At 42.7% G+C, this 53,485-nt stretch carries 44 protein-coding genes, 1 tRNA gene and 1 pseudogene; 23 read left to right on the top strand and 23 right to left on the bottom strand.

The annotated features are described in order from the left end of the window. From ABUA47_RS04095 to ABUA47_RS04185, 19 genes are all read left to right on the top strand, one after another. A partial coding sequence (locus ABUA47_RS04095) for an AGE family epimerase/isomerase (protein WP_349831429.1) occupies positions 1–1,009 on the top strand: 1,009 nt, incomplete at its 5' end. A 38-nt stretch (positions 1,010–1,047) separates the two neighbouring features. Beyond that, on the top strand, positions 1,048–4,164 hold the full coding sequence (locus ABUA47_RS04100; RefSeq protein WP_035447314.1) for a SusC/RagA family TonB-linked outer membrane protein: 3,117 nt from the start codon (positions 1,048–1,050) through the stop codon (positions 4,162–4,164). A 12-nt stretch (positions 4,165–4,176) separates the two neighbouring features. Then, positions 4,177–5,766, top strand: coding sequence for a RagB/SusD family nutrient uptake outer membrane protein (locus ABUA47_RS04105; protein ID WP_035447312.1), 1,590 nt, complete (start codon positions 4,177–4,179; stop codon positions 5,764–5,766). A gap of 49 nt (positions 5,767–5,815) precedes the next feature. Further along, complete coding sequence (locus ABUA47_RS04110; protein WP_035447310.1) at positions 5,816–7,231, top strand: hypothetical protein; 1,416 nt, start codon at positions 5,816–5,818, stop codon at positions 7,229–7,231. A 139-nt stretch (positions 7,232–7,370) separates the two neighbouring features. Next, positions 7,371–8,333, top strand: coding sequence for a metallophosphoesterase family protein (locus ABUA47_RS04115; protein WP_035447308.1), 963 nt, complete (start codon positions 7,371–7,373; stop codon positions 8,331–8,333). Between the two features lie 290 nt (positions 8,334–8,623). Next, positions 8,624–9,745: a DUF4434 domain-containing protein gene (locus tag ABUA47_RS04120; protein WP_310591120.1), complete on the top strand. Its 1,122-nt coding sequence runs from the start codon at positions 8,624–8,626 to the stop codon at positions 9,743–9,745. A gap of 10 nt (positions 9,746–9,755) precedes the next feature. After that, a complete protein-coding gene (locus ABUA47_RS04125) occupies positions 9,756–10,859 on the top strand; it encodes an SGNH/GDSL hydrolase family protein (protein ID WP_035447306.1) in 1,104 nt (367 codons plus the stop codon). Positions 10,860–10,880: 21 nt separating this feature from the next. Then, on the top strand, positions 10,881–11,948 hold the full coding sequence (locus tag ABUA47_RS04130; protein WP_035447304.1) for a DUF4434 domain-containing protein: 1,068 nt from the start codon (positions 10,881–10,883) through the stop codon (positions 11,946–11,948). Next, complete coding sequence (locus ABUA47_RS04135; RefSeq protein WP_057281453.1) at positions 11,945–13,456, top strand: ADP-ribosylglycohydrolase family protein; 1,512 nt, start codon at positions 11,945–11,947, stop codon at positions 13,454–13,456. The genes ABUA47_RS04130 and ABUA47_RS04135 overlap by 4 nt, the downstream gene beginning before the upstream one ends. A 5-nt stretch (positions 13,457–13,461) precedes the next feature. Next, complete coding sequence (locus tag ABUA47_RS04140; RefSeq protein ID WP_035447789.1) at positions 13,462–15,072, top strand: DUF4434 domain-containing protein; 1,611 nt, start codon at positions 13,462–13,464, stop codon at positions 15,070–15,072. Between the two features lie 74 nt (positions 15,073–15,146). Next, complete coding sequence (locus tag ABUA47_RS04145; protein ID WP_035447300.1) at positions 15,147–16,208, top strand: SIS domain-containing protein; 1,062 nt, start codon at positions 15,147–15,149, stop codon at positions 16,206–16,208. Then, positions 16,208–17,095: an ROK family protein gene (locus tag ABUA47_RS04150; protein ID WP_229034790.1), complete on the top strand. Its 888-nt coding sequence runs from the start codon at positions 16,208–16,210 to the stop codon at positions 17,093–17,095. The genes ABUA47_RS04145 and ABUA47_RS04150 overlap by 1 nt, the downstream gene beginning before the upstream one ends. 9 nt (positions 17,096–17,104) lie before the next feature. Beyond that, a complete protein-coding gene (locus ABUA47_RS04155) occupies positions 17,105–19,882 on the top strand; it encodes a glycoside hydrolase family 2 protein (protein WP_035447296.1) in 2,778 nt (925 codons plus the stop codon). A gap of 33 nt (positions 19,883–19,915) precedes the next feature. Further along, positions 19,916–20,812, top strand: coding sequence for a ribokinase (gene rbsK, locus ABUA47_RS04160; RefSeq protein WP_035447294.1), 897 nt, complete (start codon positions 19,916–19,918; stop codon positions 20,810–20,812). Positions 20,813–20,842: 30 nt separating this feature from the next. After that, on the top strand, positions 20,843–21,865 hold the full coding sequence (locus ABUA47_RS04165) for a GRP family sugar transporter (protein ID WP_035447292.1): 1,023 nt from the start codon (positions 20,843–20,845) through the stop codon (positions 21,863–21,865). Between the two features lie 19 nt (positions 21,866–21,884). Continuing rightward, entirely contained in the window at positions 21,885–23,444 is a 1,560-nt protein-coding gene (locus ABUA47_RS04170; protein WP_035447290.1) for a DUF4434 domain-containing protein, read from the top strand. Between the two features lie 12 nt (positions 23,445–23,456). Then, positions 23,457–23,756 (top strand): hypothetical protein, encoded by a 300-nt coding sequence (locus tag ABUA47_RS04175; protein ID WP_147327314.1) that lies wholly within the window; start codon positions 23,457–23,459, stop codon positions 23,754–23,756. 23 nt (positions 23,757–23,779) lie between these two features. After that, complete coding sequence (locus tag ABUA47_RS04180; protein ID WP_229034792.1) at positions 23,780–25,879, top strand: family 20 glycosylhydrolase; 2,100 nt, start codon at positions 23,780–23,782, stop codon at positions 25,877–25,879. A 315-nt stretch (positions 25,880–26,194) separates the two neighbouring features. Next, positions 26,195–27,307: a BF3164 family lipoprotein gene (locus ABUA47_RS04185; RefSeq protein ID WP_230583255.1), complete on the top strand. Its 1,113-nt coding sequence runs from the start codon at positions 26,195–26,197 to the stop codon at positions 27,305–27,307. A gap of 206 nt (positions 27,308–27,513) precedes the next feature. On the opposite strand, the gene ABUA47_RS04190 is transcribed toward ABUA47_RS04185, so the two are convergent. From ABUA47_RS04190 to ABUA47_RS04265, 16 genes are all read right to left on the bottom strand, one after another. Further along, positions 27,514–28,782 (bottom strand): phage integrase SAM-like domain-containing protein, encoded by a 1,269-nt coding sequence (locus ABUA47_RS04190; RefSeq protein ID WP_035447284.1) that lies wholly within the window; start codon positions 28,780–28,782, stop codon positions 27,514–27,516. A 419-nt stretch (positions 28,783–29,201) separates the two neighbouring features. Next, positions 29,202–30,410 carry a hypothetical protein gene (locus ABUA47_RS04195; protein ID WP_035447282.1) on the bottom strand — a complete coding sequence of 403 codons (1,209 nt, stop codon included), beginning with the start codon at positions 30,408–30,410 and terminating at the stop codon, positions 29,202–29,204. A gap of 20 nt (positions 30,411–30,430) precedes the next feature. Then, positions 30,431–31,006 (bottom strand): hypothetical protein, encoded by a 576-nt coding sequence (locus ABUA47_RS04200; RefSeq protein WP_013546466.1) that lies wholly within the window; start codon positions 31,004–31,006, stop codon positions 30,431–30,433. 581 nt (positions 31,007–31,587) lie between these two features. Beyond that, positions 31,588–32,175, bottom strand: coding sequence for a tyrosine-type recombinase/integrase (locus ABUA47_RS04205; protein WP_009129186.1), 588 nt, complete (start codon positions 32,173–32,175; stop codon positions 31,588–31,590). Positions 32,176–32,325: 150 nt separating this feature from the next. Then, complete coding sequence (locus tag ABUA47_RS04210) at positions 32,326–32,772, bottom strand: JAB domain-containing protein (RefSeq protein ID WP_007665743.1); 447 nt, start codon at positions 32,770–32,772, stop codon at positions 32,326–32,328. Between the two features lie 85 nt (positions 32,773–32,857). Then, positions 32,858–33,877, bottom strand: coding sequence for a DUF3871 family protein (locus tag ABUA47_RS04215; RefSeq protein ID WP_035447267.1), 1,020 nt, complete (start codon positions 33,875–33,877; stop codon positions 32,858–32,860). A gap of 469 nt (positions 33,878–34,346) precedes the next feature. Further along, positions 34,347–34,970: a hypothetical protein gene (locus tag ABUA47_RS04220; protein ID WP_080707092.1), complete on the bottom strand. Its 624-nt coding sequence runs from the start codon at positions 34,968–34,970 to the stop codon at positions 34,347–34,349. After that, positions 34,924–35,115: a hypothetical protein gene (locus ABUA47_RS04225; protein ID WP_032574549.1), complete on the bottom strand. Its 192-nt coding sequence runs from the start codon at positions 35,113–35,115 to the stop codon at positions 34,924–34,926. Before ABUA47_RS04225 ends, ABUA47_RS04220 begins: the two co-directional genes overlap by 47 nt. A 397-nt stretch (positions 35,116–35,512) precedes the next feature. Then, entirely contained in the window at positions 35,513–36,604 is a 1,092-nt protein-coding gene (locus tag ABUA47_RS04230) for a hypothetical protein (protein WP_032574548.1), read from the bottom strand. 283 nt (positions 36,605–36,887) lie between these two features. Continuing rightward, positions 36,888–37,730, bottom strand: a complete 843-nt coding sequence (locus ABUA47_RS04235; protein WP_035447756.1) for a hypothetical protein — start codon at positions 37,728–37,730, stop codon at positions 36,888–36,890. 70 nt (positions 37,731–37,800) lie between these two features. Further along, positions 37,801–39,069, bottom strand: a complete 1,269-nt coding sequence (locus ABUA47_RS04240) for a phage integrase SAM-like domain-containing protein (RefSeq protein ID WP_035447261.1) — start codon at positions 39,067–39,069, stop codon at positions 37,801–37,803. Between the two features lie 141 nt (positions 39,070–39,210). Beyond that, a tRNA-Ile gene (locus ABUA47_RS04245) sits at positions 39,211–39,284 on the bottom strand. A 92-nt stretch (positions 39,285–39,376) separates the two neighbouring features. Further along, positions 39,377–39,688, bottom strand: coding sequence for a DUF4491 family protein (locus tag ABUA47_RS04250; RefSeq protein ID WP_005830847.1), 312 nt, complete (start codon positions 39,686–39,688; stop codon positions 39,377–39,379). 9 nt (positions 39,689–39,697) lie between these two features. Next, positions 39,698–40,162: an Lrp/AsnC family transcriptional regulator gene (locus ABUA47_RS04255; protein ID WP_005830846.1), complete on the bottom strand. Its 465-nt coding sequence runs from the start codon at positions 40,160–40,162 to the stop codon at positions 39,698–39,700. Between the two features lie 229 nt (positions 40,163–40,391). Next, positions 40,392–41,258, bottom strand: coding sequence for an FKBP-type peptidyl-prolyl cis-trans isomerase (locus ABUA47_RS04260; protein ID WP_347774921.1), 867 nt, complete (start codon positions 41,256–41,258; stop codon positions 40,392–40,394). A 19-nt stretch (positions 41,259–41,277) separates the two neighbouring features. After that, positions 41,278–41,871: an FKBP-type peptidyl-prolyl cis-trans isomerase gene (locus tag ABUA47_RS04265; protein ID WP_005830842.1), complete on the bottom strand. Its 594-nt coding sequence runs from the start codon at positions 41,869–41,871 to the stop codon at positions 41,278–41,280. Between the two features lie 182 nt (positions 41,872–42,053). Between ABUA47_RS04265 and ABUA47_RS04270 the strand changes: the two genes are divergently transcribed. Next, positions 42,054–42,770, top strand: coding sequence for an SIR2 family NAD-dependent protein deacylase (locus ABUA47_RS04270; protein WP_008662496.1), 717 nt, complete (start codon positions 42,054–42,056; stop codon positions 42,768–42,770). A 265-nt stretch (positions 42,771–43,035) separates the two neighbouring features. Here ABUA47_RS04270 and ABUA47_RS04275 read toward each other — a convergent pair whose 3' ends face one another. From ABUA47_RS04275 to metG, 7 genes are all read right to left on the bottom strand, one after another. Then, positions 43,036–43,782, bottom strand: a complete 747-nt coding sequence (locus ABUA47_RS04275; protein WP_009037608.1) for a glycosyltransferase family 2 protein — start codon at positions 43,780–43,782, stop codon at positions 43,036–43,038. After that, complete coding sequence (locus ABUA47_RS04280; protein WP_005830834.1) at positions 43,775–45,040, bottom strand: glycosyltransferase family 4 protein; 1,266 nt, start codon at positions 45,038–45,040, stop codon at positions 43,775–43,777. The genes ABUA47_RS04275 and ABUA47_RS04280 overlap by 8 nt, the downstream gene beginning before the upstream one ends. 40 nt (positions 45,041–45,080) lie before the next feature. Further along, complete coding sequence (locus ABUA47_RS04285; protein ID WP_008662502.1) at positions 45,081–46,097, bottom strand: hypothetical protein; 1,017 nt, start codon at positions 46,095–46,097, stop codon at positions 45,081–45,083. Positions 46,098–46,112: 15 nt separating this feature from the next. Further along, the gene (locus ABUA47_RS04290) at positions 46,113–46,982 is read right to left on the bottom strand and encodes a phosphorylcholine transferase LicD (protein ID WP_005834345.1); all 870 of its coding nucleotides are present in this window, start codon (positions 46,980–46,982) and stop codon (positions 46,113–46,115) included. 64 nt (positions 46,983–47,046) lie between these two features. Next, entirely contained in the window at positions 47,047–47,958 is a 912-nt protein-coding gene (locus ABUA47_RS04295; protein WP_035447248.1) for a beta-1,6-N-acetylglucosaminyltransferase, read from the bottom strand. Next, entirely contained in the window at positions 47,955–49,400 is a 1,446-nt protein-coding gene (locus ABUA47_RS04300; protein ID WP_005830822.1) for a lipopolysaccharide biosynthesis protein, read from the bottom strand. Before ABUA47_RS04300 ends, ABUA47_RS04295 begins: the two co-directional genes overlap by 4 nt. Positions 49,401–49,492: 92 nt before the next feature. Next, positions 49,493–51,535: a methionine--tRNA ligase gene (metG, locus tag ABUA47_RS04305; protein ID WP_009037611.1), complete on the bottom strand. Its 2,043-nt coding sequence runs from the start codon at positions 51,533–51,535 to the stop codon at positions 49,493–49,495. Between the two features lie 166 nt (positions 51,536–51,701). Between metG and ABUA47_RS04310 the strand changes: the two genes are divergently transcribed. From ABUA47_RS04310 to ABUA47_RS04320, 3 genes and pseudogenes are all read left to right on the top strand, one after another. After that, complete coding sequence (locus ABUA47_RS04310; RefSeq protein WP_034525943.1) at positions 51,702–52,553, top strand: PepSY-like domain-containing protein; 852 nt, start codon at positions 51,702–51,704, stop codon at positions 52,551–52,553. Positions 52,554–52,640: 87 nt separating this feature from the next. Beyond that, a complete protein-coding gene (locus ABUA47_RS04315; protein WP_005828537.1) occupies positions 52,641–53,021 on the top strand; it encodes a transposase in 381 nt (126 codons plus the stop codon). A gap of 122 nt (positions 53,022–53,143) precedes the next feature. Beyond that, a pseudogene (locus tag ABUA47_RS04320) lies at positions 53,144–53,485 on the top strand (IS3 family transposase); the annotation flags it as partial.

Below are 53,485 nucleotides of genomic sequence, written 5' to 3' on the forward strand. Positions count from 1 at the left end.
ATGGATGTTCTCCATGCTTTACAATAGGGTGGAGAAGCGTCAGGAGTGGCTTGATTGTGCCATTCAGGGTGGTGAGTTCTTGAAGAAATACGGGCACGATGGGAATTACAACTGGTATTTTTCATTGGACCGTGCAGGACATCCGTTGGTAGAGCCTTATAATATCTTTTCATACACTTTTGCAACGATGGCATTCGGGCAACTGAGTTTGGCCACCGGAAATCAAGAGTATGCAGATATAGCTAAAAAGACTTTTGACATTGTTTTGTCGAAAGTTGATAATCCGAAAGGAAAATGGAATAAGCTTCATCCGGGAACAAGAGATCTTAAAGGCTTTGCTTTGCCTATGATTCTATGTAACTTGGCATTAGAAATTGAGCATTTGCTTGACGAGGATTTTTTGGTAGAAACAATGGATACGTGCATTCACGAGGTGATGGAGGTGTTCTTGCGTCCGGAACTTGGAGGAATTATTGTTGAGAGCCTGAATGGCGACAATAGTTTGGTAGACTGTTTTGAAGGACGTCAGGTTACTCCGGGGCATGCCATTGAAGCCATGTGGTTTATCATGGATTTGGGTAAGCGGTTGAAACGCCCGGAATTGATAATGAAGGCTAAGAACACGGCTTTGAAGATGTTGGAATATGGTTGGGATAATGAATTTGGCGGTATCTATTATTTTATGGATCGCAAGGGATTCCCTCCCCAGCAATTGGAGTGGGATCAGAAACTCTGGTGGGTGCATATAGAGACGCTGATTTCATTGCTTAAAGGCTATCGGTTGACCGGAGACGAAAAATGTTTGGAGTGGTTTGAAAAAGTACATGGTTATGTATGGACGCATTTCAAGGATCAAGAATATCCGGAATGGTTTGGCTATTTGAATCGTAGAGGTGAAGTTCTGTTGCCTTTGAAGGGTGGCAAGTGGAAAGGTTGTTTCCATGTTCCCAGAGGGCTCTATCAATGCTGGAAGACCTTGGAAGAGATTGTTCTGGATAAACAATATTAAAAACTAATTCAATTGTTCGATTTTAAATTCTAGTTAAAATGAAAAACAAGTATTTTTGTTGGCTGTTCTTGTTGTTCACTTTGGTAAGTTTAGGTGCAAGTGCCCAAGTGAAGGTAGAGGGTAGTGTGTTCGACGAGATGGATAATCCGTTGATAGGTGTATCTGTTTTTACAGAGAATCGCAAGACTGGTGCAGTGACAGATGTGGATGGTCATTTTACGATTACTGTGCCCAATACTAAAGTGTCATTAACCTTTTCTTATGTAGGATATACTACTCAAAAGATTGCTCTGAAAGATAGAAAGCTTTTGAAAGTGGTTTTGAAAGAGGATTCCGAATTGTTGGATGAAGTGGTGGTAGTAGGCTATGGCACACAGAAAAAAATCAGTGTAACAGGTTCTATTGCTCAAGTGGGTAACAAAGAGTTGAAGAAGGCTCCAAGCGGGACACTTTCTAATATGTTAGCTGGACGTATTCCGGGGTTGATTGCTAAACAAAGCAGTGGACAGCCTGGGCAGGATGGTTCAAATCTTTATATTCGTGGTACAGGTGCTGGTGACGGTAACGCTTTGGTAGTAGTGGATGGTGTGATACAAGATTATTTTCCCTCTTTTTCTCCAGATGAAGTAGAATCAGTTACTATTTTGAAGGATGCCACAGCTGCTGCCGTGTATGGCGTACGTGCTGCTGCCGGTGTAATTTTGGTAACGACAAAACGTGGTACTGTACAAAAACCGACTGTAACGTTGAATTCTTCCGTTACGTTGAGCCAGAATACTAATTTTCCGAAATTTTTGAATGGTCCGGATTATGCCTATTGGTATAATAAAGCTCAGTTGATGGATGGTGTAGCTGAGGAGAATTTACGTTTTTCTCCCGAAGATATTGAACGTATAAATAATCCTGGAGAGAATGAAGAGATCTATGGTAATACAGACTGGTTTGATTTGCTTTTTAAAAATGTAGCTCCTACATATACGAATACGGTTTCTGTTTCTGGTGGTAATGAGCGTATCAAGTTCTTTGCTTCTTTGGGAGCTTATAATCAGGAAGGTATTGTCGAAAACACATCTTATGATAAGTATAATTTCCGTTCAAACTTGGATGCTAAGGTAACTAATAATATTGATTTTTCTTTGAATTTATCTGGGTTTGTAGATGACCAGCGTTCACCGGGTGCTTCTGTTGGTCCGAATGCTTATGCGGGAGTATTCCAACAAGCGATGTTGTCTTATCCTTATTTGAGGCCTTATACCAAAGACGGTATGCCTATAGCAAGTCAAAATACAGCAGGTAATGGTAATAATAACCCTTTAGGTGCCAGAGACTTGTCTGGATATCAATCAAGTAAGACTACTAAGTTTCAAGGTGATATTTCTTTATGTTATAAGTTGCCTATCAAGGGGCTTTCAGCAAAATTGGATGCTGCTTTTTTGAAGAGTCATTCAATGAGGAAAGCTGCAATGACACCGTATAATGTTTATTCTTGGAATCAAACGACACATCAGGGTAATGTTGAAAAAGGGCGTATCTGTTCAATGGCATCTGTCTCACACTGGTACGGTTCCCAGCAGCGTTATACGATAAGACCTACCATTGAATATGCTAATAAATTTGGTAAGCACGATGTCTCAGGTTTGTTCTTGTATGAATATGCCAGAGAAGATTATGAAGGAATATCTGCTGGACGGGAGGATTTTCCGATTACAGATATAATGGATATGAGTTACGGTTTGAAAGTCAGCGAAAATTTAGTCAAGGGCAGTCATAGTAATGACAAACGTGCAGGCTATGTTATGCGTTTTAATTATGCTTATGATGAAAAGTATCTGCTTGAGTTTACAGGACGTGTGGATGCTTCTACTGCACTTCCGGCTCATAACCGTTGGGGCTTTTTCCCTGCCGTTTCTGTCGGTTGGCGAATTTCTCAAGAAGATTTCTTTAAAGAAGCCGTTCCTTTTATGGATAATTTAAAGATTCGTGCTTCTATAGGACGTTTAGGTAGTGATCGTGCTATTGAGAGCACTATGACTTATTTTTCTACAGCAACCTTATCTGCTGACCCCGTAGTCGTATTTGGTACTAATGCTTTGAAAGATATAGGTATGAGTGGGCCTATTTGTCCGGATTTGAAATGGCAATTGACTGATACCTATAATATTGGTGTTGAGTCTAATATGTGGAATGGCCTATTGGGGCTTGAATTGGATGTATTCTACATGAAGACCACTCGTTCTCTGGAAGGTCAGTCTGGGAAATTTCCACCTTCTTTAGGCAGTTACTTCCCGGGATATATTAACTATGGTTCACATGACAATCGTGGTTTTGAATTGGTATTGACGCACCATAATAAAATTCGAGATTTTAATTATCATGTACGAGGCAACTTGTCATGGGCTCGTAACAAAATCTTGAAAGTTACAGAAGATGCTAATGTGCCGATTTATAAACGTGCTACAGGACAAAGTATGGGACGCTATTTGGGATTCGTTGCAGAAGGATTATTTCAATCGGAAGAAGAAATAGCTCACAGCGCTTTGTTTGAAGGGTCTACAAATACAAAACCAGGTGATATTAAATTGAAAGACATTAACGGTGATGGAAAGATTACTTGGGATCAAGATATGGTACCCATTGGTCGTAGTAGTATTCCGGAAATGGTATTTGGATTAAATTTAGGAGCTGAATGGAAGGGATTTGATTTCAGTATGTTCTGGCAGGGAGCTGCTATGTTCGATGTGAATTTATGCGGTATTTATGATAGTGGAATTCGTGACGATACGTTCTATACCCGTCCGTTTTATGCTGATGGAAATACCCCTTATTATTTGGTGGAAGGCTCTTGGCGTCCTGATAATCCCAATGCAAAATTTCCTCGTTTAGGGATTGAGGCTCGCGATAATGGTGGAAAATTCTCTTCTTGGTGGGTAAAAGATGGTACATATTTACGTTTGAAATCAGTTCAGTTAGGTTATACACTTCCTAAGAAATTGACGGAAAAGGCTGGATTTAGAACTATTCGTGCTTATGTGAGTGGTGGTAATTTGCTGACTATTTGTGGACTGGATTATATGGATCCGGAAATGCCTGGAGTAAATCAAGGATATTATCCTCAGCAGCGTACTTATGAATTTGGTTTAAACATTACTTTCTAAAAATTTAATCAGATGAAATCTATAAAGAAAATATTAACGGTATTCACTTCTACTTGTTTCATATTGGGTAGTTGTGATATTGATCCAACATTAACATCTTCATATCCTTCTGATATTATTTGGTCGAATGAATCTAACTTGATTACTTATATCAATGGTTATTATTCATTGGTGGGTGGTTATTATGGACTTGGAGGTGAAGCTTGTACTGATATGTTGAAGCAGAATAATCCTGTATCTGATTATAATCAATTCGTTTTTGGTTCGATGCCTATAACAACTACTAGTAATATGTTTGATACTTGGGGGGGGAGCCACTCCTCACAATTGTCTTTGACTCGTTTTTTGGAAAATCTAGAAAAGAATCGAACTAATTTTTCAGACTCGATTGCTACACTTGCTGAAGCACAAGTCCGCTTTTTCCGTGGTGTAACTTGTTTTAATTTAGCTAAATGCTATGGTGGGCAATATATAATCTATAGACAACTTCCTGTGTTAGGTGAGAAAAATCATCCGCTTTGTTCTTCTCAAGAAGGTTGGGATTTTATTTATGAGGATTTGAGGTTTGCCGCCGAACATTTGCCTACAAAAGATAAAGTGGAATTGGGATGCTTGAGCAGTGGTGCTGCTTATGGTATGTTGGCTCGTGCTATGTTATATGCTGAACGTTGGAAAGAAGCTTCTGATGCAGCAGCTCAGGTAATGAACCAAGATTATGAGCTATATGAAGATTACGGTAAACTGTTTACCAATTCGCGTTTGGTGCCGGTTGAAAATAAAGAAAGTGTCATAGAATTCGGATATCTGAAGGATAAGTTCACTTATTCTTTTGATTATTTCTATTGTCCGCCAAGTGATGGTGGTTATGCTGAGATTTCTCCTACAGAAGATTTGGTTTCTTCTTATCAAATGGCTGATGGTAGTGAATTTGATTGGGATAATCCTGAGATGGCTGCTAATCCTTATGAAGGGCGTGAGCCGCGTTTTTATGCAACAATCTTGTATAACGGTTGTCAATGGAAAGGGGAAACTTTATATACTTATGAGGGTAGTAAGGATGGTTTTGGCTTGGGAGGAGGTACTACCAGTACAGGCTACTACATGCGTAAGTTGATGAAAGAAGCCATTCAACCCAAAGGCACGAGTTTTACTGGTCAGGGAGATTTGACTTATTATTATATGCGTTATGCTGAAGTGCTGTTAATTTATGCAGAGGCCATGGCGATGCAGGATAAGTTGCCGGAGGCTTTAGATGCTTTAAATCAGGTCAGGAGAAGAGCTGGTTTTACTAAGGATTTAACGGCTGCTACCCAAACAGAATTCATGAAATTACTTCGCCATGAGAGAAAGATTGAACTGGCTTTTGAAGGCCATCGTTTTTGGGATCTTCGCCGTTGGGGGTTGGCATCTACTGTACTGAACGGTACAAGTATGCATGGAGTGAAGCCGATTAAGGTCGGTGATAATGAATTTACATACGAAGTTGTAGATATTGATGGCGGCAAGACCCGTGTTTGGGAAGAACGTTATGCCAGATTCCCTATACCCCTTGGTGAAATAGAACAGAATGAAGCAGTTCAACAGTTTGATGAATGGAAGTAAAAAATCAATTTATTTGCTGAATGTACTAACTTGAAAATAAAAATTAACCATGAAAATATTAAGTAAATTATCAGTAATCGCTTGTTTGTGTTGGGCTACATTGGCATCGTGTGAGTCTCCTGATTATGAAACAGGCCGTACTGCTCAAGTGAACGGACTGATGAGTGTTACCATACAGATTCCGGGAAATCCATCGAAATTTGCAGCCACCAAGACTGGACCTTATGAAGAAAATGAAGAGATTATTGTTAAGGTACCTACGACAGATGAAACCCCGTTAGATCTAACACGTCTTATCTGCATGGTGAATGTAGAACACAATTGTTATGTTACTCCTGCGGTTGGTGGTGAGATGGATTTTACAAATCCTTATCCTATAACGGTAGTGGATGCATTGGGAAATAAGCATCATAACACGATTCGTGTAGTGCCTACTCCTCCGAAGACTAAATATGCTAAATTATGGGAGAAAAATGCCGCTTTACTGAATATGTCATCTAATACTACCGGTTTGGCTTTCTATCAGAACTACTTGGCTATTCAAGAGTACAATGCTCCTATTAAATTGTATGATAGAAATAGCGGTGAGTTTGTGAAGGAAATCCCTGCAGCAAGTACCTTTATGATGAGAGCTCGTACAGATGATGCCGGTCATTTGATTACAAACCGTGAAAATGTTTATGGTGCAGGATTTATGGTCTATTACTATTCAGAGGAGACTCAAGAACATATTAATCTATTGAATTGGACAGCTGATGCAGGATGTCCCGATGATTTGGGTTATAACATGAGTGTGAAGGGGGATGTAACTAAAGGAGTAGCTTATATTTATGGTATGTGTCCTCATAATATGGAAATTTATTATTGGAAATTGGAGGATGGTCAATTGGTAACTCCTGATGCAAAACCGAATGTACTTCGTTATGGCCCTGCTGGTGGCGATTGGACCAGCGCTCCAATGATACAACGTGCAACTCTTGAAGATGATTCTAAGCATTATATTGCTTATAATCGCTATTCTGGCGCTACCGGCGATGACGCTGCTTATAAAGCTAAATTTAGTATGTTTACTCCGGCTTATGAAATTACGTCTTTGAATCAAGACAATCACGAGTATCGCATCTTAGGATTTAATGTGTTCAATATTGAAAACGAGACTTATTTAGCGTTGAACGACCAGCAAGCGGACACTTGGTCTGGTGGCGTTTCTACATTGAGTGTTTATGATATTACCGACCCGTCTAAGATGGAATTGGGACCTGATGATGCAGGTTATGATAAGTTCTGTTTATTCAGGGGTGAATGGTCTCCTTATGCTACAAGTTATAACTCTTGGGGTGATTTGACTACTGCCATTGTGCCTACAGATACTGGATATGATATTTATATTGCAACTTGTGTGATTGGTGGTGATACATCCCAAACAACAATACGCATGTATAAGATGACTTGGTATCGCCAATAAGAAGTAACATGTAGCTGGTGATTGATAGGCGGGAATTCGTCTTAAGAGTGATAATCCCGCCTATTTTTGTTTTTTGGGTTTTTATTAATTAGTTTATCGGACTTAGATTATGACATGTAAGAAAGTACTTTTTTCCCTTATGGCTTTATTGAATATTTTTACAGTATGGGGACAAAAAGAGACATTGAAATTCAATCAGAATAGAACATTTAAAATAGTACAGTTTACGGATGTCCATTATAAATATGATGATCAGGTCAATTCTCAGGTAGCACTGGATCGTATGAATGAGGTCTTGGATATAGAGAAGCCCGAATTTGTAATATTCACGGGAGATGTTGTGGTTTCTAACGAATCTTTTAAAGGGTTGGATATAGTGTTGGACGTTTGTATCAAACGTAATATTCCTTTTGCTGTCGTATTTGGTAATCATGACGACGAATACGATCATACCCGTCCGGAACTCTATGACTATATTGCGAAGAAGAAAGGCAGTCTAATGCCTACCCGTATAAGTGAGGTGGTTCCGGATTATGTGCTGACTGTGAAATCTTCAAAAGATAAGAATAAAGATGCGGCATTACTGTATTGCATTGATTCTCATTCTTATACTCAAATTAAGTCAGTTCCGGGTTATGATTGGATTAAATTTAATCAGATAGCTTGGTATCGTGAGCACAGTAAGAAGTTTGCAGAAAACAACGGAGGTATACCTCTGCCTGCATTGGCTTTTTTCCATATTGCTCTCCCAGAATATAAAGATGCATTACTGGAAGATAAAAACCGTTTGTTTGGTTGTAAGGGAGAAATGGTATGTTGTCCAACTACCAATTCTGGCTTTTTCACTTCAGTTAAGGAGTGTGGTGATGTGATGGGTATCTTCGTTGGACATGATCATGATAATGATTATGCAGTAGCATATAAAGAAGTGTTGTTGGCTTATGGTCGTTATACAGGTGGAAAAACTGTTTATAATGATTTGTCTTCTAATGGAGCTCGTGTCATTGTTTTGCATGAAGGTGAACGTAGGTTTGATACTTATATTCGCGTAGCTAATAATGAGATGGAATCTTTTGTCACTTTTCCCAACAGCTTCTATTAATAGAAATTATACTTTCAAAAAAGGTTATTATGAAATATTTATTATTGTTTCTTTTTTCTCTGTTTTGTACTGTGAATATGTACTCTAATGAGAAAGTGGGTTTAACATTGATACCTCCCGGCAAAATTTCAAATAAGATAAATTTGGATATACGTGGAGGAATTGTGAATAGGGGTAATTCTCTGCAAACTTATCAAGTTTCCCTTTTTTGGGATAAAGAGAAAAAATCTGCTTTATTGTGTGATACAACTTTGAAAATATCATCAAGTAAATCGGATGTTGTGAAGATTATGATTCCCATGAAAGATAAAGTGGGCAAGCATAAGGTGATTTTGAAGGTGTCTGATGGCAAAAGAGTATATCGTAAGACAAAAGAAATAGAAGTAATTCAATCGGACATTCGTTCCATTCAGCAGATTTCAGGTGCTTGGACCGGAATCTATCATTGGAGTGAAGAGGAAGGTAAGCACTGGAATCAAGATATCAAAAAGATGACCGATAACCATTGGAGAGAGATGATTCGTTCCATGCACAAGATTGAGATGGATATGGTGGTAATTCAGGAAGTATTTCGCCATCAAGCTTATATCGGAAGTTCTACTACCGTTGAGGATTATCCGGGGAAGGCTTTCTATCCTTCTAAATTATATCCCGGCCGTATGGACATTGCAGCTGAAGATCCTATCGAAGCCATTCTCTCGGAAGCGGATAAGCAAGGAATGCAAGTATTGATGGGGGTTGGTATGTTCGCTTGGTTCGACTTTACCCCCGAGTCCTTGGAATGGCACAAACGGGTTGCCAAAGAACTGTGGGATATGTATGGGCATCATGAGTCTTTTTATGCTTTCTATGTATCCGAAGAAAGTGGTGGGGGCCTAAATAACTGGGAACCAGATCCACAACGCAGTAAGGAAAGAAAAGTTGAAATAGTACATTTCTTCAAGGAATTTAAGGAGTTTTGTAGTGCTTTAGCTCCTGAGAAACCCATAATGCTTGCCACTAATAGTTTTGATGTCCCTGTTGGGATGGATACTTATCCGGAATTATTGAAATATCTGGATATTCTTTGTCCATTCGGCTTTGCACGTATGCCGGCAACCGATATAAGCGGCAAAGAGGCTGCCGATTTGTTGCAGAAGGTTTGCGATGAGGCGAATGCGCACTTGTGGTTCGATCTTGAGGCTTTTCTATTCAATCCGGACAATTCTTTGTATCCCCGTCCTATAGAGCAGATTATTCATGATTTGAATCTGTTTGACAATTTCGAGAAGATCCTTTGCTATCAGTTCCCCGGTGTTTTCAACGATCCGGAGATGTCTATCCGTGTGGGCGAAGCGCGTACAATCAACTTGTTCAATGGGTATATGAGATATTTGAAAGAACTGAAATATAGGAATAAAACACGTAAATAAAAAGAAAGTGATGAAGCGCTGTTATCTATACCTGTTTATCCTAATAGAGATGTGTTGCCTGTCGGAGCTTGCTGCTAAGAGTTGTGGCAAGGTTTTCAAAGGGAATGATCCGGCCGTGAGATATGTTGGCAGAACGCTGGTTTCCTCGGACGGGTCGGTATCTTTCGATTGGGTGGGCACCTATTGGGAGACTCGTTTTACGGGCGGAAGACTCTCTTTGATAGTCTCTGAAACCGGAACAAGCTACTACAATGTGTTTGTGGATGATGAACTGCACCGGGTTGTAAAGGTGTGCGGGACAGATACTCTAATTAATGTGGTGTCGGGGATAGATAAGCGTCTTCATAGCTTGAGGATGCAAAAACGTTCTGAGGGAGAGTTTGGAAAGACAACCATCCACCGATTTGTGCTCTCTGCTTCGGGACAGTTGCAGGCAAGTCCTACTGTGCGTACCCGTCATATTGAGTTTATCGGCAACTCGCTTACTTGTGGGTATGGGGTGGATGGTAGGCACCGTGATGAGCCTTTTGGGGTGGAAACGGAAAACTGTAATCATGCCTTTGCAGCCATGGTAGCCCGCTATTATGATGCCGATTATACGTTAGTTGCCCATTCGGGCAGAGGAGTAGCCCGTAACTACGGTGATTCGGTGAGGGTGTCGAAAGTAACGATGAAAGACCGAATGCTAAATACTCTTGATGAAGACCTTACTGTTAAATGGAATTTCACGGGCTATCGACCGGATTTGGTGGTTATAAATTTAGGCTCGAACGATTTTTCTACAGAACCGCATCCTTACAAGAGAGAGTTTGTAAAAGCTTATATGCAGATAATAGCACAGTTGCGCGAGCATTATGGGAATATTCCTATTCTCTGCCTTTATCCGGTTGCTATGCAGGCTCCGGTGTTCAGTTATTATGAAACAATAGTGTCTGAATTGAATGATCCGAAACTCTTTCTGCTGAGGCTGGATGAAGGACTTTATAACAGGACAACAGATTTGGGTGCAGCCTGGCATCCCGGATACAGTGGACATAGGAAAATGGCTATGTGGATAATTCCTTATATCTCGACCCTCATGGGGTGGGAATTGGCTGATAAAATTATTGAGTAAAACAGAAAAAAAGAACAAGAGATGAGAAGACGTGATTTTATAAGATATTTAGGCTTGGGAAGTGTGGCTGTGACCATACCCGAAGCTATGCATGCAGTTCCTGCTGCCGCTACCACATTGTGTTCGGACAAGAAGACCAAGCCTATTTCGGGCTCTTGGTTTGAATTTCAACATTCGGCAGCCGAAGGCGGGTATTGGAATGAAGCATTGGCCCATTTTACTGCCGACCAATGGCGCAGGAAGGTGTTTGAAATCCGTGAGGTCGGTATGGAGTATTTGGTTTTGATGGGAGTGGCTCGTGCCGGCAAACCCTTCTATCCTTCTAAAATTGCTCCTCGGATTCCAATGGGGTGTGATGACCCGCTGGAAGCTGTCCTTTCTGCGGCAGATGAATGTGGTATCAAATTTTTTGTCAGCAATGATTTTTGGGGCGATTTAGATGCTTACAACATGATGTTGGACAAGGGAGTACAGACAGTTCGTTTCCAGGCGATGGAAGAGATAGCTGAGAGGTACAGTCATCATGCGTGTTTTTATGGGTGGTATTTTCCGAATGAAGCCATGCTGCAACCTTATTTTGTGGATGCTTGTGTGAACTATGTCAATGAGACTGCGGCATTTGCCCAACGCCTGACGCCCAATTGTGTGAACCTGATAGCCCCTTATTTTATCAAGGAAGCCCGTTTTGATGATCATTTTGTTCGTCAGTTGGAGAAGATGAATATTGATATCATAGCCTATCAGGACGGGGTGGGAGTGAACCATACTTCATTGGAAGACTCGGCCAAGTTCTATGAAATATTGTATAAGGCGCATGAAAAAGCTTGCAGGGCTCGTTTGTGGGCAGATGTCGAATTGTTTTATTTTGAGGATGGAACCGGTGGTAATTTGCTTCCTGCTGATTTTGGCAAACGCATTATCAGGCAGCTGGAAGCTGTGTCCCCTTATGTGGATAAGGTGCTCTGCTATCAATATTTGGGCATTATGAACAAACCTGATACAGATATTGTGGCAGGGCATCCGGATTCTATAAAATTATATGAGCAATATACAGAATGGTATAATCATTATCAAAAGAAGTGTGAATGAAAAAAGTGTTTCTCTTGACTTTATTGGTTCTGTTTGGTACCTTTGAAGTAAAAGCTGCTTTTAAAAAGAACGAAAAGAGAATTTTGTCAGAGCAAGTGCTGAAGGATAAGGTGAAAGGTGCTTGGGCCGGGCAAACGTTAGGGTGCAGTTATGGTGGTCCCACCGAATTCAAATTCCTGGGAACTATTATTCAGGATTATATTCCCATTCCTTGGAATGAACACATGGTGAAAAAATGGTACGATAGCTTTCCGGGACTTTATGATGATGTCTATGTAGATTTGACATTTGTCGAAGTCTTTGAAAGATGCGGTTTGGATGCTCCGGTGGATTCGTTTGCCGTTGCCTTTAAGCGAACGGAATATCCCTTGTGGCATGCCAATCAGGTAGCGCGCTATAACCTGCTGCAAGGAATGAAAGCTCCTCAGAGCGGGCATTGGAAGAACAACCCTCATGCCCATTGTATCGATTTCCAGATTGAGGCTGATTTTGCCGGAATTATGTCGCCTGGGATGCCCAATCAAGCGGCTGAAATTTGCGATAAGGTAGGTCACATCATGTCTTATGGCGAAGGTTGGTACGGGGGGGTGTATGTTGCAGCCATGTATTCTTTGGCCTATGTCAGTGATGATATGGAGTATATTGTGGAAGAAGCCCTTAAAATCATACCGGAGGAAAGCGATTTTCACAAGTGCATGTCCGATGTCATTCGTTGGCACAAGAAATATCCCAATGACTGGAAGCGTACTTGGTTTGAACTGCAGAACAAGTGGAGCGAAGAAATCAGTTGTCCCGAAGGCATCCACAATTCTTTTAATATCGGTACGAAAATCAACGGGGCCTACATCCTTTTAGGATTGCTCTATGGAGAGGGTGATTTTACAAAAACCATTGATATCTCTACCCGTGCTGGGCAGGATTCTGACTGCAACCCGGCATCGGCAGCAGGTATATTGGGAACCATGATAGGTTACAGCAACATTCCCGAATACTGGAAAGGGACTTTGTATGAGGTGGAAGACCGGCCTTTTTCTCATACAGACATAAGTCTGAACAAGGCTTACGAAATGACTTATAAACATGCTTGTGATATGCTCCGGAAGCATGGAAATGCGAAAATAGGGAATGCTTTTGAAATCAAGCGGGAGGATATTCGTCCTGTTGCGTTGGAAGTGGCCTTTGAGGACCTGAAAGTTAGTGGCAAACTTACTGTTGAAAAATCGATAGATGAGGTGAATCCATTCACTTTCGTAGGCACAGGTCTGGTGGTGAAGGGGTACGTCGCAGGTGCTCTTCCGACAGACTATACGGCCGAAATGGAGGTGTATATAGATGGGAAATTGCATGAGACCACTGCTTTGCCTCAGGAACTCAATCACCGGAAGTGCGAGTTGTTCTTCTGCTACGACTGTCCGGTGGGTAAGCACGCAGTGACTTTTAAATGGAAAAATCCCGTGTCCGGCGGAAAGATATGGATTACCGAAATTATAACCTATACAACGAAATGACAGCCATGAAAAAAAGAATGATTCTGGCAACCTTGTCTTCTTTGTTGCTATGTATGGCAGCTTGCAGCAATAAGCAGCTCCCCACAAGCGAGGATATCTTGACAGAAGCTCGTGCTGTGAAGACATTGAACGCTTATGATGAGATGAATTGTGTGGTGTATGATATGAAGGTAACTCCTGCCTCGCCTAAAAGTTCGATAGACCGTTTTGTCAGTGATGACTGTGTAGAAGGTGCAGGAAGTTTTGAAATCAGATACTCTTTTTCCGGCAATTCTTCCGAAGCGGAATCGGTGTATATCCAGCAAAGTGGTGGAGACTACCGCAGTGATTTATCTTTTCATCCTCTGGGACTTTCCATTTGGGTGAAGGGTAATAAGAACAACAAGGGTACATTCCGTTTTATGATAATTCAAGATGCAGGCATGTTCACCCAGGGGACACTGCACGACAAAGGGCGCTGGCAATTCTTTGAATATGTGGACAAAGAGGTGTTGACTCAAGAAGAGTGGACTCGGGTGGTGATGCCATACGAAGCCTTTACTTTTGTCAAGGGACATGATATGGGGGATAATAAACTGATGCTGAACCGCTTTGAGGGGTATCGGATAGAAGTGACCAATGATGAGGGTGTAATGTGTACCGGTTCGTTCTGCATTGACAATCTGGAGCAGTTGACTTCTTATGCTCCCGAGTTCAAAGGGACTCCAAAGTTTTCCAGTGTGTTTATTCAATTGGACGGGGTATATGAAAACACCGATTGGGATAAGGAGTTTAAAGCAAGCCAAGAGGTGGGCATTGATACCTGGATTATACAGTATGCCGAGGGGTTCAATGACCGTGCAGAAGAAAAAACTTCTTTTTATGTTCCAACAAAACTTCCTTGGGTCACGAAACAATATGATATCATGAACCGGATGTTCGAGGCTGCCAAGCAGAATGGAATGAAGCTTATCGTAGGGCTTTATCCCGGTGATTATAGCAAAAAAGACACTGCAAGCCCCGAGCAATACGACTTCCTCGTAGAGCGGAACAAGCAGGTCTTTGATGAACTGTTTGCCCTTTGGGGAAATCATCCCTGCCTGGATGGTTGGTATATAACGGAAGAGTTTCACGATGGCTCCTATCCCGTGGGGTGGCAGCAAGAACCTTCACTCTCCATGCTGGCCAACTATTTGCAGACGGTGGCGGCTTATATAAAGTCGAAATCTCCCAAGGAAGTCTGCATCGCTCCTGCCTTGTGGCGTGGCATGCCGGCCGATCTTTGTGGGGAGTGGTTCGGTAAGATATTTGCCCAAACACCCGATATTGATGTTCTTTATCTTCAGGACATAGGCGGACGTTGTCTGGTGGACTTTGATGTGGATCTGCCCAATTGGTTTGCCGAAATAAAGAAAGCTTGCGATGCCAACGGAGTGATTTTCGGGGTAGACATCGAGTCGTTTAAGGAATGCTGGTGTCCGAAGATTACAATGCGTACCAAGCCTTGGTCAGAGTTGGAAGAACAATTAAGGGTTGCCGGAATGTTTACCGATCATATTACGAATTTCAGTTGGGCTACCTTTAAGCCGGGAACGGACACTTATGAAGGTTATAAGAGGTATATTGAAGGAAAATGACCTATTGCTGATGCAATAAAATAGCTCATTAGCGGAATTGGTAGTGTTTAATCAATAAAAAACAAATATTTTTTATGAATCAGTTCATCAAAGAAATACAAGAACAACCGGAAATGTTGGAACGTACTCTTGGCTATTATCATTCAAGAGAAGGAAAGGAGCGTTTGGATGCTGTCTGTACTCTGTGGACAACCGGTGACTATGACAAAATAGTACTTACCGGTATGGGAAGTTCTTATTTTGTATCGCAAGCTGCCGCGACCATGATGACCGCTTATAATATACCCGCTTTTGCTATCAATGCCGGGGAGCTATTGCATTTTCAGTCTTCAGTTCTGACAGAGCGCACTTTATTGGTTGCCATCTCACAGTCAGGCGAGAGCTATGAGGTGATTGAACTGCTTAAACAACTTGGTGAACGGCATCATTCACGGTTGACAGTGGTTGGGGTCACAAATGAGTCTGGAAGTTCTTTAGCGGCGATGGCTACTCTCAGTCTGCTATGTAAGGCTGGGAGGGAGGAAATGACATCTACGAAGACATTTATCACCACCTATCTGGTAGTGTATCTGCTTGCAGGAGCATTGGATGGTCGCAGGGTGGATAATGCTCTTTTAGATAGTGTCGTTCGGGAAGTCGGTCTTCAGCTTGAGAAAGGGGGGATTTATTTATCCCGTTCGGTCGCTTTTTTAAGTGGGCATCCGTTTGTTCAAGTGATAGGCAGGGGTACGGTTTTTGCAAGCGCTGCCCAAACCGCCCTGATGTTTATGGAGGCTACCAAGACTCCGGCTTCAGCTTTGTTGGGCGGTGAGTTTCGCCACGGCCCACTAGAGATGGTAGGCCCTGGCTTTATCTGTATCATTTATGCGCATTCACGGTCCGGTGTTTATCGGCAGAGCATCAGGCTTATGGCTGATGTTCTGTCTTTTAATGGTAAAGTGATCCTGGTGTCGGATATCTCCTCCGGCATTGAAAGTGTGAATTTGCTGGAAATCAATGTTCATTGCGGAGACCCTGATTTGTTTGCAATTCCGTCCATTGTTCCTGTTCAGCTGATAGTGAATGCTTGGGCGGAAGAAATGGAACTAGTGCCCGGCAGTTTTACACATGGTGCTAAAGTGACTTCAATAGAATAATGATGGGACGAAGAAAGGTAGCCATAGGAGTCGATATCGGAGGCACAAAGATCAGTGCGGGTATTGTTGGCGGAGAGGGATTGGTTTATGCTTCTCCCCGTACTATTGCAACTAATCCGAAAGAACCCGGCGAAGTAATTATTGCCAATTTGTTTTCTCTGTTGAAAAATATTCTGGCTGATGCTGCGGATTACGATATTCAGGGCATTGGTATCGGGTGTACCGGACCTCTCGATATAGATAAAGGTATACTGCTGGATGTTGAGAATCTTCCCACTTTGAACTATTTTCCGTTGAAAGACACCGTTGAACAAGCATTTCCGTTGCGGGTGATCCTTGATAATGATGCCAATGCGCTGATTTATGCAGAGGCATTATGGGGAGCGGGTCGGAATGCCGGTTCAGTCCTGGGTTTCACTTTAGGAACGGGGATAGGATGTGCTTGGATTAATGGAGGAAAAGTATGGCGTGGGCATTCCGGTTGTGCTGGAGAAGTATGGACATCACCTTATAAAGAAGGGATATTGGAAGATTATGTATCCGGCAATGCCGTCACCCGTCTTTATAAAGAATATACAAAGGAGGAGTTGCCGGCTTATCGTATAGCCGAACTGGCACGGTCCGGTGATAAAATGGCTTTGCAGGTATGGGATGCTTTTGCCCAGGCATTAGCTCATGCTTTGTCATGGACAGTGAATATTACCGATCCCGAAATTGTCATCATAGGCGGATCTGTTCTGAAATCTTCCGATTTATACTGGGACAAGGCAGAGTGGCTATTTCGTAAATTCATTTGTCGTTCAGCAGCCCGGCATACTACTTTGCTGCCTGCAGCCTTGGGAGACAATGCCGGATTTATTGGTGCGGCTGCATTAATATTAAAATAACAAGAAACTATGAGAAAACTCTTTTTTATACTGTTGATATGTAACATGTTGTTTGTCAATGCCCAATCTCTTGAACTGGAGAACTGGAAGATTATCAATTCTTCCGAGCTAAACGCCGGAGCTGCTGAGGTTTCGCAATTGTCTTATCCCACTGCCGGATGGTATCAGGCCACTGTGCCCACTACCGTGTTGAACGCTTTGGTGAAGGAAAACGTATATCCTGATCCGAGAATCGGCCTGAATAATTACCTGATTCCGGATGTGTCGGATGAATTTAATGCCCGGATGGATCTATCTAAATACAACTACCTGAAAAGTGGCCGTAATCCTTGGCAAGATCCATACTGGTATCGTACGGAAGTCGTTCTTCCCAAATCATATAAAGGCAAGAAGGTATGGCTGACCTTGAACGGCATCAACTACCGGGCAGATGTCTGGGTAAATGGTCGTCAGGTTGCTGATAAAAAAGATATTGTGGGTATGTTTCGTCGCTTTAAACTTGATATAACCGGATATGCCCGTGCCGGAGCCAACAATTGCATTGCGATAAAAATTTATCAGGTGGATCATCCGGGCGTCCCGACTCCCGGCACCCAGTTGAAAGTATTCGGTCCTGTACGCGGACATTCCTACGATATCTTTAAGGATGAGACATTGAAGATATCCGGTGGCTGGGATTGTGCTCCCGTGGTTCGCGACCGGAATATGGGTATCTACCAGAAAGTGATAGTGGAAGCCACGGACGAGGTGTTGATTGAAAATCCTTTTGTTATCACTACTTTACCAAAGTCCACTACCATGCCTATGAAGGTTGACACTGGGCTTGCAAAGGTCAATATTAAACTTGAAGTGAGGAATACTTCTGCAAAGCTTGTCGAGGGAAAGGTGAATGCTTGGATTACATTACTCAACGAAGTCAAATTTCCCACTTATACCAAGCATATGGAGGGATACCTCAAGCCAATCAAGCTGACGAAGAAAGTAGCCCTGCGTGCCGGTGAGAGAAAAGTAGTGGAACTGACCCCTGAGGACTTTCCTTCCTTGCTGATAGAAAACCCGTATTTGTGGTATCCGAATGGGTATGGCGAGCAATACTTGCATCACATGAAACTGTCTTTTAGCATCGGTGGAAAAGTGTCCGATACCAAAGAGTTTGATTTCGGAATCCGTGAGGTGGCAAGTGGACTGAACCGGGTGGGAGATGAATGTGGTCGTGTATATTATGTGAATGGCAAGCGGATATTCTGTAAGGGCGGTTGGATACAGCCGGACATCTTGTTGGAGGAATCTGAAAAACGTATCTATGATGAAGCCCGCTTGATGGCAGAGGCGAACATCAACCTGATTGGCAGTGAAGATATGCCGTCTCCTTCTGAAACCTGGTTTGAAAGTTTTGACAAATATGGCCTGATGTGGTGGCATGTTTTCTATCAATGTTTCCGTATGACTCCCGGAACTGAAACTGCTGACAATCCTCTGGATCATGGTCTGGCGGTGGCAGGAGTGGAAGATATGATGCTCCGCTATCGCAATCACCCTTCTATTATTTCATGGATAGGAGCCAATGAGGTCTTGATGAATGAAAGCTTGTACAAGCTGACCAAGGAGAAAGTGAGGAGTATCGATACTACGCGTGTTTATCTTCCGACTACCAGTTTTCATTGGGATGTAGACGCCTTGACTCCTTATCTGAAAGAAGATCTGCCAACAGGTACGACGGATGACGGTGCGCCCGACTATAATTGGGCGCCTTCTTCCTACTTCTTTGATAAAGTGCGTGAGGTCCATTTGCAGATGTTCCGCAATGAACTGGGGATGCCTTCCATGCCGACGTACAACAGCCTCCGGAAATTTATTCCTACCGCGGAGAGTACGGCTAATGTAAACAGCCCTATTTTCCCATTGGATAGCATTTGGGCTGAACATGGTGCTTGGGATGTAAGTAATTATTGCTATCGCTCTTATGACAATGCCATTCGCACAATGTTCGGTGATCCGAAGACGGCAAAAGAATATGCCGACAATGCCCAGTTTCTGAGTGCCGATGGTTATCGCGCTATGTTTGAAGCGGCTAATCACCGGATGTGGGATATTACTTCCGGTGTGATGATTTGGAAGATTAATTCTTGCTGGCCCGATGTGTGCTGGCAGATATACGACTGGTATCTGGCTCCCAATGCTTCTTATTATTTTGCAAAAAAAGCTATGGAACCGGTGCACGTACAGTTGAATGCGAATGATTTCAGGGTTTCTGTGATTAATGCCTCCCATCAGACACTGCAAGACGTGAAAGTGACGGCTAAAGTTATCAACAATGACATGGAAGTGGCTTGGGAGGACTCCCAGCGGATAACTGTTTCTCCCGATTGCTATCAGGAGATTGTTACGGTGCCCCGGTGTGGAAAATACTCTTATAATTACTTTGTGAAGCTGGAGCTGCATGATAAATACGGTAAACTTCTGTCCGAGAACCTATATTGGTTCTATTCCCAGCATATGGATTTCTTTTGGTTCACTTCTATGGAGAAACCGGAATTGAAGGAGGAGGTTGAAGTTACCAAAGAGGAAGGGGAATATGTCTTTTCTATTTGTTTGAAGAACGAATCGGATCGTTTGTCCCATTTCAATCATCTGACTTTGCTGGACGTCCGGGGTAAGGAGATTAATCCGGTATTCTGGAGTGACAATTTTATTACGCTCTTTCCGGGAGATGAAAAGGTAATAACGGCTCGTGTGGCAGTATCCGATGCCGGAGATACACCTCCTGTGTTCTTCCGGGCACGATGATGAATAGATTGAATTTATTTATAATATAGTGTTATGAAAAAAATTATAGTGATTGGCAGTTCCAATGTGGACATGGTGGTGAGAACTTCTCATCTGCCTGCTCCCGGTGAGACGATTCTGGGAGGGGAATTCTTTATGAACCAGGGTGGAAAAGGAGCAAATCAGGCTGTTGCAATAAAGAGATTGGGCGGCAATCTGATATTTATGGCAAAATTGGGGAATGATGTATTAGGTCGGCAATCTGTCGGTTATTTTAAAAAGGAAGGAATTGATACAAGATATATTGCTCTCGATGAAGATTCTGCTTCCGGAGTAGCTCTGATCAGCGTGGACGATCATGCGGAGAATAGTATTGTAGTGGCATCCGGTGCCAACATGTTGTTGAACGAACAAGATGTGGATAAAATGTTGGAGGAAATGTGTGAGGGAGATATCCTCTTGATGCAATTGGAAATTCCGCTTCAAACAGTGGAGTATGCTGCCAGAAAGGCTTTCGGGAAAGGAGTGAAGGTGGTGCTGAATCCGGCTCCTGCCCGCAGTCTTCCCAAAGAATTGTTCCGGCATCTGTACATGGTCACTCCGAACCGCATCGAGGCGGAGATGCTTACGGGCATAAAGATTGCCAATGATGCCGATGTTGAGAAAGTGGCGGAAGAGATTTGCGCGATGGGGGTAAAGAATGTAATTATCACTTTGGGTTCGAAAGGATGTCTTATAAGGGAAGAGGGCGTTTCTTATCGTATAGATGCTTTCAAAGTGGAGCCTGTTGACACTACAGCTGCCGGAGATACGTTTAATGGGGCTTTGTGCGTAGGATTGTCAGAGGGCATGGACTTGAAACAAGCTGCTGTGATGGCTTCAAAAGCTTCATCCATAGCTGTAACCAGAATGGGAGCCCAGTCTTCTATTCCTTACCGTGAAGAGTTGTAATCATTAAAAACAATATTAAATATCACGATTATGTTTATAGTTGAAAGTTACGGATTGGCGGTAGCGTTGTGCTGGGTCACGATGTTATGCTGGGGATCATGGGGAAATACTCAAAAATTGTCAGCCCAAACATGGCGCTATGAATTGTTCTATTGGGATTATGTGATTGGTATACTTCTTTTTTCTTTGGTTTGGGGCTTGACACTGGGCAGCATTGGAGAAGGGGGACGCGGATTTATGCAGGACTTGCAGCAAGTTGGTATGGAGAATTTTTGGAGCGCTTTTCTGGGTGGCGTCATATTCAATGCCTCGAATATATTGTTGTCGGCTTCCATGTCGTTGGCTGGTATGTCGGTTGCTTTCCCGATAGGGGTGGGGTTGGCGTTGGTATTAGGCGTATTTGTCAATTACTTTAGTGTACCGAAGGGGGATCCTGTCACTCTTTTTGGGGGTGTCTTCTTGATTGTGTTGGCCATTGTTTTTAATGGGATTGCTTCCAGTAAAGTTTCTGAAGTATCAGGTCAGACTGTCCGAAAAAGAGGAGTTCTGATTGCTGTCTGCGCTGGTATTCTGATGGCGTTTTTCTATCGTTTTGTCGCCGCTGCTATGGATTTGGAAAATCTGGAATCGCCTGCTGTTGGTATGATGACTCCGTATTCTGCCTTGTTTGTGTTTGCAATAGGTATCTTTATCAGTAACTTTCTATTCAACTCTTTGTTAATGAGGAAACCTTTTACGGGGGTGCCTGTGGCTTACAGTCAATACTTCAAAGGAAATATGAATACTCATTTGGTTGGTATTTTGGGGGGTGCCATTTGGGCGTTGGGAACAGCGTGCAGTTATATTGCTGCCGGAACAGCCGGTGCTGCCATTTCCTATGGGTTGGGACAAGGGGCTACGATGGTTGCCGCATTATGGGGGGTGTTTATTTGGAAGGAATTCAAAGGGGCTTCTAAATCTACTAATCTATTGATTGCCTTGATGTTTATTCTCTTTATTTTAGGTTTGGCGTTAATTATTACGTCCGGTGGGTGGCAATTGATCTTTTATTAATTAAAAAAATGTGTATATTATGAAGAGGATTTTTCTGCCAATCCTATTGGGGGTACTGATGATATCAGCCGTACTGCCGTCGGCAGTAGTTTTTGCTGGCAATGATGTTCCTGGCCGACAGAGAAAACAGAAGGTGAAGGAATCTGTTTTGAGGGTGAAGCCCATTACTGGTACTTGGATAAATCTGGCATATAAGGATGTACGTAATAGATATACCAATCCGCAGAGTTTTGATAATACGGATCCGGAATTATGGAAAGCTAAAGTGCGGGAACTGTCAGCTATGGGCATTGAATATCTGGTATTCATGGAAGTTGCCAATGAGGGTAAGGCTTATTATCCCTCTCAATTAATGCTCTGGTGGTATGATAAAGATAAACAGAGTCCTGTGGAAGCCATTCTTGATGAGGCTGCCCGATATGACATGAAGGTTTTTATGAGTACTGGATGGGCAAAAGACCAGGATGATAATTTGCAGGATCCTGCTATCAAACAACGCCAATTGCAAATTATGGAGGAACTGGCCGTCTTTTATAAAAATCATAAAGCCTTTTATGGCTGGTATTTGCCGGTAGAGGATTGTCTTTGCCCCATTTTTGCAGAACATGCTGTACAATCGGTTAATGCATTGACCAAAAAGGCAAAAGCATTGACTCCGGATAAGAAGACACTGATTTCTCCTTATGGTATCGGACTGTCTGATTTTGATAATCCGGAGTATGAGAAACAATTGGCAAAGCTGAAAGTCGACATCATAGCCTATCAGGACGAAGTGGGCTGTGTACGCGATAAATTCATGTTGCCTCGCTTAAAGAAGACTTGGAAACGGTTGAGAGACATCCACAACCGTCTGAATATTGAGATGTGGGCCAATTGTGAGACTTTCACTTGGGAACAGGGAACCAACGACCGTTCTTCGGCCTTGATTCCTGCCGCTTATCCGCGTCTTTTATCTCAACAAGTGGCTGCTTCTGTGGCAGGGGTTGACAGGATTATCTCATTTATGGTTTGTGGAATCATAGAAAGCCCCACGTCAACTTATCAGTTGGGGCAACCGGTGTGGTCACATAAAGTATACAATGACTATATGGCCTGGAAAAGGCGGATTGGCTGCTGGCAATTGGCCGAAGCTGCCTTTATGGAGAGATTGGCTAACGGGGCTACCATTGACATGGTGTTGGGAAAAGCGGATTTGAAGGCATTGCTTGATGGCAGGGTTGCCGAGGAAGACAGTAAAGATGCCCGTTGGGTGAAATTCGAGAAAGGTTATCATGAGCTTGTGGTAGATTTGCAGAAAAAGACCAGACTACGGAAAGTCATGCTTCGTATGCTGGACTATAATTTAGATGGAATAGGTATGCCGCTGAAAGTTTATCTGTTCACTTCGTTGGATGGAAAAGAATATAGATTAGCTTCTATCAAGGATACTCCCCATTTCCCGAACAATCGGCATGATGCATGGATTGAAAACTTGTTATTTGATCAATTGGATGAAAGCATCCGTTATATGAAGGTGGCTTTCGAAGCTTCGCAACAAGTGTATATGGATGAGTTGTTTGTTAATCCGGTGATAAAATAAAGACCAGTTGAGATGAGAGTGAGTTTGTGTTTATTAACGGTGTGGCTGTTTCTTGCTTGTGTAGGCCGCGGGGAAATTGCACCAATTCCTTCTTGGTCAAAATCGATGGCAAAGGAGAAATATATCCTAACCCCCAAAGCACCTGAGGTTCCACAGATTAATAGTCTATGGTGCAGCCTTGGAAATACAGAAAAAGTCTCTGTTCGTGATTTGTGGCATCAAAAGGATTTAGGGGAGTATAAAGGGGGATTTTGGACACAAGTCCCTTATCATGGAGTTACTTTTGTAAAAAAAATCACTCTTGTAGAGTGAACTGAAACTTTAAAATAAATAGTATGGAATTTGCTTTGGATAGATGGATTACCAAGCATAATGCTTGGATTGATGTTTTTGGACCAAACTACATGAGGTGGATATTTCGTGATGTGAAAATGACTATTTTGTTTTTGGGGCAGTTTCTCTTTGGTAAAGTGTTGCAGGTGTTTAAGGCAGGTGTGTTATTGGGAGCAGTGTCTTGCATACTATTTGTGCCAGGGCTAAAGGCAGAAAATTCTAGGCCATTTGTGATACCGGCATTACAGGAGTGGAAAGGCGGGGATGGCTATTGGCGCTCATCGTGTCGGTTGGTGTTGGACCCCCGCTATGCAGCAGAACTCAATCCGGTGGCAAACACATTTGCCGAAGATTTAGCAGTGATGTTTGGCAGGAAATATAAGGTGGCGGAAGGCGTTTCTGCCTGCTCGGGAGATATTTTTTTGACTTTGGCTGGAAAAGAAACAGAAGAGAATCGGGAGAAGTATTATTTGGATGTGTCTGATCGGATGGTGTTGACGGGTGCAACGACGCAGGCAGTGTTTTGGGGAACTCGGACCATTCTTCAAATGATGGAACAGTATGATGGGGCGGTGCCGCAGGGAGTGGCTGTAGATTGGCCCAATTATCCTAAGCGTGGATTTATGTTGGATGTAGGACGTAAATTTGTCCCCATTGGCTTTTTGAGGGATTATGTGAAGATAATGTCCTATTATAAAATGAATTGTTTCCAGATTCATTTGAATGACAACGGCTTTAAAAAGTTCTATGGCAATGACTGGTCGCAAACACCCGCGGCTTTCCGATTAGAAAGTACCGTGTTTCCGGGATTGGCCACGGAGGGGGCTCATTATTCAAAAAAAGAATTTGTTGAACTTCAGATGTTAGCCGAGCAGTATGGAGTGACTGTCTTGCCGGAAATAGATGTGCCTGCGCATTCATTGGCCTTTACGCGCTATAAGCCGGAAATTGCTAGTAAGGAGTACGGAGAGGATCACCTGGATTTGTTTAATCCGGAGACTTATTTGTTCTTGGACAGCTTGTTTGCAGAGTATTTAGGTGGAGAAAATCCGGTGTTTAGGGGTAAAGAAGTGCATATTGGTACAGATGAATACGATAATTCGGATCCTAATGTTGTTGAAAAGTTTCGCTTTTTTACTGATTATTACATTAAATATGTGGAGGGTTTTGGGAAGAAAGCGGTGGCATGGGGTGCATTGACGCATGCCAGAGGAGATCTTCCTGTGAAGTCTGACGAGGTACTATTGGACATTTGGTACAATGGTTATGCCGATCCCTTTGAAATGGCCGAATTGGGATTTGGATTGGTGAATGTGGCATGTAGCCAATTGTACATAATACCATTGACGGCACTCTATTACCACGATTACCTGAATATAGAGTGGATTTTTAATAACTGGGAACCCTATATGTTTGATGATAGAATATTTAGTCGGAATGATAGGCGTGTGAAAGGGGGAATGTTTGCCGTATGGAATGATTACATTGGAAATGGGATTACTTTCAAGGACATTCATCATCGTGCGTATCCTGCTATGCAGACATTAAGCTTGAAAATGTGGACCGGTGCTGTGGATGATTTGTCTTTCGCACGGTTTGATTCTTGCCGTCGTGCTTTGTCGGAAGCTCCGGGAGTGAATATTGGAGCAAAGGTAAAAACGATGGATGGGAAAGTGCTTCAAGTCTCGAAGTTGAAAAGGAATCAAAAGCTTTTGATAGAAGAAATAGGGTATGATTATGAAGTGGCTTTTGATTTCACTGCAAAATCCGCAGATAAGGGCAGTGTGCTTTTTAAATCTTCCAATGCCATTTTGTATCAGAGTAGCCCAAAGTCTGGAAAATTGGCATTCTGGTCAGATGGTTATTTAAATGAGTTTGATTATATGTTTCCTATCGGTCAACGGGTACAAATTGTGATTAAAGGTGACCATACCTCTACAAGTTTATACATTGATGGAAAACTACATCAGACTTTGGATAAAAAGATACTTTATAAAATTGGCGAGGAGGTGGTGTACTACCAGTCCACTCTTGTTTTTCCATTAGCTTTTACTGGAAATTTTAGTGGGCAATTGTTAAATTTGAAAGTACTGCAAAAGTAATTCGAGTTCATGTTACAAGGATCCATTTTAGGTTATTCTTTGCCTTTAATTTGTTGTAAGAATTCATTGGTGGACACTAATGCTTTTTCATCTTTGAAGCATGTGGAAGTTGAAAAAGGATAGTGATAATTCCCTGATTTATATTCAATGGTTGTAATATATCCTGACGGAGATTATGGTGAAAATATTTTGCTGGGTCATACCAAAAGGCCTGGTTGGATATAATGATTAGTGCTAAAGTGCAATTATTAAGCCTGCTTTAAATTTCACTTTTAGCCATTAGCTTGTTACAACAGATATGTAATAAGATGTAAAGTGAAACTTAAAGTAGGGCTCATTGATTATTCTACATGTTGCTTTGAAGTACTTATGCAGAAAACAACTTCTATTATATTCATTCTTCTATGCTTCTTGTCAAGTTGTAGCTTCGAATCTAAAACAGAATTTCCAGCCTTTGATAAGGAGATTAGAGTAGATGGTGAGCAATCTGATACAGAATTGCTGATTAATATGGGATGGATTGACTGTGTTGATACATTCTTGGTAATGACGCATGTCGCCCAAAATGATTTTTGCCATGTATATTCCATTCCTTCGGGTATGAAAAAAATCCATACTTGGGGTTCATTGGGAAATGGTCCTGGCGAGTTCCTACAGCCAATAATTACATACGCTCACGAAAACACCTTCGGTTTGAATGATGTCAATATACAAATGTTGGCAGTGATGTCTCTAAAAGGCAACGGAAATGCTATTGAAATTGAAGAGCTGTCCAGAAAAAAAACTCCTTATAAGCGTGTGCAAGGTGAGCTCAATCCTGCAGATTATAATTTCGTACGACTGGATGAACAGCATTTTGTCTCCCTATTGTGCGGAAAGGACGGTAGTTTCTTTTCCTTACTGGATGCCAATCTGCAGCCTTTACAGAGGTTCGGCGAATCTCCGGTGGGGAACAAAATTTCTGTCCAGTCTTCACGGATGAATTTGAAAGGTTATCTGTCGGTGCATGACGGGCATATGGTGTTTGCGCCTAGCAAACTGCCGTATCTTGCTAAATACCACCTGGAAAATGGAACCATGGTAAAAGACTGGAACTTTTATTTTGATCGGTCTTTTTATGAATGTAAAGACTATAACCTCTTGTTTAGTAAGGCAAGAAGCTTTGGGCAGGTGTTGGATTTGGCAATGGATGACCAATATATCTATATTTTGTACTTAGATCAACTTTTAAGCGAGTATGACTATAATGACCCGCAAAAATCCATGGCGAACAAGGTGCTGGTTTTCAATTACTCGGGAGTACCCATAGCCAAGTTGATATTGGATAAACGAATCTATCAGATGGCTTTGTGTACAAAATTGCATAAGATTATCGGGCTGGGGAATCTGCCAGAACCTGCATTTGTTTCGTTTGATGTCGTTTTTTAGATATATAGTCTAGTATTTCCCTTATACACTAGAAATAGGATAGCGTATAATTATATGTTTTAATTTGTATATAACTGATATCCATTAAATTACTGAAGTGTTGATTTGATATCCTTTTTAGGCATTCTACCTTTGAAGCATGTGGAAGCCGAAAAAGGATAGCGACTAATTATAGCTCAGTAGATTTTTAGTGGGGAATTATTAGCTTACTTGCCAAACACGTACTTCGCAACCTTAGTATTAGCCTTGTTCTCATTTACGAAATCACGTTCAATATAGATGTCCGTTACTTTCATTGCATCGTCAATATGGTTAAGTGCTGCATGGACTATATATTTATCAATGCCAGCTTTATTAAGTGCAATGGTAGCCCAACTATGCCTTGCTGCGTAGTATTCCAAATCGTCAATTTCTAATATTGTACAAATTTCTTTTAAGCCGTAGTTGATAGCCTTATTGAAATCCTTCTCGTCAGCATAGTATTGATAGAAATTGAAGAGACGTTTACCAGTCTTATCCTTGTACTTCTCAACAAGAGGCAGGATTAATCTGGGTATGTCAACCTTCATTTGAGCCTTATCCAATCTACGGTCTTTCGTCTTGGTACGATTATAGACGATTGTATAACCTTCCATTTCAGTGGCATTGTAAAGGTCTGCTGAATTGATTCCCATAAGACAGAATGATAGAATGAAACAATCCTTTGCCAAATTATAATGGCAGGTAGATTTGTAGCCTTTCTTCATATCTTTATAGGGTAGCTTCCATAGCTTCTTTATAATATCTGCGGATATGGCTCTCTTTCTTGTTGCTTCCTGCTTGGGTATTTCAAGTTCCATGAAGGGTGAGTTGGGGATTAGGATTAAATTCTTCTCCTTCTTATTGTATTTCTTCTTGGCTTCATTGAATAACTTCTTAATGCTTATCAAATATAGAGAGAGTGAACGATTGGAAGGTACCCGTTTACCCTGCTGCATTAATCTTTTAGTCCGTATCTCACGTTCTTTATTCAAGAATGCTTTAAAGCTTTCTAAGAAGTCAAGGGTAATCAAATTAATATCCAATTCCTCTTTACCTATGAAACGGACTAAGGCATTAATGGCAGTGGTGTAGTTAGGTGCACCTTTGATAGTGGTTGAGGCTATCCACTCACGACTGAACTTTATAAAGTCAATGGTTTGTTGCTTCTCTTGTTCTCCATTTAGGTAGTTCATTACATCGTCTAACGTGTAGTTGTTTAACTCAATTTGGAGTTTGGCACACTTGTCATAGTAGCTGTGGATTAAAGCGTCTATATCTTGTTTTATGGGTGCTGAGGCTTTAATCTTGTAGTTCTTTGTTAAATCATTAGGGGTTGCGAATAGGCTTGTTGATATACGTTTCATTCTTCTGTTAAGAGTAAATCTAAGCCTTACGGTGAAACAGTCATTTGTCTTTCTTTGTACTTTAACTACTTCTGGGTTGATTGTCAGCATATTACACATTGTTTAATTGGTGAAACAATAGTGAAACAACTGCTCTTTATTAAGGCTAATATAACCAAGCAACAGACCCTTAATCGGAGGTCTCCATGAACTAAAAAAGGCTCTATCTCGTTAGAGATGAGCCTTTTAGTTTGTGGACCAGCCTGGGCTTGAACCAGGGACCTCCAGATTATGAGGCTCTAAATTTCATCCTATTAAATTGCAATATGTCAACGTATTAATAATCTCATTGGAAGTTTATCAGTCAACAATTAGTCAACAGCTAAACCTACGGTACAAAGTTAAATATTAGTTTCCTATATTCCAAAGAATTGGGTTGTTAGTATGTAACATTCGTAGTGCTTATATAAAAAAGAAAACAGCATAAGAGTTTCCTCAAATGCTGCCTACTTTTAGTATGAATAAGTTCTTTATTCCACTCTCTGATAAGAGTACTTCTGACCTGTGGGTGTAACTCCGTCTGCTTCCAATTCCTGCACTGATAAGGTCATTGAATTAAGTAACAGAATATCACTGATAATCCATTCATCTTCATCACTAAACATTTCATAGAGTTTGTTACCGTCTATCTTGTACTTGCCCACTTCATTATATAAAGGATTCTCGGTACTTGTATATTCAAATGTGCCATCATTCTTATAAGTAACATGGGTAGCAACAGCATTACCACTTGTCATCTTCCATTTGCCTATAATGAGAGAAGCATAATCATCCTGTCCTTTGATTGTACCATTATCAGTATCTACTTCAAATGTTACATTCTTCTTAGTTCCATCATAATGTATAATATTGACATTAAACTTCCAAACTGGCGTAGATTTATCTTCTACACTGACTTCAATCTTGGCATCAGCAGGTTCATCGTTAAGCTGTGGTACTTGGATATGCCATAAATCCTCTCCCAATTTAAAACTTCTTTTACCCACGAAGAAGCCTTTATTATCTCTATGACTATAGATTGCTTCTTCATAAGATAAAAGTTCAGAAGTATAGAGAACTCCTACATTGGAATATCCAAAACCTTTCTCTGCTATATAGATAGTATCTCCAGACAACGAATAACAGCATTTACCATTTATGATAGAGTTTTCGTACCATGCACCTATGCCAAATCCACTATCTTTGAGTTGCACTTCTTTTGTTTGCGAACTTTGCTTAAACAGTAAGGCGTGGTAGCTATAATCTTTCCCAAAGCTGTAACTTAATGATGCTACAAAATCTTGATTGAATGGCATTGCTTGCAATAGAGTTATCTGTTGAATTGTAACATCTTCATATTCTCCATAGCCTTTGTAAATTCTACGATTTCTATTAAATGGTGACTCGTCAGTCCAATTTATAATCGGAGATTTATCCTCTATATTGAATGATGCAAGCCATAGCTTATTATCCCTTAATCCAGAGAAATTAGCTTGTCCTATATTTATAGCAGTGTTATCTCCATGCTTAAACAGACTTAGTAATTCAATATTCTGATAGTCTGCAATTCCATATTCCAAGCACATTTGTTCTACATTGTTTAAAGGTGGACTTACCTCTAATTCATCATCCCCACAAGAGCTAATTCCCATGCCTAATGCAACCAATAATGAGGTCGCTAATAATCTAAATGTTTTCATTATTCTGTATGTTTAAGTTTTTAAAATTCATCATTGTTTGTGGTTGCAGTTCTATATGTAACTGTCAATATACCGTCAAAATGTACTCCCAGTTCATCTTGTGAATTATTAAGGGTGACATTTAGAGTTATAGAATTAGAATTTGTATCTCTCCATATTGCATTACCTTCAGAAGAAACTGCTGGATTACCATATTTAGAACAAAATGCATTACCCAAACTATTAAATGTTTGTGTGAACCTATTTGCAATCTGATTCTGCTTTGATTTGGCTTCGTTAAGTAAAGTTGCTCTATCCTTAAAAGGGTTGTCAGCTACAGATACAAAATCAGAGAGTGTAAATTTTGCTTCCACAAGCTTTTCATTTTTAAAGGTTATAGTCAAATTGTCAAATCTTGTATCAATAAATGTGACATTATCCAAATGAATGCAAGGAAATTTCCATTCTACATTAGAGTATCTTTTTTTTAACTTATCTATGGCTACATAAGGCTTGTCTTCCAATTTAATTCCTAAGAAGCCTGTAATTTCATTTTGAGCATTGATATAAGTGGTTATAAACAGCATTGATAAGAACAGTAATAATCTGTGCTTCATAATTAAAATGTTATGCTCATCTGCTTCCTACGATGAATTATAAATAAAAAAGGTGTGGAAGCTATATTTGTTCTATCCTACATTCAGGTCTTCGCATTACCTTTGGCACGGATAAAACAATAGCCCCACACCAAAGGGTATATAGTTCACCTAAGCGATGAATATATATCAAATGTGTGGGTGCTATTGCTATCATCTTCGTGCCAATATCAAAGTTGCGAAGTTTGAATGTAGAAGATAATTTCAATAACACCTTTCGTTAAATATGTCCTTCCAACTCCCTATCTCATTAGTTCATTGGAATTGGTGCAAAGATAATGAAAGGTTCTAAATTAATAGGTATGAAGTGTGGATTAATAGTAAATTCTATGCTCTCAAACATAGTCTGAATGGGATATTTAATAAGAGTTGAGATAGTTATAAACTCTGTAAACTTATGGAATTGACTTACTTCTATAAGACTGAAATGCCAAACTGCCAAGATTGGACTTTAAATGTATCTAAGCTCAATATTTTATAGATTTGGGACAGAACCATTCAGACCACTATAAAGATGTATCTTAATAATCCTGTCCCAATTATTAGAAGCTCAAACAGTCATAAGTCTGTAAGATTTCTTCCTGCCTTAACCCCAAGTATCTTTTAGTAATGGCAACAGAACTATGGTTGAACAGTTCCATCAGCTTTACTAAAGCAAGTTCAGCATTATCGCTGTTCATATTATAGACCTGTCTACCAAAAGTCTTTCTAAGAGAATGGCAGCTAAAGTTCTTAATCTTTAGCCTGTACTTCTTCTTCACCTCTTTAAGAATGATATTGATTCTCTGAATCGTGAAGATAGTGCCTTTCTGACTGATAAGGATTGGCGCATTGATTCCAACTGGATTTATATGCTCGTAGCACTCTTTAATATGATGTTGTAATTGTGGGTTTAGTCTGATAGTCCTTACCTTGCCTGTCTTTTGCTCAATTACTGTAAACTCGTCAGTACCTAATATCTGCTTCCACCTTAGAGATAGAATATCAGATATTCTTAATCCTGTGAAGCATCCCAAAGCTATAAGAAGTGAGATTTTATAATTCTCGTCTTTGGCTAACTTTCTAATGAGGTTCATAGCATCAGACCATATAAGATAGTCTGCCGTTGTGCTTGAATATTTAAGTGACATAATGTTCTGTTTTATAATAAAACGAATAGAAGTGAATATTAATTCTGAGTTGGATTTACTAACTCGCTGATTACTAAAGGAACATTCACTAATAGCAGAAGTGAATATGATAAGGACACCCAACTTAGAAATTGAGTGTCCTTTACCTTATTATAATTCTCCCTCGTCTGCGAAGCTGTAATATCCTGCATCTGTTAATATGAGGTGGTCTGTTACTGTAATCCTCATAAGTCTTGCAGCATCCTTGACCTGTTTAGTAATCTCTATATCCTGTCTACTTGGTTTCATGCTACCACTTGGGTGATTATGTGCAAGAATAATGGCTACTGAGTTGGTGAGTAATGCAGCTTGTAGAATTACTCTGACATCAGCACAAGTTTCAGTAATTCCTCCCTCTGAAATGAGAGTGTAACCTAAAATTTGGCTGGCTTGGTTTAGAAACAAGACTTTAAAATATTCTTTGTAACAGATAGTTCCCTCCTTATAGGTAGGAAGTAAGTATTTATAAGCGTCCTCTGAACTGACTACCTTATGCAGTTTCTTGAATTTGGGTTTGTAGGACAGTTCCACTTCACCCACAGTATAATCTATATCCATAATGTACAATATTTAATAAGTTGGTAGAAATAAAGAAAGGACACCAAGTTAATGATGCCCTTTCCTCTCTCAATCAACAATCCACTCAGCCCAAGAACCAAGCGTATTCACTATCTCCTAATTTGGCACGTTGAATGCCTTGTACAAACTCTGTACAGTTAAGATTCCTCTCCAAGAAGTTATCAATGTAACTTGACTTTACAGAACCATTGAGCAGGTTTAAGAGCTGCCAGCCTGTAATGCTGTCCCCTGTACTCTTGAAATTCACATCAGAAACGAATGCTCTACAAGCTGCATTAATTTGACTGTCTCCCAACAATAGACGAGGTAAGCGTTTCTGTTGGTTGGGTGTAAGAGCTTGATATAATCTCATCCTGCCTATTATCTGGCAGAACTCACTCGTTGAGATTGACATCTGCCCAAGTGTCCTTAGCAGATGCAGGTCTTTGGATGGGTTGTAAGCATGGAACAGATTCAATGCTGCTGCATATAGTTCCTGTACGCTTAGGACTTCTATCTTATCCTGCAAGCCGTCAGTAGTAAGCATTAAATTTGAGCACACACGATTACGAAAGCCTATGAAGATTTTAAATCTCTCAACAGACTTCTTACTGTATAGGTTAATCTCGTTATATGCTCTCACTCCACCAATGGATAACGCTAAACGATTACCGTATTCATCATGTACAATGGATGGAATTTCAAAACAGAAACACATTCTCTGATAGAACAAAGTTTTCTCTTCGTCTGTCAATTCAGATGCTTTCTTACCTAATGCACTTGGTATTCTGCCATTGATAGGGTGTGAGATTCTAATCTCTGGCATATCAAACTGTTCTCCATGAAAGTAATCCTTAGCAGCATCCACTACTGCACCTATAAAGGATTGGTGGCTAATGGTTTCTTCCATTGATGCAAAACTTGGAATGATGCAGTCTTGTTGTAGATGCTGTAAGGTTACTTCCTGCGTGTTGGCTTCAATGAAATGGTTTACTCTCTTGGGTGCTGTTACTTCTTCCACAATGATTGCTTCTTCTGCAAACTCACCCATGTTTAATGATTCTCTACGCTGTGCCATAGCTGGCATAATTACTAAATCTCTCATAATGAAATTGAATTAAATGGTTATTGATTGAATGGATTAAATAGGAACAAACCTAAAACACAAGTGAATTTCTTCACCTGTATCTTAGGCTGTCCTATGTCTTTCCCTAAAGATTCTTTCAAAGGAAATGAGGAGCATTAGTAAATTATAGGTTGGTTGTGATAATAGTGCATAGTGCCTGCTCTTAGATTAATAAGAATGCTTATTCCTGTCAGCTATCAGACTGTATTGCTAAAGCATTCTTTTTTATTTAGAGCCATGAGGGGGTGTTTATGTGGGTAGGGGTATCTCATGTATAACTCTTGTGATTTTTAAATAGGTATTGTGAAGTACCATTTATAAAGTCTGCCTATCTCCAACCTTAAAAATCCAACTTTAGATGCTTCTAAAGTCAGAATAAGGCAGGTGTGAGGAAAAAGCTATTAATATTTAATTATATAATATAACAGCCTTTTTCCTCACTTCTGACTTATTTGGTCTTTAGAATGAACTGAGGTACGAATCTTTCGTTCAAGTCTTTCTTACTGAACTTTATTTGGTCTTTAAAGTCAGTTTCCAAGATGTATTCCTTGCCTTTAAGAATCAGCTTCCCTTCTTTAATGGATAGCAATTCTTCGCCCAATAGTGCGCTTGTATATTTATCATAAGTCTTACTATCCATGTGAATCAGCTTAGTGATATTAGGTCTTGTCAGTTCAATATTGGCGAACTTGGAAATAAGAACCAGCTGCATAAAGAAACCTATATGGGCAGCTTCTAAATCAATCCATATAATATTATTAGAAAAGGTTACACATTCTGGTTCCATAGGCGGAACACGATAAATGTTGCGTCTGGTTTTGAACACAAATCCATTATCTTCATAGTACGGCTTGATGTTTAAGAACTCCTTAAATTGCTTGTTAAAGTCATTCAGACTTTTATCTCCTGTTGTTCTTTTAAGTTCTTCTAAAGTGGTATGTACATAATAGTATTCATCCCTGCGCAAAGACAAACAGAAAAATCTGAATATATTGGCAGGTTTGAATTGAGATAGCATAGAATAATTAACCGTTGCTCTGTCCTTGCTCCCTATTGGTAATAATCTTCTCATATTCATTAGTTGCTGATTGAACATTGTTGGTAAACGCTAAATATTTTTTCTCACGTTCCATTTTGTAATAGTAGGCAGTGCCAAAATATATCTTAGCTTCCTTTCTATTGTGAAACTTCTTTCCTGTTGGTAGATGAATTATCATGTCAGTTAAAATATTAGTAAATTAATAAGATAGTTTCTGCAATGAAATATAATAGGTAGTAACCTTTCCATTCTTCTTTCTCCTTGTCTTTAAATAGTTATTAAGATTAGCCCACAATCCAATGTGAACCTTGTTATCTTTTACTCCCTGTTTAAGAGCCTTAACCCTAATCTGTTCATAAGTAAATTCTTCCATTTTAGATATTCTGAATAGTTTGTAAGTCAGTCAATCTGTGTGGTGGGATTATCTGTCTGTGGTACTATAAAGATAGTAATTCCATAAGTGGGGAACTAATGATAAGACCACACATTTAAGAATCTGACTTTAAACTATTCAGAATGTCTAAGGACTTGGGGAGAGTAAGCCCACCTGTCAGATGGGCTTTGCTGTTGGTGCTTTATGCTTCCAGAGCTTCTTTCAATATCTTAATGAAATCATTCTCTGATTTAACCCCTTTCCACTTATCTTCTTTGTAGTTCTTGTATTTCAGATTGTCAAGAGCTTTAAATGCCTGTTCTTCACTTATAGATATGGCATGACTGTTGAAGCCTTTGATGAAGTAACGCTTAGTGATGAAAGAAACATCCATCTTTGCTGCTTTGCATAAGTTGATGAACTTGTTCCCTCTTTCAATGTCAACCTTTGCATCTTTGGGAAGTATAAATTCTTCTCCTTGTAACACATTGTTTACCTGTTTGTCAGATAGACTTTTACCTGTGTAAATCAACATAGCTGTGGTTGGATTGAACCCTTCGTTCAGCAATTTTGCTACATTTTGGAATAGTTCATCATTAGAAGTCAAAGAAGCTACAACTAATCTGTCTTTTTTATCCCAACTGCTGCCTACATTATTAATATCAACCAAGTATTCACCAACATTCTCAATATCCCTTACGTGAACATTTGGAATCATATTCTGATATTTCCCTGTTGCAATCAGTTTGGCGAATGCTGTACTTCTATGCTGACCGTCAAGAATAACAAAGTAGTCTTTGGCTTCTTCCTTAGTCAGTTCCTTTCCGTTGATGTCCGTTACAGTATAACCTGCTTCAATCAGTTTGGACGCTTCCATTACAATAATAGGGAAAGCCTTGTCATATTTATTGGCGGCTATCAAGGCTATAAAACCGTCCACTTTTTTAGAGCTTACAGGTCGGTTGTTCTTTACAAATGCTATCTTCTTCTGTTGTTCCGTTCTTGCACCTGTTTCATCATCCACTACAGAGAATGTGAAAGAACTGTTGACAGCTTTCTCCTTAGAGATTCTTTCAAACTCTTTTGCCTGTTCCATTTGGGTTTTGGCTTCATCAACGACTTTCTGTTGTGCTGCTATTACAGCTTCGTTTCTGTTACCTTTTATAAGGCGGTTCAATTCTTTCTCTTCCTGCTCAAAGACTTTAGTCAGTTCTTCTATGTTACCCATAATTGTGTTATTTGATTCTACACTATTGTTTACCATCTCTACTGCATTTACATTTAATGTTGTCATATTCGTTTATTTTTAATTGTTATTAAAATGTTCAGTGCAACCCTCAAACCTATGTACACTTGGTTATCTGATTACGTTGCAAAACTACTTGCTTCTGGGCTGATTAAAAGAGAGAAATTAATGAGTGGTTTTACTTCCCCTCTTAATTGTCAGCTCTTCCGCTATCGTTTTGACGGTGCAAAGATGGGATATAATGGCAGGATTAAAAGAGAGAAAAAAAGTCCTGCTTTCATGTACCCTCTTAATGGTATGAAGCAGGACTGTATTAATTATCAGATGTTTATTAGAAATATATGCTGTTCGCAGTATCAATTCTCTTGTCTTTATATTGCTTGATGTAGCCTTTTAAAACATCTTCATCATCTGAGAATTTACTATGTTTGGATAGTTTGGTGAAGTAGATAAGCTTTGATATGAGCAATGTCTTACTAAGTGATATGGTGCTTCCTTTCTTCTGTCTGACATTAAACTGCTTGTTATATGGAGATAGATTGAAGAAGTCATTGAACATCTTATAGAACAGCCATATCTGAACGGACTCCTTTTCTTCTGCATGGGTGCTTATGCTGACTTGTTGGCTCTGCATCCAAGGGTGTTCCTCTATCTCTTTTAGGTTATTGGCGATGGTAGTAGCTAAGTAACCTATTGCATTGGCATTATCAATTACTATCTGATGCTTACCCTCTACCTTTACAGATATAGTGATAGGTTTCTTAAAACTTACTCCAAATTGGTTAATCTCCTTATGGTTGTCAGCTATGGCTTTGGTGAATTTGGTGAGCTGTTCTATTCCAATGCCTGTAGCTTTCATTCCGTCCAAGCACGTGCCACAAGTATAGTCAAAGATGAACAGAAGTAGAAACCAGAACTTGTCTATATCAACTCCCAAACCTTTTAAAGTATTTTGTATGTCCTCATTGGCTATATAATCTCCGTATGTGAAGTTGCCATATAGTTTATTCTGATTGTATCTTCTTATGAATAGAGGTAAGGCGGTAGTGCCACAGACGTATCTTTCTCCTGTGGCTGGGTCTATATCTACGTCTGGAACATATTTAACGGCTATGGCTTCCATGTATTCCAAACGGGTGTCAATGTTTATATAATCTTCCTTTAGCTTATCCATAATCATTAGTTTAAGGCAAAGTTAAAAAAATAATCCTCACCTGCATTGCTACAAGTGAGGAATTATTAGCTTACTTACCAAACACGTATTTCACAACCTTGGTATTAGCCTTGTTTTCATTTACGAAGTCGCGTTCAATATAAATGTCTGTCACCTTCATAGAGTCATCAATATGGTTGAGGGCTGCATGGACTGTATATTTGTCTATGCCTACTTTGTTGAGAGCGATAGTAGCCCAACTATGCCTTGCTGCATAGTACTCCAAATCATCTACTTCTAATATTGAACCAATCTCTTTCAATCCAGAATTGATAGCCTTGTTAAAAGTCTTTTCATCCCCATAGAATTGATGGAAGTTAAACAGACGTTTGCCTGTGCTATCTTTGTACTTATCAATAAGAGGTTGCACTATCTTAGGAATATCTACCATCATTTTTGCACCATCCAATCTGCGAGCTTTGGTCTTAGTTCTGTTATAGATAATAGTGTTCCCTCTCATTTCAGTAGCATTGTAAAGGTCTGCTGAATTGATTCCCATAAGGCAGAATGAGAGAATGAAACAATCTTTAGCCAAGTTATAACGGCAGGTGGACTTATATCCTTTCTTCATGTCTTTATAAGGCAGCTTCCACACCTTTTTAATGATGTCTGCTGGAATGGCTCTCTTACGTGTAGCTTCCTGTTTAGGTATCTTGAAGTCTTCAAAGGGTGAGTTAGGAATAAGAATAAGGTTCTTGTCCTTCTTATTGAACTTACGTTTGGCTTCATTGAACAGCTTCTTGATGCTTACCAAGTAGAGGGAAAGAGTGCGGTTAGAGGTCACACGTTTACCTTGCTGCATCAGTTTCTTGGTACGTGCATCACGTTCTCCAATTAAAAATGCTTTGAACTGTTCCAAGAAGTCTAAGGTGATAAGATTTATATCCAATTCCTCTTTACCAACAAACCGTACCAAAGCATTGATGGCAGTTGTATAATTGGGTGCTCCTTTTATGGTAGTAGAAGCTATCCACTCACGACTGAACTTTATAAAGTCAATGGTTTGTTGCTTCTCTTGCTCTCCGTTTAGGAACTCAATTATCTCATCCAATGAATAATGATTTTGGTCTAATTGCAGTTTTAAACACTGTTCCCTATAATAGAGAACAAGCCTATCTATCTCTCTCTTAATGGAAGTGTCCTCTTTGAATTTGAGGGATTTAGTTAGGTCTTGTTGAGTTACAAACAGGTTGGTGGATAAGCGTTTTACCTTGCGGTCTAATGTGAATCTAATCTTGACGTTATAAGTTCCGTCAGCTTTTAGTTCACTCCTTTTAATCTCAGCTTTAATAGTCAGCATATTAGCTCTATTTTAATTAGTCAACAATTAGTCAACATCTGCTTAAATTAGGAGTAAATCAACCAAGAGCAACAGATTTATATCTGGAGGGTCTGCAAACAAAAAAGGCTGTATTCCGTTAGGAATCAGCCTTTTAGTTTGTGGACCAGCCTGGGCTTGAACCAGGGACCTCCAGATTATGAGTCTGTTGCTCTAACCAACTGAGCTACAAGTCCGATGCATCCTTGCTTGGATAGCGAGGACAAAAGTAGCATTTTCTATTGAAATATGCAAGACTTTTGGATAAAATTCCTTATAACCTTTGTCCTTAGAACTTATAAGTTCGTTTTGGATTCTTGGGAAACCAGCCTTTTTTCACTCGTTCTTCCTGCTCGAATATCTCCTTGATGGTCCAGAACGAGGAAAATGCAAAGACGCCCAAAAGGGAGGCTATCATGATGTTCTCCGTATAAAGGGAGGCAATGATGCCGCCGATGCCGAGTAAAAGGAAAATCCACCAGCACTTGGTGCCCCAATAATATTCGGCTTTCACAACTATGGGGTGAAACAAGCCGATGATGAGGAATGTGCAGATACCTATGACAAGGCCCGACAGATGATATTCGTTCAAGAAATCCATTGTTGTTCGTTATTTCTCGGGGCAAATAGGAATCTCCTTCTTGATGCTCTGTTCCAGGGAAATCAAGGTCTCGGTAGCGGTTACGCCAGGAATCTCCTGCATCTTGTTGTTCAGCAAATCCATCAGATGCTCGTTGTCGCGGGCATATACCTTGGTCAGCATGGTGTACGGACCAGTGGTGAAGTGGCATTCTACGATTTCGGGAATCTTGCCCAGCTCAGCAACTACCGTCTTATACATGGAGCCCTTTTCCAGCTTGATTCCTACGTAAGTGCAGGTTCTGTATCCAAGGGACTTGGGATTTACATGATAGCCTGAGCCAACAATAACGCCAAGGTCAATCAGGCGCTGTACACGTTGATGGATGGCAGCACGTGACACGCCACATTCAGCAGCTACGTCCTTGAAAGGGATACGGGCATTTTGGGAAATGATTTCCAGAATCTGCCGGTCAAGATTGTCTATTTTTTCCATAATAGTAAATAAGTAAAGTTCTTGTTGTTATCAAATAGTAAGCAAATATAGGACTTTATTTTAATTTATCTATAAAAAGGGACGGAAAAATGAATAAAAGTGAGGGGTAACGATAAGGCGCGGATTACGCGGATTTCACGGATTTAGTTTACCAAATCCGCGTATTCCGCGTAATCCGCGCCTAAAAGAAGTATCAAGAGGGTTTTGCCCCTCCCTTCGGATTGTTACATTACTTCTCGATACCCAGCAGTTCCACTTCGAATATCAAAGTAGAGAACGGCTTGATTTGGCTACCGGTTTCTCTTGAACCGTATGCCAGGTCGTAGGGGATATAGAGTTCCCACTTAGAGCCGACGGGCATCATGGTGAGGGCCTCTGTCCAGCCTTTGATTACCTGGTTGGCACGGAAAGTAGCAGGTTCGTTGCGCTTGTAAGAGCTATCGAATTCTGTTCCGTCAATCAGCGTACCTTTGTAGTTTACTTTCACCTTGCTGCTGTCGGCAGGAACGGCACCGTTACCCTTGGTGATGATTTTGTATTGCAGACCGCTCGGGGTAGTTACTACACCTTCTTTAGCCTTGTTCTCAGCCAGGAACTTTTCACCGGCAGCTTTGTTGTCAGCATACTTTTCTGCAGTTGCTTTTTCTTTGATGGCATCCATCTGAGTACGCATGTACTCTTGAGCTTTCATCATATCCATAGCACCACCCTTGCCGATGACACCTGCTACGAAACCTGCCAGCAGATTTTCGCGGCTGATGCTCTGTGTGGAGTCGTTGCCGAAGATTTGTTGGTTGAAGCCTTCCACCCATTGCTTGCTGACCATCTGGCCTACTTGCAGACCGGCCATGTAAGCCACGTCTTTCTTATCGATTTTGGCTGCGCCTTCGTTGAAACCTTTCAGGAATTCTGATATCTGGGTTGAGTCAATGCCTTGTTGTGCAAGATACTGGTCCAAACCTTCTGTACGTGCCATACCGATGGCGTAAGATAATGAGTCGATGTCCGTCTTCAAATCAGCTTTCGGACTTTGAGCAGTACAAGATACCATGCCGGCAGCTACTGCAAGAGCCATGAGAAATGTTACTTTTTTCATTTTGCTTTTACTTGTTTGTTTATTTAGATAAAATTTTCTGTAATTCGACTTCGAATACGAGCGTGCTGTGGGGAGGAATCATCTCGCCGGCACCCTGCGCTCCGTATGCCAGGTCGCTGGGGATGTAGAGTTTCCACTTGGCACCTTCGGGCATAAGCTGAAGGGCTTCCACCCAACCGGGTATCACTTGGTTTACACCGAATGTGGCAGGCTGGCCGCGCTTGATGGAGCTGTCGAACAGCGTTCCGTCAATCAGTGTGCCTTCGTAGTGGCATTGTACCTGGTCGGTTGCTTTGGCATAGTGACCGACGTTTCCTTCTGTGATAACTTCGTATTGAAGTCCGCTGGGAAGCGTAACAACTCCCTCGCGTTTTTTGTTCTCTTCCAGGAACTTTTTGCCGGCTTCTATGTTTGCTGCGTTCATCTTCTCCTCCAGTTCGGCGAAGTACTTGTTGACGATGTCACGGGCTTCTGTGTGGCTGATTGCCGTCTGGTTGCCCTCCAAAACGTCTTTGATTGCTTGTGCAAAGTCATCTACTGCAATGCCTTTGGCACCCATGCTTAAAAGATTCTGACCTATTCCAAGGCCGATAGCATAACTGAATTTGTCCATAAGATTCTTTTGTTGACGACCGGATTGGTTTCTTTTCCAGTCTATTGCAAATTTACGAATGGCAAAAGTACGTCTTTTATTTGAATGATAAGGCTTTTAAGTATTTAATTTTTCTTATTTATATCACAACTTGAACATTCTTCTTATATTTGTCTTACTTTAATAAAGGAAAGGAGCGGAAAATGAAGAACTTGGTCATATTGTCGGGTGCTGGTATGAGCGCCGAGAGCGGCATCAGCACATTCCGTGATGCGGGCGGATTATGGGACAAATATCCGGTGGAGCAGGTGGCGACTCCCGAGGGGTATGCACGTAATCCGGAACTGGTCATTAATTTCTATAACGAACGTCGCAAGCAGTTGCTCGATGTGGTGCCGAATGCCGGGCATCTGGGCGTTGCCGACCTGGAGAGGGATTTCAATGTAACGGTCGTCACCCAGAACGTAGATAATCTGCACGAGCGTGCCGGCAGTACGCACGTGATACACTTGCATGGGGAACTGACGAAGGTTTGTTCCAGCCGCGACCCTTATAATCCGCATTTCGTCAAGGAACTGGCGCCGGAGGAATATGAAGTAAAGTTGGGCGACAAGGCGGGCGACGGTACGCAGCTCCGCCCGTTCATCGTGTGGTTTGGCGAGTCGGTGCCGGAGATTGAGACTGCCATCCGGTATGTGGAGCAGGCGGACATCTTCGTCATCATCGGCACCAGCCTGAACGTTTATCCCGCTGCGGGACTGCTGAACTACGTGCCCCGTGCCGCCGAAGTGTATCTGATAGACCCCAAGCCGGTGGACACGCACGTCATGCGTCCGATACATGTCATTCAAAAGGGAGCTTCGGAAGGGGTAAAAGAGTTGAAGGCGCTGCTTACAGTTACCCAGCCTCCTTTGCCTTAGGACTTAATCTCCTACGTCTTAGGACTTAGCCCCTCACGGTATAGGACTTAATATGCAGAACATCCGGATGTCTTTCTCCAAAACACCCGGATGTTTTACCCCAAAACATGGGGATGTTTTGCTCCATTACATCCGGATGTTTTAGGTGAAAACATGGGGATGTTTTGGGTACTCACTCCTATACTGTAGAGAGCTGGGTATAGGGGAGATTCCCGCAAGGTATAGGTCTTGCGGGAACAAAGTATATTTGTCCTCGAAATTTGTGCTATTTCTTTATCACGGCCCGTAATACGAACCAGGCATGATGGGCTACGGTACTCATCAGTCCGTAATGCCGCGCCATGATGCGGAAGCGTTCGCGCAGGGATGCTTGCCGGTTCTGGGTGGTCATTCCCTCTTCCAGATAGTCGATGAGGGTGAGATGGGTATTGTGCAAGGTCCGTGCCTTCTTCATCACCCGGATGCACCAGTCGAAGTCGGCGGAGAAGCGGTATTGCAGGTCGTAGGGTTCTACAAGGGAAGCTTTGGCAAAGAAGGCCTGATGGCAGACCAGCATGCCCTGCTTGAAGCTTCGCCAGGTAAGCACTTCCGGGGCGGCGAGGCGGCGCATGCGGATGAAGTGACCTTCCTTGTCCACCAGTTCCGTTTCGCCGTACAGCACGTCGGGTAGTTCGTTGCCGGAGATGGAACGCACCATCTGCTGCAAGGTGTCGTCCTCGTGGAAGCTGTCGCCAGCATTGAGGAAGCAGAGGTAATCGCCGGTGGCAAGGCGGATGCCTTTGTTCATGGCGTCGTACAGTCCCTTGTCCGGTTCGCTCACGATGCGGGTGATGCGGTCGCGGTAACGGTCGATAATGGAGAGCGTGCTGTCTTTGGACGCACCGTCCACAATGATGTATTCTACGTGGTGGTAGGTTTGCGAGATAACGCTTTGAATCGTGTCCTCCAGTACCGCTTCGGCATTGTAGGTCACGGTGATGATGCTGAATTTCGGGGTGGGGTGGTTATGCATTTCTTCCGGTTACTTTGTTGTAAAGGTCAATGTATTTCTTGGCGACGACGTTCTCCGAATAGTGGGAGATGGCTTTCCGGCAGGCTTGTTCCGAGAGGCTGGGGTAGTCGGGTTCGGTCAGCGTCCAGTAGATGCCGTTGGCAAAGTCTTCCGAGGATTTGTATTGTGCCACGTAGCCGTTGTGCAGATGGTCTATCATCTCAGGGATGCCGCCCACGTTGAATCCGACGCAGGGAATGCCGCATGCCATGGCTTCCATGATGGTGTTCGGCAGGTTCTCTTCCAGCGAGGGGGTCACGAAGATGTCCACGGCATTGTAGATGTTCACCAGTTGGTGTTCGTTGCTGACGAAGTTCAGCGGGTAGACTTTGAATGGAAGCAGGTTTTCCAGTTGTTGCGATTGGTTGCCGAAGACGACGACACCCAACTGTTCCCGGAGTTCGGGATGCTTGTCGGCCAGCAGTCGGCACGATTCTATCAAGTAGTCAATGCCTTTCCGTTTGTCCGTAATCTTCACCGAGCCGAACAACATGAGCTTTTTGTCTTGCGGCAGTAGGCAACGGCTGCGGGCTTCCTGTCGGTTGCGGGGCTTGAAGAGGTTGGTGTTGATGGGGTTGGGGATGCACGTCACGGCATGTCCACAGAAGAGGGCGCTTGTCCGGGCACGTTCTTCCAGCCAGCGGCTGCAGGTGACGAAGTTGATGTGACGGTTGCGATACAATGCCTGCTTTTTGTGGAAGATGCGGTAGGAAAGGTCACGTTTGCCTCTGCCTCCGTGGATGAAGGGGCAGTTGTGGCATTCCTGCTGGTAGTGGGTGCACTCGCGGGCATGGTGACAGATGCCAGTGCAGGGCCACATGTCGTGCATGGTCCAGACGACGGGCTTGCCCGAGGCGAGAATCTTCTCGATGTTCTTCAGCGAGAGCATCCCTTGGTTTATCCAGTGCAGATGGATGACGTCTGCTTGCTGGAATTCGGGCAGTGAGGTGATGTCTGTCCCCGTGTTGGCAATGTCTACGGCAAAGATGTTCTTCTTGTTGAAGCGGTTGGCGCTCCAGATGACGATGCGCTCCCAGACGAACTTCCACACCATGCGCCAGTTATGGTCCAGTGACACAACGGAGATTTGGTCGGTCTGCTTGTCGCGTACCAGCAGCTTGGCTTTGATGCCGTGGTTCTTGAGTGATTCCATCAGACGGCTGGCGGCGATGGCTGCGCCGCCGATGCGTTCGGATGTATTGATAAGTAGTACTCTCATGACTGTTGTTCGTTTCTTCTTTTTTGAATGTTTTTTCTTGTTACAGATGCCGGTCTTGTTTCATCCATTTCCGGATACGCTTTTGCAGCGTTTGCCATATGATGGTGAAGTTGCCGTACCGTAGGTTCAACGCCAGTTCCTCGAACGACCGTGCAATCTTTATCCAGGGATGCCGCCATGCCATGATGCGGTAAACGCTATCCTTGTAGGCAGTGTTCTCGATGACGTGGCGAGGGTGCTTCAGCGGAAACTCCACTTCGTAGCGTTTCATGGTGAAGATGCGGCGGTAACCGCGCGGCATGGTGTGTACGGAGCCGGCAAAGTGGGTGGAGTCGGCAGTGGCTCCCAGATTGTTTATCATGTTGCGGGTGGGCACGATGCTCAGACCCGAATTGAACAACATGGAAGCGTGGAAGATGGTTTCGTAATAGGCTTTCCCGTGTTCGCGGTGGCGTTGGCACATGTAGATGAAGTCTTTGCGGTAGCGCCGTGTGTGGATGAGGTTCTTCAGTTGCCGCATGTTCTCCTTGTCGTCCAGGAAGGTGTAGAATTCATCCCATTGGTCCGTCACCCGCCGCCAGCTCGCCCATCCCCAGATGGAGAAGGTGGTGGCGAAGAAGTAGTCGGAAGTGATGTCCGGTGTAATCTCCTCGTTGTTGAATCCGGCAATTATGCTGATGCGTGTGTCGTGCTCATACTTGTCGAGCAGTTCCTTGCAGAAGCCGAAGAAAGAGACGGCAGGCACGTCGTCATCCTCAAGCACGATACATTTGTCCGACAAGGAGAATGCCCACTTCTGTGCCATGTATTCCGATGGGTCGCAGCCGTAGTTCTTCTCTTGGTAGTTGTGGTGTACTTCGCATTCCCAGTCGATGTCTGCCACTACTTTGCGACAAGCTTCTATGCCCGGCATGTCGCGTTCGCCGCGCGGGCCGTCCTGATAGAGAAACAGTCGTGCGGGGCGTGCCTTCTTCACTTGTTCGAATACTTGCGCCAGCAGTTTGGGGCGGTTGAAGAAAAGAATCAGTACAGATACATCTACAAGGGCTGGTTTCATGGCAATTTTGTTGGATTAGGAGGTGGCTATATGGTCATTTGGTATGTTGAAAGAAAGAACTGCCGGATAATGATTGTTTATCTTGTCCTGCTCTTCTTCTGTATACCGGTGTAAAGTGGGATAGTTGTACCGTAGAAAGTTTTCCAATCCATCAGGTGCTTTCAGATAAAGTGGACCGAATTTGATTGGTTGTAAATGGTTGAGACTCGTCTCCAAAACATGGTCGGTAGTGGTAATCACATTGTTGTAATACAAAGTTTTCCATGAGTTGAAACAACTTTGCATTATCACCATCAAACGGTAGATTGTCTTTTTAGAGAGTGTCATATCAACTATCCGGTTCAGAAGGCAGGCAACAGCTCCACGATTGGTAGGGTTGGATATTTGACATTTTCCGAAGTGTTTCCATAGCCATACCTCTTTTCCCATCAGGCAGCATTTCAGAAAGTTGACAGCTTCATATTGTATCTTCCTTAATAGCTTATTGTTTGGAATACGGTCAAAAGGGAATATATCGACAAAGATTCCTTGATGCATAGGTACATCTTTAAACATCTCTTCGACAAATAAGGTGTTGTTTTTCTTGACTTTGGCAAAGTAATAAGGACTATGAGGGTCGGTATGTATCCATGAAAGAAAGTATGGCTCTCTCAGTTCTTGGGAAGCTATCTGGAGAAACTTATTGTAGTCTTCCCGTTTCATACCTATATCTATGTCGTCATCCCAAGGAAGAATCGCTTTGTCATAGAGTGCCCCTATTGCTGTTCCGCCGATTACAAAATAGGGAATATTGTGTTTGTCGCAGATGCGCACAATCTCTTCCAGTATTTCGTATAGCACCTGATGTAGTTGGGTCAGTTCTTCTGGGGTATATTGCTTCACCATGGATACCATTTTTGATTGATGTCTGCAAAAATAATGATAATAGTTGAAAGGAGCACTTTCCATTTCAATCTTCTTTTGCGAAATCGGACTTGAGTTTTTCTATCAGTGTGTCGGACTCCCCGCTTACTACTTTCCGGCAGAACATCTTTCCAGACTGCCGCAATACCGGCAGGTCTTCGAGTGTCATCACGCGGATGGATGCGCCGTAGTCTATGTAGTGCAAGGGAGTGAGACGGGTAAGTCCGGGGTATTCCCCCTCTAAAAGAAGCCCTTTTGAGGCAAAAGGGGAGTTGAATACGATGGTCTGTATGCACAGCTCGCTGGGTACAAAGCTGGTTCTGAAATACTTCACCAGCTTCTCCTCCGTGCACAACTTTTCATATACATATCGTGCGCAGGGCAACGTGATGGCCCAATAGTCGGAACCGAAATAGACATCTGCCTGCTTGCCCTCCAAGGGTGCAAAAGGGGCTTTCCGGATGAGGAGTATCTGTACCAGCTTGCGCGATGCTACGATGAGTTTGTTCTTCCACCATATACTCTTCCAAGGCAGGTCACGGAAAGGGTGGTAATGGGTTATCTTGTGCAACTGCTGTTTCACGGTGCAGTGTGTCAGGTTGAAACCGCCGATGAATTCAGTGTCTTGATGCTCCTCGAAATAGTGGTGGATGGCGTTGTTGTTCCATAACGGATAGTCTTGCCCGCTCAGGCATACTACGCGGGTATAGGGGATACCGCTGTGCAATACGGCGGCAAGCAATTCTTTCTGATATTCCACTTGTTCCCATCCTCCCCAGCTTATCCGGTGGCGGGGCACGAAAGTGACCTTGTCTCCCAAGGCTTCTTCAAAAGGGTGTATATCGGCATTGAGGTCGATGTGCACGTAGAAGTCTGCCCGGTCATCCAGTGCGGCAACCAGGCGTGCCAAGTGTGGGGCATCCTTGTAGGCGGATATGATGTAGGCTATGCGGCTCATGCTCTTTTTTTCTTTAAGAGGAATTCAATGCTTTCCCGGAAGATGGTAGATTGTAGTTTCCACAAAACCAGTGCATAAAGCCCAGCTACCATAATGATTTTGGCTGCCATATTTAAGTATAGGTTTTCTATGGGCTGAGTAGCATAGTGAGTTGACACTACGAGTACAATGGATAGGGAGAGATAAGGAGAGATGTCTTTCAGCATATCGCGCAGTCTTAATCCTATCTCCCTCTTGACAAAACGGAACCATACAAACAGCCAGCCGATATTGATAATGACGAAAATACGCAGCATCCATTCCAACCCGTATGGGTATATGGCACATACAGCTACTATTTGCAGCAGGCTCAAGCTGATGGTGCTCCACATATAGATAGAAGAATGTCCCCGGCTGATGAGCAGGTTGGAGAACAGATTGATGACGGGAATAAATGCTCCCCAAATACATAACAGTTGCAAGATATCGGCACTGGGCAGCCACTTCTCCGTGATAGTGATTATAATCAGTTCTTTCGATACCAAGCTCAATCCCAGCATGGCGGGGAAAGAGATAAAGGCGGTGAAGCGTAGCAGCTTTCTGAATACGGCAAGTTGCCGTGCCTTGTCGTCGGCAACCCGGGTAAAGACGGGTTGTGCAATGCCGTTTATCATGCCCGTAATCGTGGTATGTCCCATGCCGTTCCACTTGTTTGCCTGCGTAAAGTTACCCACTTCCCGTTCCGAATAGAACTTACCCAACAAGACGGAAAACAAATTGTTATTGATTATGGTGAAGATATTCGTAATGATTATCTTACTGCTGAACCCTATCATCTCCTTGATAGGTGTAAAGTCGAACCGGAAGCGGGGTCTCCAACGCGAGAAGTAGAAATTGAGAACCGTCATTACGGTGATGAAAGAGATGCTTTGCAGTGCAATTCCCCAATAGGCGAATCCGTTTGCCGCCAATGTGATGCCCATAATGCCGGAGACTATCAGACTTGAAATAGAAATGACGGTAGTGTCCTTGATTCTGAGGTTCTTGAATAGATATGCCCTCGGTGCAATGCTCATGCTGGAAATGACGAATCCCAAGAAGGAGAGACGGGACAGCGGTATCAGCTCGGGCGTATCGTAGAAGTCGGCAATCAGCGGTGCGGCAAAGAAGAGTAATATATATATAGTAGTGCTGCACATCAGGCTGAACCAGAACACGGCGTTGTAATCCTTGTGCAAAGTCTCCTTCCGGTTGGTCAGTGCCGAAATGAACCCACCCTCCTGCAAGGCGGCGGCAATGGCGGAGAAGATGGTAAGCATCCCTACCATACCATAATCCGAAGCATCCAGCAGACGGGCAAGGACTATTCCGAATCCCAGATTTAACAACTGCTGTATGCCGTTGCTGAATCCTCCCCAGAAGAGGCCTTTGGCTGTTTTTTCTTTGAGTGATGTATCGGACATAGTTTATTGGTTGATAAGGCAACGAGTTAACAAGGCCACGAGGCTTTTCCTTCCTCCTTGTAGCCTTGTTAACTCGTTACCTTGTTACTGTTTTATTTCACCTCGCTGCCCGGCTTCACCTCTTTCAGCAGTGAAGTCACCGCCAGCGAGCCGTCATAATTCTCGGCAGAGAGAATCATTCCCTCACTTACCAGCCCGTTCTTGAATTGGCGTGGAGCGAGGTTGGCGATGAACAGCACTTGCTTGCCTACCAGTTCTTCCGGTTTGTAGTGCTGGGCAATGCCGCTGACGATGGTGCGGTTTTCCAGCCCGTCGGCAATCTTGAACTTCAGCAGCTTCTTCATCTTGGGCACTGCCTCGCATTCAAGCACTGTACCTACGCGGATATCCAGCTTTTCAAAGTCTTCGAAGGCGATGGTCGGCTTGATGGGGTTTGCCTTGTAGGTGGCGGCTTCGTTTGCCTTCTTGGTGGCAAGCAGCTTGTCTACTTGTGCCTGGATGACGTCGTCTTCTATCTTTTCGAACAGCAGTTCGGGGGTGCCCAGCTGATGTCCGGCAGGCAACAGGTCGGTGTGTCCCAGCTCTGCCCAGTCAAAGCTGTCCATGTTCAGCATCTTGCGAAGCTTCTCGCTGCTGAAGGGCAGGAACGGTTCGAAAGCAATGGCAAGGTTGGCGACCAACTGCAAGGAGATATGGAGGATGGTGGCTACGCGCTCCATGTCCGTCTTGGCAAGCTTCCACGGCTCGGTGTCGGCAAGGTATTTGTTTCCGATGCGGGCAAGGTTCATCGCTTCCTTCTGTGCGTCGCGGAATTTGAATACATCCAGCAACTTCTCCACTTCTGCCTTGACGTCGGCAAATTCTTTCAGCGTCTCGCGGTCGTAGTCGTTCAGTTCGCCTGCGGCGGGCACTACGCTGTCGAAGTACTTCTTGGTGAGTTGCAGGGCGCGGTTCACGAAGTTGCCATAAACGGCAACCAGCTCGTTGTTATTACGTGCCTGGAAGTCCTTCCAGGTGAAGTCGTTGTCTTTTGTCTCCGGTGCGTTGGCGGTCAGCACGTAGCGCAGCACATCCTGCTTGCCGGGGAAGTCAACGAGATACTCGTGCAGCCATACCGCCCAGTTGCGTGAAGTGGAAATCTTGTCGCCCTCCAGGTTCAGGAACTCGTTGCTCGGCACGTTGTCCGGCAGGATGTAGCTACCCTCTGCCTTCAGCATGGCGGGGAACACGATGCAGTGGAACACGATATTGTCTTTTCCGATGAAGTGTACCAGACGCGTTTCGGGGTCTTTCCACCATTTCTCCCATGTGTCGGGCAGCAACTCTTTGGTGTTGCTGATGTAGCCGATAGGGGCGTCGAACCATACATAGAGCACTTTGCCCTCGGCACCCTCTACGGGAACGGGAATACCCCAATCCAGGTCGCGGCTCACGGCACGCGGCTGCAAGCCCATGTCGAGCCAGCTCTTGCATTGGCCATAAACATTGGGACGCCACTCCTTATGGTCTTCCAGAATCCATTGGCGAAGCCATTCCTCGTGTTTGTCCAGCGGCAGATACCAGTGCTTCGTCTCACGCATCACGGGCTGGCTGCCGCTGATGGCACTCTTCGGATTAATCAGGTCCGTGGGGCTGAGGCTGGTGCCGCACTTCTCGCATTGGTCGCCGTAAGCGCCTTCGGCATGGCAGTGGGGGCACTCGCCGGTGATGTAGCGGTCGGCAAGGAAGGTCTTAGCTTCTTCGTCGTAATACTGCATGCTGGTCTTTTCGATGAATTCTCCCTTATCGTACAGCTTGCGGAAGAAGTCGGAAGCCGTGTCGTGATGCGTCTTTGAAGTAGTACGGCTGTACACGTCGAAGGAAACGCCGAACTCTTCGAAAGACTTCTTTATAAGCGTATGATAGCGGTCCACCACGTCTTGCGGGGTGATGCCTTCCTTCTTGGCGCGGATGGTGATGGGCACTCCGTGTTCGTCGGAGCCGCCGATGAAGATTACATCTTCCTTTTTCAGTCGCAGGTAGCGGACATAAATGTCGGCAGGAACATAAACGCCTGCCAGGTGTCCGATATGAACCGGGCCGTTGGCATACGGCAATGCCGAGGTCACGGTGGTACGTTTGAATTTCTTTTCCATTGTGTTATTATGTATCTCTTTTGTTATGAACGCTTTTAGTGGCACAAAGATAGCTGTTTTCTGCAAAATATGAGTATTCTTCCAGATTCTTTCCAGATTTAGGCTTCATCTTTGCCATACAAAATGAACAAACTTGGTATTGATAATGTAAAAAAACGAAATGACTATGAAACTGGAAAAGTACTTCTTATTATTGGCGTTAGGCGTGTTTGCCTTTGCCTTGCAAAGCTGTGATGATGACGACAACGACGGAATCTCCGTGCCCGCGGAACTGAGTAATGCGTTGGCCAAGGAGCATCCCAATGCCCAGCGTATAGAATGGGAAACAAAAGGTGCATATTATGTGGCTGATTTCCATGAGGACAATTTCGAAAAGGAGGCCTGGTTCACCAAAGACGGTGTATGGCAGATGACCGAAACCGACCTCCGTTGTGCAGACCTTCCCGCTCCGGTGAGAAGCTCTTACGAGAGTAGTACCTATTATAATGTATGGAAGGTGGAAGATGTAGACAAGCTGGAACGTAAGGAAATGGCTGTTGTCTACATCATCGAAGTGGAGAAAGGTAATCAGGAAATGGACCTCTATTATTCGGAGGACGGCATTCTGGTGAAGGAAGTGGCCGATGCGCACAACGGCGGTTCTCCCGAAGATTATCTCCCTTCTGATATTTCCGCTGCCATCAAAGATTTTATAGCAGAGAAATATCCCAATGCCCGCATTGTGGATATTGAAAAAGAAAAGAACGGTATGACGGAAGTCGAAATCGTGCACGGAAGTATCAGCAAGGATGTGATGTTCACCGCTGAGGGTGCATGGGCCTATACTATCTGGGATATCAGTAAGAGACATCTGGAGGATGTAGTGAAGAACGCCGTTACGGCTGCCCATCCCGGTTATGTCATTGATGATGCCGACTTTATTGAGACTCCCGATGGCAGTTACTTTTTGGTAGAGATGGAGCAAGGGGAAAGGGAAATCTACGTAAAGGTGACAGCGGAAGGTGAAATACTGCCATAGTCTTATACTGAATACTTCCCTTTAAATCAGCGTGTCTTATCCTGATATAGGTAGACACATTTACAAACTAATAAATGTGTTACTATTATGACTTCAAAACGAAAGCTTTATCGTGAAGATGAAAAACTGTTTTTTCTTCACTCTTACTACCAATCAGGTATGAGTAAGCATGCCTTTTGCCGGGCACATGGCATTTGTTGCCCTGCCTTGCTAAATAGTTGGATTAAAAAGTATTCAAATTTAGCAGAAGAGCTATCTTTGCCTTCTGAACAAGAATCACCAGATATGTCCAATCGCAGCAAGGAAGCCTACAAAGATGAAAATACCCAATTAAAAAAGCGCATTAAAGAGCTGGAGAAAGCTCTGTCTTTCTCCAAGCTGGAAACAGAAGCCCGTGAGTTGATGATTACGCGTGCTGAAGAACTCTTCAACATCCCTATCAGAAAAAAATCTGGGGCCAAATCGTAACGGAACTGGTCAGTCAGCGCAACCTGAAAGTTGCGTTGGCCTGCCGTCTGTTTGGCCATTGTCGTCAAGCCTACTACCAGTCAAAGGCTGACATTGAGAGTCAGATACATAGGGAACGTCTCATGCTGGATGCTGTCCGTGATATCCGTATCGAAGATCCGGGTATAGGCTGTTACAAACTGTGGATTATGCTCACCGTGCTTTTTGGAGCCGGGTTCATGCCTGGGCGGGACAGCTTTTATGCATTGCTCCGGCAACACCGCTTGATGCTTCCTGCCCGCAAGACCCGGCATACGACGAACTCCAACCATCGCTACCACAAGTGGAAGAACCTAATCAAAGGACTGACCTTGACTTCAGCCAACCAGTTGTGGGTCAGCGACATTACTTATATACCACTTGCCAATGGTGAAGTCTGTTATCTGCATCTGATTACGGATGCCTACTCCCATAAGATAGTGGGA

Origin of the sequence: Bacteroides sp. RTP31139st1_H2_RTP31139_211217 (assembly GCF_040227615.1) — a bacterium.
GTDB classification, from domain to species: Bacteria; Bacteroidota; Bacteroidia; order Bacteroidales; family Bacteroidaceae; genus Bacteroides; species Bacteroides uniformis.

Excerpts from the sequence above, each read along its gene's own strand:
- ABUA47_RS04240 (WP_035447261.1), bottom strand. The coding sequence starts at position 39,069 with ATGCTGACTATTAAAGCTGAGATTAAAAGGAGTGAACTAAAAGCTGAC.
- ABUA47_RS04195 (WP_035447282.1), bottom strand. The coding sequence starts at position 30,410 with ATGAAAACATTTAGATTATTAGCGACCTCATTATTGGTTGCATTAGGC.
- ABUA47_RS04180 (WP_229034792.1), top strand. The coding sequence starts at position 23,780 with ATGGAATTTGCTTTGGATAGATGGATTACCAAGCATAATGCTTGGATT.
- ABUA47_RS04265 (WP_005830842.1), bottom strand. The coding sequence starts at position 41,871 with ATGGACAAATTCAGTTATGCTATCGGCCTTGGAATAGGTCAGAATCTT.
- ABUA47_RS04125 (WP_035447306.1), top strand. The coding sequence starts at position 9,756 with ATGAAGCGCTGTTATCTATACCTGTTTATCCTAATAGAGATGTGTTGC.
- ABUA47_RS04285 (WP_008662502.1), bottom strand. The coding sequence starts at position 46,097 with ATGAAACCAGCCCTTGTAGATGTATCTGTACTGATTCTTTTCTTCAAC.
- ABUA47_RS04145 (WP_035447300.1), top strand. The coding sequence starts at position 15,147 with ATGAATCAGTTCATCAAAGAAATACAAGAACAACCGGAAATGTTGGAA.
- ABUA47_RS04270 (WP_008662496.1), top strand. The coding sequence starts at position 42,054 with ATGAAGAACTTGGTCATATTGTCGGGTGCTGGTATGAGCGCCGAGAGC.
- ABUA47_RS04155 (WP_035447296.1), top strand. The coding sequence starts at position 17,105 with ATGAGAAAACTCTTTTTTATACTGTTGATATGTAACATGTTGTTTGTC.
- ABUA47_RS04170 (WP_035447290.1), top strand. The coding sequence starts at position 21,885 with ATGAAGAGGATTTTTCTGCCAATCCTATTGGGGGTACTGATGATATCA.
- ABUA47_RS04150 (WP_229034790.1), top strand. The coding sequence starts at position 16,208 with ATGATGGGACGAAGAAAGGTAGCCATAGGAGTCGATATCGGAGGCACA.
- ABUA47_RS04165 (WP_035447292.1), top strand. The coding sequence starts at position 20,843 with ATGTTTATAGTTGAAAGTTACGGATTGGCGGTAGCGTTGTGCTGGGTC.
- ABUA47_RS04140 (WP_035447789.1), top strand. The coding sequence starts at position 13,462 with ATGAAAAAAAGAATGATTCTGGCAACCTTGTCTTCTTTGTTGCTATGT.
- ABUA47_RS04115 (WP_035447308.1), top strand. The coding sequence starts at position 7,371 with ATGGCTTTATTGAATATTTTTACAGTATGGGGACAAAAAGAGACATTG.
- ABUA47_RS04135 (WP_057281453.1), top strand. The coding sequence starts at position 11,945 with ATGAAAAAAGTGTTTCTCTTGACTTTATTGGTTCTGTTTGGTACCTTT.
- ABUA47_RS04100 (WP_035447314.1), top strand. The coding sequence starts at position 1,048 with ATGAAAAACAAGTATTTTTGTTGGCTGTTCTTGTTGTTCACTTTGGTA.
- ABUA47_RS04280 (WP_005830834.1), bottom strand. The coding sequence starts at position 45,040 with ATGAGAGTACTACTTATCAATACATCCGAACGCATCGGCGGCGCAGCC.
- ABUA47_RS04310 (WP_034525943.1), top strand. The coding sequence starts at position 51,702 with ATGAAACTGGAAAAGTACTTCTTATTATTGGCGTTAGGCGTGTTTGCC.
- ABUA47_RS04290 (WP_005834345.1), bottom strand. The coding sequence starts at position 46,982 with ATGGTGAAGCAATATACCCCAGAAGAACTGACCCAACTACATCAGGTG.
- ABUA47_RS04255 (WP_005830846.1), bottom strand. The coding sequence starts at position 40,162 with ATGGAAAAAATAGACAATCTTGACCGGCAGATTCTGGAAATCATTTCC.
- ABUA47_RS04200 (WP_013546466.1), bottom strand. The coding sequence starts at position 31,006 with ATGAAGCACAGATTATTACTGTTCTTATCAATGCTGTTTATAACCACT.
- ABUA47_RS04225 (WP_032574549.1), bottom strand. The coding sequence starts at position 35,115 with ATGATAATTCATCTACCAACAGGAAAGAAGTTTCACAATAGAAAGGAA.
- ABUA47_RS04210 (WP_007665743.1), bottom strand. The coding sequence starts at position 32,772 with ATGGATATAGATTATACTGTGGGTGAAGTGGAACTGTCCTACAAACCC.
- ABUA47_RS04215 (WP_035447267.1), bottom strand. The coding sequence starts at position 33,877 with ATGAGAGATTTAGTAATTATGCCAGCTATGGCACAGCGTAGAGAATCA.
- ABUA47_RS04105 (WP_035447312.1), top strand. The coding sequence starts at position 4,177 with ATGAAATCTATAAAGAAAATATTAACGGTATTCACTTCTACTTGTTTC.
- ABUA47_RS04220 (WP_080707092.1), bottom strand. The coding sequence starts at position 34,970 with ATGAGAAGATTATTACCAATAGGGAGCAAGGACAGAGCAACGGTTAAT.
- metG (WP_009037611.1), bottom strand. The coding sequence starts at position 51,535 with ATGGAAAAGAAATTCAAACGTACCACCGTGACCTCGGCATTGCCGTAT.
- ABUA47_RS04250 (WP_005830847.1), bottom strand. The coding sequence starts at position 39,688 with ATGGATTTCTTGAACGAATATCATCTGTCGGGCCTTGTCATAGGTATC.
- ABUA47_RS04110 (WP_035447310.1), top strand. The coding sequence starts at position 5,816 with ATGAAAATATTAAGTAAATTATCAGTAATCGCTTGTTTGTGTTGGGCT.
- ABUA47_RS04315 (WP_005828537.1), top strand. The coding sequence starts at position 52,641 with ATGACTTCAAAACGAAAGCTTTATCGTGAAGATGAAAAACTGTTTTTT.
- ABUA47_RS04275 (WP_009037608.1), bottom strand. The coding sequence starts at position 43,782 with ATGCATAACCACCCCACCCCGAAATTCAGCATCATCACCGTGACCTAC.
- ABUA47_RS04235 (WP_035447756.1), bottom strand. The coding sequence starts at position 37,730 with ATGGATAAGCTAAAGGAAGATTATATAAACATTGACACCCGTTTGGAA.
- ABUA47_RS04260 (WP_347774921.1), bottom strand. The coding sequence starts at position 41,258 with ATGAAAAAAGTAACATTTCTCATGGCTCTTGCAGTAGCTGCCGGCATG.
- rbsK (WP_035447294.1), top strand. The coding sequence starts at position 19,916 with ATGAAAAAAATTATAGTGATTGGCAGTTCCAATGTGGACATGGTGGTG.
- ABUA47_RS04300 (WP_005830822.1), bottom strand. The coding sequence starts at position 49,400 with ATGTCCGATACATCACTCAAAGAAAAAACAGCCAAAGGCCTCTTCTGG.
- ABUA47_RS04190 (WP_035447284.1), bottom strand. The coding sequence starts at position 28,782 with ATGCTGACAATCAACCCAGAAGTAGTTAAAGTACAAAGAAAGACAAAT.
- ABUA47_RS04120 (WP_310591120.1), top strand. The coding sequence starts at position 8,624 with ATGATTCCCATGAAAGATAAAGTGGGCAAGCATAAGGTGATTTTGAAG.
- ABUA47_RS04205 (WP_009129186.1), bottom strand. The coding sequence starts at position 32,175 with ATGTCACTTAAATATTCAAGCACAACGGCAGACTATCTTATATGGTCT.
- ABUA47_RS04295 (WP_035447248.1), bottom strand. The coding sequence starts at position 47,958 with ATGAGCCGCATAGCCTACATCATATCCGCCTACAAGGATGCCCCACAC.
- ABUA47_RS04230 (WP_032574548.1), bottom strand. The coding sequence starts at position 36,604 with ATGACAACATTAAATGTAAATGCAGTAGAGATGGTAAACAATAGTGTA.
- ABUA47_RS04175 (WP_147327314.1), top strand. The coding sequence starts at position 23,457 with ATGAGAGTGAGTTTGTGTTTATTAACGGTGTGGCTGTTTCTTGCTTGT.
- ABUA47_RS04130 (WP_035447304.1), top strand. The coding sequence starts at position 10,881 with ATGAGAAGACGTGATTTTATAAGATATTTAGGCTTGGGAAGTGTGGCT.